Source organism: Mesorhizobium sp. C264A, from assembly GCF_040324515.1.
Lineage (GTDB): Bacteria > Pseudomonadota > Alphaproteobacteria > Rhizobiales > Rhizobiaceae > Mesorhizobium.
The window spans coordinates 631,712-688,930 of the sequence record NZ_JAMYVY010000002.1 but is presented as its reverse complement, the minus strand read 5'-3'; the positions used below and the strand labels follow the sequence as shown (position 1 = coordinate 688,930).

At 63.0% G+C, this 57,219-nt stretch carries 50 protein-coding genes and 2 pseudogenes (2 of these 52 only partly in view); 23 read left to right on the top strand and 29 right to left on the bottom strand.

Annotated elements, in window-relative coordinates; genetic code table 11:
• The 3 genes from hrpB to NKL04_RS22330 all read left to right on the top strand — a co-directional run.
• Positions 1-2,199, top strand: partial view of an ATP-dependent helicase HrpB gene (gene hrpB / locus NKL04_RS22340; RefSeq protein ID WP_352724403.1) — the 3' portion only. Its footprint begins 264 nt before the window's first position; only the last 2,199 of its 2,463 coding nucleotides appear in the window; the start codon falls outside the window, past its left edge; its stop codon occupies positions 2,197-2,199.
• A 32-nt stretch (positions 2,200-2,231) separates the two neighbouring features.
• Positions 2,232-3,557 (top strand): ActS/PrrB/RegB family redox-sensitive histidine kinase, encoded by a 1,326-nt coding sequence (locus NKL04_RS22335; protein WP_023703121.1) that lies wholly within the window; start codon positions 2,232-2,234, stop codon positions 3,555-3,557.
• An 86-nt stretch (positions 3,558-3,643) separates the two neighbouring features.
• Positions 3,644-4,207: an ActR/PrrA/RegA family redox response regulator transcription factor gene (locus NKL04_RS22330; protein WP_023672848.1), complete on the top strand. Its 564-nt coding sequence runs from the start codon at positions 3,644-3,646 to the stop codon at positions 4,205-4,207.
• 226 nt (positions 4,208-4,433) lie between these two features.
• Here NKL04_RS22330 and NKL04_RS22325 read toward each other — a convergent pair whose 3' ends face one another.
• On the bottom strand, positions 4,434-5,624 hold the full coding sequence (locus NKL04_RS22325) for an integrase core domain-containing protein (protein WP_031209940.1): 1,191 nt from the start codon (positions 5,622-5,624) through the stop codon (positions 4,434-4,436).
• Between the two features lie 286 nt (positions 5,625-5,910).
• Here NKL04_RS22325 and nhaA point away from each other — a divergent pair.
• Positions 5,911-7,077, top strand: a pseudogene (gene nhaA, locus NKL04_RS22320) (Na+/H+ antiporter NhaA); the annotation flags it as partial.
• A gap of 72 nt (positions 7,078-7,149) precedes the next feature.
• Here nhaA and NKL04_RS22315 read toward each other — a convergent pair.
• The gene (locus NKL04_RS22315; protein WP_198029348.1) at positions 7,150-7,650 is read right to left on the bottom strand and encodes an MmcB family DNA repair protein; all 501 of its coding nucleotides are present in this window, start codon (positions 7,648-7,650) and stop codon (positions 7,150-7,152) included.
• A 449-nt stretch (positions 7,651-8,099) separates the two neighbouring features.
• Between NKL04_RS22315 and NKL04_RS22310 the strand changes: the two genes are divergently transcribed.
• Positions 8,100-8,828 carry a Rha family transcriptional regulator gene (locus tag NKL04_RS22310; RefSeq protein WP_023703117.1) on the top strand — a complete coding sequence of 243 codons (729 nt, stop codon included), beginning with the start codon at positions 8,100-8,102 and terminating at the stop codon, positions 8,826-8,828.
• Here the strand turns inward: NKL04_RS22310 and NKL04_RS22305 are convergent.
• Complete coding sequence (locus tag NKL04_RS22305; RefSeq protein WP_023703116.1) at positions 8,825-9,007, bottom strand: hypothetical protein; 183 nt, start codon at positions 9,005-9,007, stop codon at positions 8,825-8,827. The genes NKL04_RS22310 and NKL04_RS22305 overlap by 4 nt on opposite strands.
• A gap of 301 nt (positions 9,008-9,308) precedes the next feature.
• Here NKL04_RS22305 and NKL04_RS22300 point away from each other — a divergent pair, with 301 nt between their 5' ends.
• The gene (locus NKL04_RS22300; protein WP_023834374.1) at positions 9,309-9,929 is read left to right on the top strand and encodes a winged helix-turn-helix domain-containing protein; all 621 of its coding nucleotides are present in this window, start codon (positions 9,309-9,311) and stop codon (positions 9,927-9,929) included.
• 97 nt (positions 9,930-10,026) lie between these two features.
• Here the strand turns inward: NKL04_RS22300 and NKL04_RS22295 are convergent, their stop codons facing one another.
• Positions 10,027-10,980 (bottom strand): IS1595 family transposase, encoded by a 954-nt coding sequence (locus NKL04_RS22295; RefSeq protein WP_023703114.1) that lies wholly within the window; start codon positions 10,978-10,980, stop codon positions 10,027-10,029.
• A gap of 79 nt (positions 10,981-11,059) precedes the next feature.
• On the opposite strand from NKL04_RS22295, the gene NKL04_RS22290 reads away from it, so the two are divergent.
• The gene (locus tag NKL04_RS22290; protein WP_031209938.1) at positions 11,060-11,407 is read left to right on the top strand and encodes a hypothetical protein; all 348 of its coding nucleotides are present in this window, start codon (positions 11,060-11,062) and stop codon (positions 11,405-11,407) included.
• 259 nt (positions 11,408-11,666) lie between these two features.
• On the opposite strand, the gene cueR is transcribed toward NKL04_RS22290, so the two are convergent.
• Positions 11,667-12,086 (bottom strand): Cu(I)-responsive transcriptional regulator, encoded by a 420-nt coding sequence (cueR, locus tag NKL04_RS22285; RefSeq protein ID WP_023703112.1) that lies wholly within the window; start codon positions 12,084-12,086, stop codon positions 11,667-11,669.
• Positions 12,087-12,324: 238 nt separating this feature from the next.
• On the opposite strand from cueR, the gene NKL04_RS22280 reads away from it, so the two are divergent.
• Complete coding sequence (locus tag NKL04_RS22280) at positions 12,325-12,942, top strand: L,D-transpeptidase (protein WP_023692663.1); 618 nt, start codon at positions 12,325-12,327, stop codon at positions 12,940-12,942.
• Positions 12,943-13,124: 182 nt separating this feature from the next.
• Here NKL04_RS22280 and NKL04_RS22275 read toward each other — a convergent pair whose 3' ends face one another.
• The 6 genes from NKL04_RS22275 to NKL04_RS22250 all read right to left on the bottom strand — a co-directional run bounded on the left by NKL04_RS22275 (position 13,125) and on the right by NKL04_RS22250 (position 21,084).
• Positions 13,125-13,694 carry a NifU family protein gene (locus NKL04_RS22275; RefSeq protein WP_023685140.1) on the bottom strand — a complete coding sequence of 190 codons (570 nt, stop codon included), beginning with the start codon at positions 13,692-13,694 and terminating at the stop codon, positions 13,125-13,127.
• A gap of 201 nt (positions 13,695-13,895) precedes the next feature.
• A complete protein-coding gene (locus NKL04_RS22270) occupies positions 13,896-14,387 on the bottom strand; it encodes a universal stress protein (RefSeq protein WP_023672856.1) in 492 nt (163 codons plus the stop codon).
• Between the two features lie 100 nt (positions 14,388-14,487).
• On the bottom strand, positions 14,488-15,555 hold the full coding sequence (trpS, locus tag NKL04_RS22265) for a tryptophan--tRNA ligase (RefSeq protein WP_023738118.1): 1,068 nt from the start codon (positions 15,553-15,555) through the stop codon (positions 14,488-14,490).
• 173 nt (positions 15,556-15,728) lie between these two features.
• Positions 15,729-17,336: a murein biosynthesis integral membrane protein MurJ gene (gene murJ, locus NKL04_RS22260; RefSeq protein WP_023703110.1), complete on the bottom strand. Its 1,608-nt coding sequence runs from the start codon at positions 17,334-17,336 to the stop codon at positions 15,729-15,731.
• A gap of 76 nt (positions 17,337-17,412) precedes the next feature.
• On the bottom strand, positions 17,413-20,208 hold the full coding sequence (locus tag NKL04_RS22255; RefSeq protein WP_023703109.1) for a [protein-PII] uridylyltransferase: 2,796 nt from the start codon (positions 20,206-20,208) through the stop codon (positions 17,413-17,415).
• A 33-nt stretch (positions 20,209-20,241) separates the two neighbouring features.
• Positions 20,242-21,084: a glycosyltransferase family 25 protein gene (locus NKL04_RS22250; RefSeq protein ID WP_031209934.1), complete on the bottom strand. Its 843-nt coding sequence runs from the start codon at positions 21,082-21,084 to the stop codon at positions 20,242-20,244.
• Between the two features lie 177 nt (positions 21,085-21,261).
• On the opposite strand from NKL04_RS22250, the gene NKL04_RS22245 reads away from it, so the two are divergent.
• The 3 genes from NKL04_RS22245 to NKL04_RS22235 all read left to right on the top strand — a co-directional run bounded on the left by NKL04_RS22245 (position 21,262) and on the right by NKL04_RS22235 (position 25,131).
• Entirely contained in the window at positions 21,262-23,766 is a 2,505-nt protein-coding gene (locus tag NKL04_RS22245; protein WP_023703107.1) for a heavy metal translocating P-type ATPase, read from the top strand.
• Between the two features lie 43 nt (positions 23,767-23,809).
• Positions 23,810-24,193: a CopM family metallochaperone gene (gene copM / locus NKL04_RS22240; protein ID WP_023685134.1), complete on the top strand. Its 384-nt coding sequence runs from the start codon at positions 23,810-23,812 to the stop codon at positions 24,191-24,193.
• Positions 24,194-24,285: 92 nt separating this feature from the next.
• Positions 24,286-25,131, top strand: coding sequence for an aldo/keto reductase (locus NKL04_RS22235; protein WP_023703106.1), 846 nt, complete (start codon positions 24,286-24,288; stop codon positions 25,129-25,131).
• Positions 25,132-25,159: 28 nt separating this feature from the next.
• Here the strand turns inward: NKL04_RS22235 and NKL04_RS22230 are convergent, their stop codons facing one another.
• The 4 genes from NKL04_RS22230 to mutS all read right to left on the bottom strand — a co-directional run bounded on the left by NKL04_RS22230 (position 25,160) and on the right by mutS (position 29,732).
• Entirely contained in the window at positions 25,160-25,708 is a 549-nt protein-coding gene (locus NKL04_RS22230; RefSeq protein ID WP_023703105.1) for a hypothetical protein, read from the bottom strand.
• Between the two features lie 129 nt (positions 25,709-25,837).
• Entirely contained in the window at positions 25,838-26,398 is a 561-nt protein-coding gene (locus NKL04_RS22225) for a TetR/AcrR family transcriptional regulator (RefSeq protein ID WP_023690028.1), read from the bottom strand.
• Positions 26,399-26,464: 66 nt separating this feature from the next.
• A complete protein-coding gene (locus NKL04_RS22220) occupies positions 26,465-26,929 on the bottom strand; it encodes a nuclear transport factor 2 family protein (protein WP_023703104.1) in 465 nt (154 codons plus the stop codon).
• Positions 26,930-27,002: 73 nt separating this feature from the next.
• Positions 27,003-29,732 (bottom strand): DNA mismatch repair protein MutS, encoded by a 2,730-nt coding sequence (gene mutS, locus NKL04_RS22215; RefSeq protein ID WP_352724396.1) that lies wholly within the window; start codon positions 29,730-29,732, stop codon positions 27,003-27,005.
• Between the two features lie 165 nt (positions 29,733-29,897).
• Between mutS and NKL04_RS22210 the strand changes: the two genes are divergently transcribed.
• The 3 genes from NKL04_RS22210 (at position 29,898) to NKL04_RS22200 (ending at position 34,699) form a co-directional block, all read left to right on the top strand.
• On the top strand, positions 29,898-31,079 hold the full coding sequence (locus NKL04_RS22210; protein ID WP_032997472.1) for a glycosyltransferase family protein: 1,182 nt from the start codon (positions 29,898-29,900) through the stop codon (positions 31,077-31,079).
• 142 nt (positions 31,080-31,221) lie between these two features.
• Positions 31,222-33,501, top strand: a complete 2,280-nt coding sequence (locus tag NKL04_RS22205; RefSeq protein ID WP_023702628.1) for an NADP-dependent malic enzyme — start codon at positions 31,222-31,224, stop codon at positions 33,499-33,501.
• Between the two features lie 124 nt (positions 33,502-33,625).
• On the top strand, positions 33,626-34,699 hold the full coding sequence (locus tag NKL04_RS22200; RefSeq protein ID WP_352638399.1) for a GGDEF domain-containing protein: 1,074 nt from the start codon (positions 33,626-33,628) through the stop codon (positions 34,697-34,699).
• A gap of 258 nt (positions 34,700-34,957) precedes the next feature.
• On the opposite strand, the gene NKL04_RS22195 is transcribed toward NKL04_RS22200, so the two are convergent.
• The 4 genes and pseudogenes from NKL04_RS22195 to NKL04_RS22180 form a co-directional block, all read right to left on the bottom strand.
• Complete coding sequence (locus NKL04_RS22195) at positions 34,958-36,088, bottom strand: porin (protein ID WP_023702631.1); 1,131 nt, start codon at positions 36,086-36,088, stop codon at positions 34,958-34,960.
• A 379-nt stretch (positions 36,089-36,467) separates the two neighbouring features.
• Positions 36,468-36,617 carry an antitoxin Xre/MbcA/ParS toxin-binding domain-containing protein gene (locus NKL04_RS22190; protein WP_348529219.1) on the bottom strand — a complete coding sequence of 50 codons (150 nt, stop codon included), beginning with the start codon at positions 36,615-36,617 and terminating at the stop codon, positions 36,468-36,470.
• A gap of 76 nt (positions 36,618-36,693) precedes the next feature.
• Positions 36,694-37,164: pseudogene (locus NKL04_RS32175) on the bottom strand (antitoxin Xre/MbcA/ParS-like domain-containing protein); the annotation flags it as partial.
• Positions 37,165-37,422: 258 nt separating this feature from the next.
• Entirely contained in the window at positions 37,423-38,415 is a 993-nt protein-coding gene (locus tag NKL04_RS22180) for an adenosine kinase (RefSeq protein WP_023692653.1), read from the bottom strand.
• Between the two features lie 214 nt (positions 38,416-38,629).
• On the opposite strand from NKL04_RS22180, the gene NKL04_RS22175 reads away from it, so the two are divergent.
• On the top strand, positions 38,630-39,532 hold the full coding sequence (locus NKL04_RS22175; protein WP_031209789.1) for a DMT family transporter: 903 nt from the start codon (positions 38,630-38,632) through the stop codon (positions 39,530-39,532).
• A gap of 197 nt (positions 39,533-39,729) precedes the next feature.
• Positions 39,730-40,431 carry a sulfate transporter family protein gene (locus NKL04_RS22170; RefSeq protein ID WP_023702635.1) on the top strand — a complete coding sequence of 234 codons (702 nt, stop codon included), beginning with the start codon at positions 39,730-39,732 and terminating at the stop codon, positions 40,429-40,431.
• A 5-nt stretch (positions 40,432-40,436) separates the two neighbouring features.
• On the opposite strand, the gene NKL04_RS22165 is transcribed toward NKL04_RS22170, so the two are convergent.
• The 6 genes from NKL04_RS22165 to NKL04_RS22140 all read right to left on the bottom strand — a co-directional run bounded on the left by NKL04_RS22165 (position 40,437) and on the right by NKL04_RS22140 (position 45,025).
• On the bottom strand, positions 40,437-41,435 hold the full coding sequence (locus NKL04_RS22165) for a proline racemase family protein (protein ID WP_023702636.1): 999 nt from the start codon (positions 41,433-41,435) through the stop codon (positions 40,437-40,439).
• 12 nt (positions 41,436-41,447) lie between these two features.
• Positions 41,448-42,251 (bottom strand): isocitrate lyase/PEP mutase family protein, encoded by an 804-nt coding sequence (locus NKL04_RS22160; RefSeq protein WP_023702637.1) that lies wholly within the window; start codon positions 42,249-42,251, stop codon positions 41,448-41,450.
• Between the two features lie 77 nt (positions 42,252-42,328).
• Positions 42,329-43,147, bottom strand: a complete 819-nt coding sequence (locus NKL04_RS22155; protein ID WP_023702638.1) for a hypothetical protein — start codon at positions 43,145-43,147, stop codon at positions 42,329-42,331.
• A 176-nt stretch (positions 43,148-43,323) separates the two neighbouring features.
• Entirely contained in the window at positions 43,324-43,983 is a 660-nt protein-coding gene (locus tag NKL04_RS22150) for an HAD family hydrolase (protein WP_023702639.1), read from the bottom strand.
• Positions 43,984-44,469: a dUTP diphosphatase gene (gene dut / locus NKL04_RS22145; protein WP_023702640.1), complete on the bottom strand. Its 486-nt coding sequence runs from the start codon at positions 44,467-44,469 to the stop codon at positions 43,984-43,986.
• A gap of 85 nt (positions 44,470-44,554) precedes the next feature.
• Positions 44,555-45,025 (bottom strand): Lrp/AsnC family transcriptional regulator, encoded by a 471-nt coding sequence (locus NKL04_RS22140; protein WP_023690042.1) that lies wholly within the window; start codon positions 45,023-45,025, stop codon positions 44,555-44,557.
• 114 nt (positions 45,026-45,139) lie between these two features.
• On the opposite strand from NKL04_RS22140, the gene NKL04_RS22135 reads away from it, so the two are divergent.
• The 3 genes from NKL04_RS22135 to NKL04_RS22125 all read left to right on the top strand — a co-directional run bounded on the left by NKL04_RS22135 (position 45,140) and on the right by NKL04_RS22125 (position 47,869).
• On the top strand, positions 45,140-45,394 hold the full coding sequence (locus tag NKL04_RS22135) for a DUF6356 family protein (RefSeq protein WP_023685117.1): 255 nt from the start codon (positions 45,140-45,142) through the stop codon (positions 45,392-45,394).
• Positions 45,395-45,409: 15 nt separating this feature from the next.
• A complete protein-coding gene (locus NKL04_RS22130; protein ID WP_023690043.1) occupies positions 45,410-46,204 on the top strand; it encodes a class II glutamine amidotransferase in 795 nt (264 codons plus the stop codon).
• Between the two features lie 291 nt (positions 46,205-46,495).
• The gene (locus tag NKL04_RS22125) at positions 46,496-47,869 is read left to right on the top strand and encodes an amidase (protein WP_023702641.1); all 1,374 of its coding nucleotides are present in this window, start codon (positions 46,496-46,498) and stop codon (positions 47,867-47,869) included.
• On the opposite strand, the gene NKL04_RS22120 is transcribed toward NKL04_RS22125, so the two are convergent.
• Complete coding sequence (locus NKL04_RS22120) at positions 47,863-48,936, bottom strand: NAD(P)/FAD-dependent oxidoreductase (RefSeq protein WP_352724389.1); 1,074 nt, start codon at positions 48,934-48,936, stop codon at positions 47,863-47,865. The two genes, NKL04_RS22125 and NKL04_RS22120, sit on opposite strands and share 7 nt — an antisense overlap.
• A gap of 140 nt (positions 48,937-49,076) precedes the next feature.
• Here NKL04_RS22120 and NKL04_RS22115 point away from each other — a divergent pair, with 140 nt between their 5' ends.
• Entirely contained in the window at positions 49,077-50,669 is a 1,593-nt protein-coding gene (locus NKL04_RS22115) for a peptide chain release factor 3 (protein ID WP_023712617.1), read from the top strand.
• 83 nt (positions 50,670-50,752) lie between these two features.
• On the opposite strand, the gene NKL04_RS22110 is transcribed toward NKL04_RS22115, so the two are convergent.
• Entirely contained in the window at positions 50,753-51,223 is a 471-nt protein-coding gene (locus NKL04_RS22110; RefSeq protein WP_023688814.1) for a VOC family protein, read from the bottom strand.
• Between the two features lie 270 nt (positions 51,224-51,493).
• Between NKL04_RS22110 and ilvD the strand changes: the two genes are divergently transcribed.
• Positions 51,494-53,338, top strand: coding sequence for a dihydroxy-acid dehydratase (gene ilvD, locus NKL04_RS22105; RefSeq protein WP_023702645.1), 1,845 nt, complete (start codon positions 51,494-51,496; stop codon positions 53,336-53,338).
• A gap of 10 nt (positions 53,339-53,348) precedes the next feature.
• On the opposite strand, the gene NKL04_RS22100 is transcribed toward ilvD, so the two are convergent.
• Both NKL04_RS22100 and NKL04_RS22095 read right to left on the bottom strand, forming a co-directional pair.
• Positions 53,349-53,819 carry a hypothetical protein gene (locus tag NKL04_RS22100; RefSeq protein ID WP_156033682.1) on the bottom strand — a complete coding sequence of 157 codons (471 nt, stop codon included), beginning with the start codon at positions 53,817-53,819 and terminating at the stop codon, positions 53,349-53,351.
• 54 nt (positions 53,820-53,873) lie between these two features.
• The gene (locus NKL04_RS22095; protein ID WP_023702647.1) at positions 53,874-55,631 is read right to left on the bottom strand and encodes an ABC transporter ATP-binding protein; all 1,758 of its coding nucleotides are present in this window, start codon (positions 55,629-55,631) and stop codon (positions 53,874-53,876) included.
• Positions 55,632-55,806: 175 nt separating this feature from the next.
• Here NKL04_RS22095 and NKL04_RS22090 point away from each other — a divergent pair, with 175 nt between their 5' ends.
• Both NKL04_RS22090 and NKL04_RS22085 read left to right on the top strand, forming a co-directional pair.
• On the top strand, positions 55,807-57,087 hold the full coding sequence (locus NKL04_RS22090; protein WP_023702648.1) for an amidohydrolase family protein: 1,281 nt from the start codon (positions 55,807-55,809) through the stop codon (positions 57,085-57,087).
• Positions 57,088-57,159: 72 nt separating this feature from the next.
• A protein-coding gene (locus NKL04_RS22085) for a DMT family transporter (RefSeq protein WP_023702649.1) crosses the window boundary here: on the top strand, positions 57,160-57,219 show its start. 864 nt of this gene lie beyond the right edge of the window; the window shows 60 of its 924 coding nt (coding positions 1-60); its start codon is at positions 57,160-57,162; the stop codon falls past the right edge of the window.

Here is a 57,219-nt window from a genome sequence, read left to right as displayed (position 1 = left end):
GCCATGCGCATGGAAAACCGCACATCGGCCCGGACAAAAATCCTGGTCGTCACCGAAGGCGTCCTGGCGCGCATGATCCTAGACGATCCCGAGCTGCCCGGCGTCTCGGCGGTGATTTTCGACGAATTCCACGAGCGCTCGCTCGACGGCGATTTCGGCCTGGCGCTGGCGCTCGACGTGCAGGGCGCGCTGCGGCCGGATTTGCGGCTGCTGGCGATGTCGGCAACGCTCGATGGCGCGCGCGTCGCGAAACTCCTGTCCGGCGCCCCGGTGATCGAAAGCCAAGGCCGTGCGTTCCCCGTAGATGTCAGATACGACGAGCGGCCAGCCGGCGTTCCCATCGAAGACGCCATGGCCAAGGCGATCCGCTCCGCTCTTGCCGGCGAGAGCGGCAGCGTGCTCGCCTTCCTGCCGGGACAGCGCGAGATCGAGCGCACCGCCGAGCGGCTGCAGGGCCGGCTCGGCGCCGACACCGACATCGTGCCGCTCTACGGCCAGCTCGACAACAGGGCGCAGGATGCCGCCATCAAACCGGCGCCGCCCGGCCCCCGCAAGGTGGTGCTGGCGACGTCGATCGCCGAGACCTCGATCACCATCGACGGCGTGCGCGTCGTCATCGATTCCGGCCTGTCGCGGCTGCCGCGCTACGAACCGGCGAGCGGCCTGACCCGGCTGGAGACGGTGCGCGTTTCCAGGGCGTCCGCCGACCAGCGCGCCGGCCGCGCCGGGCGTACACAGCCAGGCGTCGCCATCCGCCTCTGGCGGGCCGAGCAGACGGCGGCCCTTCCCGCCTTCACCCCACCCGAGATTCTGGAAGCCGACCTGTCCGGCCTACTGCTCGATTGCGCCGCCTTCGGCGTCGCCGATCCCGCAAGCCTGTCCTTCCTCGATCCGCCGCCCATTCCCGCGCTCAACGAGGCGCGGGCCCTGCTCCTGGCGCTGCACGCCATCGATGCGGCTGGCCGGCTGACGGAGGCGGGCGGCGCGATGCGCAAGCTGGCCCTGCCCGTGCGGCTCGCACACATGGTCGCTGAAGCCGCTGGCGGCGGCCACGCGCTCGAGGCTGCGATGCTAGCCGTCCTGCTCACCGAGCGTGGTCTCGGCGGCGACGGCGCCGACCTCGAACGGCGCTTGATGCGCTTCCGCACCGAAAAGTCACCGCGCGCCGTTGCGGCAAGGCAGCTTGCCGGGCGATTGGCGAAGCAGGCGGGCGGCGCCAAGAGCAGCGAAGCCGCTTCTGCCGGTCTTTTGCTCATCCACGCCTGGCCGGACCGCGTCGCCAGGGCGCGCGGCGAGCGTGGCCGTTTCGTGCTCGCCAACGGCTCCGGCGCCATGCTCGACGCCGCCGATCCGCTGGCCGGTGAGACCTGGCTGGTCGTCGCCGACCTGCAGGGCAAGGCGCAAAACGCCCGTATAACCGCCGCGGCCTCGGTCCACGAGACCGACATCCGTGCCGCTCTCGCCGACAGGATCGAGATTCGCCGCGAGACGAGTTTCGACCGCGAGCGGCGCGCGGTGCGCGTGCGCGAGACCGCCAGGCTCGGCGCCATCACTTTGTCGGAGCGCATGCTGCCCGCACCAACTGGAACAGACGCCGACCGCGCCATCCTGGATGCCTTGTGCGAGCACGGCCTGTCGCTGCTGGAATGGGGCAAGGACGGCGAGACGCTGCGCCAACGGCTTGGCTGGCTGCATCGCGGCCTCGGCGCGCCCTGGCCCGATGTTTCGGAAGCCGCCCTGCTCGAACGCCTCGACGACTGGCTGCTGCCGTTCCTGTCGGGCAAGGCATCCTTCGCCGCCATCGATCCCGGCGTGCTGTCGTCAGGCCTGATGGCGCTGGTGCCGCACGAATTGCAGCGCAAGATCGGCACACTGGCGCCGACCCATTTCGACGCGCCCTCCGGCAGCCATGTGCCGATCCGCTATGACGGCGAATGGCCGGTGCTGGCCATCCGCGTGCAGGAACTGTTCGGCCTTGACCGCCATCCGGCAATCGCCAACGGCACCGTGCCGCTGACGCTCGAGCTGTTGTCGCCGGCGCACCGGCCGATCCAGACGACGCGCGACCTGCCCGGCTTCTGGCGCGGCTCCTGGGCCGATGTGCGCACCGACATGCGCGGCCGCTATCCCCGCCATGTCTGGCCGGAAAATCCGCTGCTCGCTGCGGCCACCGCCCGCGCCAAACCGCGAGGGACCTAGCGCTCGTCCTTTCCCGGCTATAATCCTTGGCCATGATCAACATCGTGCACGCGCCAGACTTCCAGCAAAGCCAGCGGCTGCGCCTCAACACGCTGATCCGGCTGCGCTGGCTGGCCATCGTCGGCCAGAGCCTGGCGGTGCTGGTCGTCGCCTATGGGCTCAAATTCCCGCTGCCGGTCAGCCTCTGCTTCGCGCTGGTCGCCTGCTCGGCCTGGCTCAACCTGGTGCTGACCTTCCGCTATCCGGCAGCGCACCGGCTGACCCCGTTCTCAGCCTTTTTCATCCTAACCTTCGACAGCCTGCAGCTTGCCGGCCTGCTCTATTTGACCGGCGGCCTCACCAACCCGTTCTCGGTGCTGATGACCGTGCCCGTCGTCATCTCGGCGGCGTCGCTGCCGCTGCGGCTAACTGCGGTGCTCGGCGCGCTGGTCATGGCGGCGGCCACGTTGCTGGTCTTCTTCCACCAGCCGCTGCCATGGTATGAGGGCGCGCCGCTGCCCATGCCATTCATCTATGTCGCCGGCATATGGATGGCGGTGTTTTCCTCGATCGCCTTCACCGCCATCTATGCCTTCCGCGTCGCCGAGGAAGCCCGCCTGCTCGCCAATGCGCTTGCCGCCACCGAACTGGTGTTGCAACGCGAACAGCATCTGTCGGCGCTGGATGGGCTCGCCGCCGCCGCCGCGCACGAGCTCGGCACGCCGCTCGCCACCATCGCCCTTGTCTCCAAGGAAATGGAGAAGGCGCTGGGCAACGATCTTAAATATGGTGAGGATGTGAAGCTGTTGCGGTCGCAGAGCGAGCGCTGCCGCGAGATCCTGAAGCGGCTGACCAGCCTGTCCTCCGAGGGCGAGGCGCATCTGTCCCGTCTGCCGCTGACCTCGCTGGTCGAGGAGGTGACGGCGCCGCACCGCGATTTCGGCATCTCGATCAAGCTTCGGCCGGGCGAGCGCGTCGGCCCCGAACCGGTGGGACGACGCAACCCCGGGGTCATCTACGGCCTCGGCAATCTCGTCGAGAACGCCGTCGACTTCGCCCGCAACAGTGTGACGGTGCGATGGAGTTGGGACGAACTCGACGTCACCTTCTCGATCATCGATGACGGGCCGGGCTTTCCCCCCGAAATCATCGACCGCATCGGCGAGCCCTATATGTCGACGCGCCAGGGCAACGAAGCCGGCGGTGGCCTGGGCCTCGGGCTGTTCATCGCCAAGACCTTGCTCGAACGCTCCGGCGCCACGCTCGATTTCCGCAATTCGAGCGGGCTGGGCGAGGGCGCCATCGTGCAGATATCGTGGCCCCGCACCGTCTTCCTTAACCCGGAATCGGTGGGGATCTCGATGTTCGACACCGCGTAAAAGCCTTGGCGGAGGCGGCAAAATTGGACAATGGCGTTCAGGAACTATATCTGCGTAAAATTAAGGCAGCAGGATTTTTTAAGATAATGACTGGCGAAGAAGCAATTGGCGCAATGGTCGAAGGCGAGGACACCTCGCTGCTCATCGTTGACGACGACAAGCCGTTCCTGACGCGGCTGGCCCGCGCCATGGAAACCAGGGGTTTCGTGGTCGAGACGGCCGAGAGCGTCGAGGAGGCAGTGGCCAAGGCGCGCGCCCACCCGCCGGCCTATGCGGTGGTCGACATGCGGCTCGGCGACGGCAACGGCCTCGACGTCGTCGCCGCCATCCGCGAGAAGCGCGACGATGCCCGCACCGTCATCCTCACCGGCTACGGCAACATCGCCACCGCGGTGACCGCGGTGAAGCTCGGCGCCATCGACTATCTGTCGAAGCCGGCTGACGCCGACGACGTGTTTGCAGCGCTCACCCGCACCGCCGGCGAACGCGCCGCACCGCCGGAAAACCCGATGTCGGCCGACCGGGTGCGCTGGGAACACATCCAGCGCGTCTACGAAATGTGCGACCGCAACGTGTCGGAAACCGCGCGCCGGCTCAACATGCATCGCCGCACGCTGCAGCGGATACTCGCCAAGCGCGCACCACGCTGAGGTTCACGCGCCGGCGGCGCCGGCCGCCAATTGCCGAACCTCAGCGCTGCCCCTCACCTGCCTGCCGGCATCCTCTCCCCGTATAGAGACGGGGGAGAGGGGCGCTCTCATCGCCGGTTTCGCCAATCGCCGGCGTTGCAGGAGACGACGGCGAGGCTGAAGCTGCTGTCCAGTCGATAGATGGGTAACACTTTGAACCGGATACATAGGTGACACTTCTCTCCCCCTATGCGTCCGCCGCAGCGCCAAGCGGATTGGTTGGCGCGGCGCTGCGGCGGACAAGCTTCATGTGCCGTGTGTCGATGATGCCGAGCGGGTGGGCATGGAATGAGAGTGTCCATTGTCCGTCTTCGGTCTCCAACGCAGCGACCGGTTCGCCCGCCAGCGCTTGCGAGACATATATGAAGCCGCCATTCCATCGGATCTCGCCATTGTGGCGCACGCGGCGGACCGAGGCCTCGGCCGGATAGACGGGCTCGGGTGGTGTCCTGGGCATGGCGCGCTGTGAGGACCGGTAGTGCTGGGCGGGCGTATCCATGCCCAGCGCCTCATGGGGACGTTCCTCATTGTAGCTGTGGCGGAAGGTCTCGAAGGCCTGGCCCTGTGCCGTTCGGTCGGCTTCCGGTGCCTCGGCCATCGGCAGCATGGTCAGGTGAAAGCGCTCGTGACGTCCGTTCTGCTGTGGCCTGCCGGGTGCGATCCGCTCCAAGGTGATGCCGAGCTTGATGAAGCGCACGACAAGCGGCGTCAGCCCGGTGACGCCGGCCGATGCGAAGGGCGGGCCATTGTCGCTTCTGAAGCGATCCGGCAGGCCATGCTCTTCAAACAGCCGTTCGAACACCGGCCAGGCTTCGCTATCGGCCGTCGACCCCGTCGCTTCGAGCGCCAGAAGATAGCGGCTCGACGCATCCATCACCGTCAAGGGTTCGCAACGCCAGCCGTCGCGGGTCCGGAACCAGCCCTTGTGATCGCCAGTCCACACCGCGTTCGGTTCTTGCGGCTGTGGCCAAGGTCCATTGCCGCAGGCCCGCAGGCGGGGTCGCTTGCGGGCGCGGACAAGCCCATGCCGCGCAAGGATCGCGCCGACCGTCGAGGCTGAATGCCACATGAACTCGGGAGCCGTGCGCCTGAGCCGTGCCACGATCTTCTTTGGACCCCAAAGCGGATGCAGCTCCTTGGCCGCCACAATCCGCTCAACCAGATCCTGAGCTGTCGCCCGGCCATGATTGAGCGGGGCTCGCGGCAGGTCGTGCAAACCCTCAGGCCCAAACGTCCGATAGCGTCCTAGCCATTTGTAGCCGTTCTTGCGTGAGATCCCGTAGGCCGCACAAAGCGCAACCATCGTCTCATCCCCAGAAAGACACTCCACAACAAACCGTAGCCGCTCGTCCATGATGCCAGTCTCTCGCCAAACCATCGCCGGTCCTCCGGCCGACAAGAAAACTGTCACCCATGCTATCGGTCCATTCTGTTACCTATCTATCCGGTTCGGACACTGCCTCTTTCTCCCCGTCGCTATGTGGGGAGTTGAGGAATGGTCCGCGAAGCGGACGAAAAGCCAACTGCTTGGCTTTTCGAATGACGAACGTCCGGCAGGACAATGAGGGGCGGCGCCAACGCTGGAAACAGTTGCGCTTGCCGTGCCATCGACCTTTGCCCATCATCGGCAATAACGCCGCCGGAAACCCGGCAACGGAGCACAGATGCGCGACAAGCAGCCGAAATCCATCCTTCGCGAATTCCTCGATGGCGAGGCGGCGGGCGGCATCATCCTGATGGTTGCGGCAGCCCTTGCGCTGATCGTCGCCAATTCACCATTGGCCGAAACCTATTTCGCCGCTCTCCACGCCTATCTCGGCCCGCTCAGCGTGTCGCACTGGATCAATGATGGGCTGATGGCGGTGTTCTTCCTGCTGGTCGGCCTCGAGATCAAGCGCGAGATGCTCGACGGTCAGCTCTCGACCTGGCCGCGCCGCGTGCTGCCGGGCGTCGCCGCCGCCGGCGGCATGCTGGTTCCCGCGCTGGTCTATGTCGCCATCAACCGCAACAACGCCGCCGCGCTCTCCGGCTGGGCGATCCCGACCGCCACCGATATCGCCTTTGCGCTCGGCGTACTGTCGCTGCTCGGCAACCGCGTGCCGGCGTCGCTCAAGATATTTCTCACCGCGCTCGCCATCATCGACGATCTCGGCGCCGTCATCATCATCGCCATCTTCTACACAAGCGGCCTGTCGCTGGCCTATCTCGGTGCGGCCTTCGCCGTCATCGCGGTGCTCATCGTGCTCAACCGCATGCGGGTGACGAGGCTGACGCCTTACCTCGTGCTCGGCGCCGTGCTGTGGGTGCTCGTGCTGAAATCGGGTGTGCATGCGACGCTGGCCGGCGTGGCGCTGGCGCTCACCATTCCGCTGAAAACTTCTCCCGGCAGCGGGCACGATCTCGACCATTCGCCGCTGCACCGGTTGGAGCACGGCCTGCACAAGATCGTGCCCTTCTTCGTCATCCCGATCTTCGGCTTTGCCAATGCCGGCGTGTCGCTGGCCGGCCTCAGCGCCGCAGTCCTGGTCGAGCCGCTGACGCTCGGCGTTGCCGCTGGCCTGGTGCTGGGCAAGCTGGTCGGCGTCTTCGGCTCGTCCGCGCTTGCCATCCGGCTCGGCTTCGCCGACCTGCCGGTCAATGCCGGCTGGCTGCACATGATCGGCATTTCGCTGCTCTGCGGCATCGGCTTCACCATGAGCCTGTTCATCGGCCTGCTTGCCTTCGCCAACGACATGGCGCTGCAGGACGCCGTCAAGGTCGGCATCCTGGCGGGGTCCTTCGTTGCAGCGCTGCTGGGTGCCGCCGTGCTGCTGATGGCGCCGGCGGCAGGGCGGAGGAAGAGGTGGAGTAGGTGTTCTTTGGTTCCTCTCCCCACTTCGTGGGGCGAGGAACTTGAGCTTCGTCTACTCGCTCTCCCCCGCCAGCGCCGGCACCGCCACACCCGCCAGCTCCGCCGCCAGCAGCCGCGCCGCACCCGCCCGTGCAATGCGCAGCATCAGCGCCTTGCGCGTTGCTGCGGCCATGCGGTGCTCGGGCGCCTCGCGCAAAATCTCGGCGCCGTAGCCGTCGGACAGGATGAAGCCGCATTCCTCCGGAAAAATATCCGAGGGCACGCCGGGATGCGTGGCGAAGAAGAAGCGGTCGGAGTGCAGCCGGTAATCAGGCCATTTGCGGTCGACGCGAAAATCCTCGATCGAGGATTTGATCTCGATGATCCAGATGTCGCCCTGCCTGGTCAGCGCCACAAGGTCGGCGCGCCGCCCGGTGGCCAGCGACAGTTCGGGCAGCACATGCATGCCCATTTGCATCAACAGCCGCTGCACGCCACGCCGCACCAGCATGGCGCGTTCCGACTGGCGGCCATCGATCAGGGGATTGAGGAGAATCGAGGAGATGATCGGCATGGCAGCCACCATGCCAGATTTTGTTCACGGTTTGAACCCTGTGTGACCAGGCGATTACCCGGTTGACAAACCCAAAGTGAAATAGGATTATATGCCTGACAGGCCGGCGCAGGGGACAATTCAGGCCCTGCTATCAATCTTTAATATATAACTCAAAAAAGGATACAATTATTCCAATAATTACGGCGATATGAAGTGCTATATAGACGTATAGCAGAGGTTTTCTATCGGTCTTTTTCCACCTATTTGTTCTGATATCTAAAAGACTGAAATATATAAATATCATGACTGGCGTTGCAGCAAAAAGAAACATCGGAAGTGGCACGGAGCGCCTCAAAGAATCTATGGAACGCGAAACATACCGTGCGCAATTTCCGAAAGCTACCCAGCCGTAGGGGAATAGAGCCACCTGTGCTAATGTTGCCGCCTTGGGCAACGGGGGCACCGCGATGGTTGATTCTGGTGAGCAACAGTTGACGATGTTCGATGCGATGAAGTTGTTGAACTTCACCGACGAGCGCTTGTTTGTTGACTCTTTGGCCGTGGCGGAACGGTTCGGCAAATTACACAAAAATGTCCTTCGCGATGTCGAAGGCATTGAATGCTCAGAGGAATTTTATCGGCTCAACTTTGAGCCGATTGAATACGAGGATAATCGTGGCCGCCTTCAGCCTATGTTCCGCATGACGCGGGATGGGTTCTCGTTGCTAGTTATGGGCTTTACCGGCCCTAGGGCAATGCGCTGGAAAGAGCGCTATATCCAAGCGTTCAATATGATGGAGGCGGAGCTTCTCCGCCGTAGCATCGAACGCGCTGAAACTCGGGGCCGAAGCAAAACTATCCGAATTGCCGCAACCGATTCCTACAAGGAGCATGGTGCGACGGAGTGGTTCCACTATTCGAATAACACCGATGCGATTTACAAAATCATGTTCGGCGGGACGGCAGCCCAACTGCGGACGAAATGGAAGCTCCCCGGTAAGTGCAATGTCCGCGACCATCTATCCACCGACCAGCTAAACATGGTCATCCAGGTTGAAGGTGCGGTTACCCTTCAACTTGAAGCGAGGAAAATCTCAAACCCCGATGACCAAGTCGCAGTCGTCAAACACGTCGCAACTGGCTATAAGGCGCTGATCGATGCGCCGATTCAAACCACACGGCGCATTGGGGCCTAGTCCTTGGCTTCCTCTCGCTTCCGGCGCACCAGTTCTTTTATCTGCTCATTGGTGAGCTTCGGTGCGTGGGCGATCTTGTTCACCACGGCTTCAAAGGCGGCGTCTGACTGATCGGTTTTCAGTTCGCCGGCGGCTTCCCGGAACTTCTCGACTTGCGACTTCGGCTGCTTGGATTCCATCACAGGATGTCCTGCTTGAGTTTTGAGTGGGTTTCGTAGCGGCCAACCCTAGCGCTGCTTGTTTATTCCAGCGACTCATGCGATAAGGGCTGTGTGGGGTTCGTGTGGCCCCACACAGCCCTTTAACCTCAACCCAGCCCGGTAGGCCAAGAGACGAGGAGGTTGCAAAGAAGATGACGGTCAGAATAGCAGGAGGGGGTCCACGACCCCTGATGTCCCACTGAAAGCCGCCAGTCGGCTGCTTCGCAGTCAGTATCGACGGCTTCCCGTATAGCACCACTAAGCTCTGGGAGCAACAAAAATGTCTGTGGAATCAATGGCCACTGACCCGTACGAGGTTGTGCTTAATGATCTCCGGGCCAAGAAGGCTCAAATAGAACAAGCCATTAGCGCCATCGAAGCGATCCGTGGCGGAACCCCATCCGGCTCTTATTTGACGGCGGCTTCGGTCGCCCCCACGGGGCAAAATTCGGACATTGATTCGCCGGGGGCCTTCTTGGGAATGTCCATTGTCGACGCTGCTAAAAAGTTGCTGGCGGCCAAGCGTCAACCTTTGCGCAATCCCGACATTGCTGCCGCATTCAAGCGTGGCGGCCTCGCAATGAACTCCAAAGATGCCGTCAACACCATTGGTTCGGTCCTTACACGCCGCGCTAATGATGTTGGCGATCTCGTGAAGGTTGACCGCGGAACTTGGGGTCTCAAAGAATGGTATCCCAACAGGAGTTTCAAGAAGGGCGTTCCTGTCGAGAAGGGTGAGGTAGTTGCACGGCCACTCCTATCGGACGAGGAATTCCTCGGTGATAGCCGCATGCTTTCCTTAGACCAGCTTGCCAAGCTTAAGGCAGCCGGCATGACCGAGGAAGAACTTCGGGCAATGCCAAAAGACGAAGCCGACCAATATCTGGACTTGCTCTCATAGCAAAGCCGGGGTTCATCGCCCCGGCTTCGTGTGCCTCGCATATCGCCAGTAGGGCAATTCGAGTTGCACCGCCTTCCGGAAATGCGTCCGCTTCTCGTCAAGCAGGTCTATGATAGGTGAGGCGCTTACCAGCGGCACCCTTCAACGCGATGAAAGTGCGGGTGCCGTCATCAACACCCATGGCAATGCGGTTGCTGTAGCGGAAGTCGAATTCAGCGAGGTAGCGGTGCAGATGGTGTTCGCCGCAATGCTGATAGACGCCTTTCATGCCGCGCTTGAAAATCGAATAGAAGCCTTCCACGGTGTTCGTGTGGATGGTCTTCTCGCCTTCGTAGCGCACGTACTCGTCCTTGGAATGCGTGACGACATCGTGCGAGGCGAAATCCTGGCTGGCACGGCGATAGATGCCGCTTTCGTCGCTCATCAATGCGCTCTCGCGAGCGATGTTGGCGCGAACGATTGGCATGACGTTGCCCATGCGGGCCGTATCGACGTGGAAGGAACGGGCGCGGCCACCACGCTCTACCAGCGTAACGACCGTGTTCTTGTGAGCGCCACCGCCACGTTTGACGGGAGCGTTAGCGAGACGGCCAATGTAGGTCTCGTCAACTTCTACGGTCTTGCCGTTGCCGCCAAGCGGGGAGAAGTCGCCAGATGCCATTGCAAGGCGAATGCGGTGGCACAGGAACCAAGCGGTCTCATACTTGCATTCGAGTATGCGGTGCATCTGGTGAGCGCTGATGCCCTTCTTAGAGGCACACATAAGGTGGATAGCCTGAAGCCACTTGGTGAGCGACATATGGCTTTCCTCAAAGATCGAACCCATACGGACGGTGAACTGCGAGCGGCAAGCGCTGCACTTGTACAGGCCGTGACGCTCGACACCATTGGGGTTCTTCTTGGACGGCTTGGTGCGAACGCCCTTCAATGCGTAGTGGCGATCAACAGAGCCGCACTTGGGGCAAACCGGACCATTCGGCCACAAGATGCCTTCCACATGCTCGAAAGCCTTGGCTTCGTCGTGGAACTCGGGGCGGGACAGAACGGACATGGAAATCTCCTATGCCCTTACCCCACGTAATCACCTTGGGTTTGTCAACCGGATAATCGCCTGTGACCATGGAGATCGTATGGTTGACAAACCCATAGGCGAATTTTCTCTCGCAATGATAAGAAGCACGGTCCTTGGCACGAGGGGAGACACCATGGGGTTTTTGGGATTCATCAACCGGCTTTTCCCCGCGACCGAAGAGTTGCGCCGGTACTCAGCGATCGCGGGTCCCTATTCATTCATGTTTCTGGTGAAGCGCATCCCAGCCGAAAACCGGAAATTCGTACGCTTCCGCCTCAGCCATATGGGAGCGGTCCAGGATAGTTACACATTCAGCGTCGAGGAGTTCGGTTCCCTCGTTGATGCCGTCCTGAAGACAAAGGCAGAGCTAGATGACCCACTGCTCACGAGCGCTACCCAGCCGTAGGGGAATGGCGGCAATTATACGGTTGACAGAACTGAGGCTACGACTTGATCCGAGCGCCTTCCGCGATCGCACCATATCTGTATCGGCGCGGTCTGGTATTGCTCCGGAACGCCCCTGCGTCCGCCGATCAACTTCCGTTCTTAGCTATAAGGCGGCCGGACTAAAGTCTTGCGCCGGGAACGCAAAGGTCTGATGTAACCGCTTTGGTTCCGTTCTTGTCCCTTGGACGTTCCCGTATTTTAGTCAGTCGAGATACTACCTATATGGCCGAAGCCGGCCTGTTCTCGAGCAGCGCAGCCCCCGCAATGTCATCCAAAATCGGGCAATCCGGCCGGTCGTCACCATGGCAGGCCTGGATCAGCGTCTGCAAGGTCGTGCGCATCGACTGCAGCTCGCGCACCTTTTCCTCGATGGCGCTCACATGGGCGGCGGCAATCTCGCGCACATCGTGGCTGGCGCGGCTGCGATCGCGGTAGAGCGCCATCAACTGGCGGCAATCGTCGATTGAAAAGCCGAGGTTGCGAGCGCGGCGCAGGAAGGCCAGCCGATGAATGTCGTCGCTGGAATAATCGCGATAGCCATTGCCGGCGCGCGCCGGGGCGATCAGGCCGATCTCTTCATAGTAGCGGATGGTCTTGGCCGGCAGGCCGGACCGCGCCGCGGCGTCGCCTACATTCATTGTGATTCCTCGATGTGGTTCCCTGATTCTAGGCTATCCGACAGGACCGACCATTGTTTTTCCTTCACAATCCCGTGAGTCCTGTTGCCGAAATGCCATAGTTGACGGCTTACCGGCACGTAAGCTCCTGCATATAGGCATCGCGCGCTTGGCAAGCAAAGCAAATGCCAGCATGAATGATTTCAGGAAAAGCGGCCGTAACGTGTCGCGACATCTTGGCGGGGCATCGGACCATTTCATGCGCATGAAGTCATTTGCAATCGTCGCCGCACTTGCGTTGTCGGCCGCGATCTCGGGTTGCAGCACGATCGGCTCGCAGCTGTTCACCAACAACTACGGTTCGGTGAACGATGCAGGCTACCAACTGCCGCGCATCCCGATCGAGAGGGTGCCGCTGAAGTACCACCGGCAAGAGGTAAACTACGACACCTCGGAAAAGCCGGGCACCATTGTCGTCGATACCCAGAACAAGTTTCTCTACTTCGTCGAAGGCGACGGCCGGGCGATCCGCTACGGGATCGGCGTCGGCCGCGAAGGCTTTGAATGGCACGGCACCGCCCATATCGCGCTGAAGCGCGAATGGCCTACCTGGACGCCGCCGCGGCAGATGATCCAGCGCCAGCCGGAGCTAGCGAAGTTCGCGAGCGGCATGGAGCCGGGCCTGAAGAACCCGCTCGGCGCGCGCGCCATGTATCTGTTCAACAAGGGCGGTGATATGGGCTACCGCCTGCACGGCAGTCCGGAATGGAATTCGATCGGCAAGGCGATGTCGTCAGGCTGCATCCGGCTGATGAACCAGGACATCATCGACCTCTACGACCGCACGTCGGTCGGCGCCAAGGTCATCGTGATGTAGGACCATGATCCGGAACCGAGGTCCACGAAAGCGAAAAGTGGAACCGGTTTTCGGGAAGATCATGGTCAAAGTAGGCGTTACCCTTCGTACGCGGACCGTCTAGGCAACAACGGACGTCCAAAACAGAAAACCGGGCAATCTGGCCCGGTTTTTTGTTGCTCGCTCGAATGCGTGAAGGGGTCTTAGGAGACCTGCTCGACCTGCTGTACTTCCGGCACGAAGTGGCGGAGCAGGTTCTGGATGCCGTGCTTCAGCGTCGCCGTCGAGGACGGGCAGCCGGCGCAGGCGCCCTTCATGTGCAGGAACACGGTGCCGTTCTCGAAGCCGCGGAAGGTGATGTCGCCGCCATCCTGGGCAACCGCCGGGCGCACCCTGGTGTCGAGCAATTCCTTGATGGTGATGACCAGTTGCTCATCGGCCTTGTCGTAGAATTCGCCGGTCTGGCTGGTCTCGGCGGCGGGGCCGGCGTTGACCATGACGGGCGCGCCCGACATGAAATGCTCCATGATGGCGCCCAGGATCGCCGGCTTCAGGTGCTGCCAGTCCGGGCCGTCCTTGGTCACGGTGATGAAGTCATAGCCGAAGAAGACGCCGGTCACGCCGGGGATCTCGAACAGGCGGCCGGCCAGCGGCGAGGCGCTGGCTGCACTGTCGGCGTCGCGGAAATCGGCGGTGCCTTCGACAAGCACTTCCTTGCCGGGCAGGAACTTCAGCGTTGCCGGGTTCGGCGTCGATTCGGTCTGGATGAACATGGCCGTCTCCGTGCCCCAGTCGGGCAGCTAGTTTGGAATAGTTCTAAATAGGCTCAATCGGCTGTACATTCAAGCGAAACGCATCGCTCAAAATGGCTGGCTGGCGGAATGTTTTTGCTGGCTGGGAAGGAATCCCGCGCGGGCTATAAATCCAGGATCGTGATGTTATCCGAACCGCTTCACACTTTCCCGCATCACTCTCTACGCGAGGCTGTCAATCTCCTCGTCGGAAAGGTTCTGCGGCACCACCGTGACGGGAATAGGGAAGGCGGCGCCCTTGCCGGCAACAGCCCCGACCAGCGGCCCGGGTCCTTCCTTGCCGGCACCTGCCGCCAGCACCAGGATGGCGATGTCCTGGTCTTCCTCGATCAGCTTGTGGATCTCTTCGGTCGGCTTGCCTTCGCGCACCACCATCTCGGGCTCGATGCCGAGCTTCTGGCGCACCTTGTTGGCGTAGCCGTCGAGTGCCGCGCGCGCCGTGGCGTTGGCTTCCTCGCGCATGATCTTCTCGACGCCCAGCCAGTGCTGAAAGTCGTCCGGTGTGATGATGTAGAGCAGCACCAGCGTGCCGCTGGTGCTCTGCGCCCGCTTGGAGGCGTAGGCGACGGCGCGCTCGCACTCGGGCGTGTCGTCGATGATCGTCAGGAATTTCCTGCGATGGCCGGCTTCGCGACTGAGGCGTTTGGAGACCATGTCTATCTACTCGATGTTTCGGCCGCAATCTGCCACCGCGACAGACCGGCGGCAAGCCGCCGGCCTTGGGCCAGAATGGTGCGGTGCACTGACGGTAGGATCAGCCCTGCAACAGGCCGATAATGTCGCGTACCGTCTTCATGGTGGTCCCAGCCAGCGCGCCGGCGCGTTCGCCGCCGTCTCTCAGCACCGCGTCGACATAGGCGCGGTCTCCCTCGATACGGCGCATCTCGCCGGCGATCGGCGCCAGTTTTTCCACGGCAAGGTCGGCGAGCGCCGGCTTGAACACGGAAAACTGCTGGCCGCCGAATTCCTTCAGCACGTCCGCCTTCGACATCTCGGCCAGCCCGGCATAGATGCCGACCAGGTTTTCCGCTTCCGGGCGGCTTTCCAGGCCGTCGGCTTCGCTTGGCAACGCTTCCGGGTCGGTCTTGGCCTTGCGGATCTTCTTCGAGATGGTGTCGGCATCGTCGGTCAAATTGATGCGCGACAGGTCGGACGGGTCCGACTTCGACATTTTCTTCGAACCGTCGCGCAGGCTCATGATGCGCGCCGCCGGCCCGCCGATCACCGGTTCGGTTATCGGGAAGAACCCGTTTACCGTCTCTTCGCCAACCTGCATCTCGACGCCGACGCCAAGACTGGCGATGCGGCTCGAAAAATCATTATTGAACTTTTGCGCGATGTCGCGGGTCAGCTCCAGATGCTGCTTTTGGTCCTCGCCCACCGGCACATGGGTGGCGCGGTAGAGCAGGATGTCGGCGGCCATCAGCGAGGGATAGGCAAGCAGGCCCAGCGAGGCGTTCTCGCGGTCCTTGCCGGCCTTGTCCTTGAACTGCGTCATCTTGTTCATCCAGCCGATGCGCGCCACGCAATTGAAGATCCAGGCAAGCTCGGCATGCTGCATCACCCGCGACTGGTTGAAGACGATGTGCTTCTTCGGGTCGATGCCCGAGGCGAGGAAGGCGGCGGTGATCGAGCGGGTCTGGTCTGCGAGGTCATCATGGACGAGTTGTGCCGTCAGCGAATGCAGGTCGACGACGCAATAGATGCAGTCTGACGTGTCCTGAAGCGCAACGAATTTCTTGATGGCGCCGAGATAGTTGCCGAGATGCAGATTGCCGGTCGGCTGTACCCCGGAAAAGACGAGCTGTTTGAAGGCGGTCATGGGTTCCTCATGGCTTGTGGAGGGCCGTATTAAGCGTGTTTCCGAAAAGTTGCAGACCTTTCGGAGCCAATCACGCGGCTGGAAACCACGCGCGGCGAAAGTCTTGCGACGGCGCGCTTATGGACGAAGGGGCGGAGAGGATCAAGACCGGTGTTGCTGTTAGCTCGCCCGGACTATTCGTCCAGATCGGCGTTTGGCGCTGGCGCCGCTGCCTTGCCCGAGCCGCGTTTCACATTGCGCCGGATCATTCCGAAATCGGCGCCGCCGGTGGCGAAAGCCGTGACGAAGTAGAGCAGCGCCCCGCCGGCCACCAATGAGAGAAGCGTCACGGCCTTGATCACCAGTGGGGAGCCGGGGCCGAGCCTGACGGCCAGCCAGTGCTCGGCGAAATAGAGTGCTGTCGCCATCACCGCAGCCGACAGCACCAGGCGCGGAATGCGCTTCAGCAGCGGCGCGTCGCGGCCCCAATGGCCACGTCGGATCAGCACGGCAAGCAGCATCACAGCGTTGACCCAGCCGGCCACGGCCGAGGCCACCGCAATGCCGGGCGCGCCCATGCTCGGGAACAGCGTCAGTGCCGTGATCACGTTCACGCCGACCGAAATGGCGGCGAACATCATCGGCGTGCGCGTATCCTCGCGGGCGAAATAGCCGGGAGTGAAGGCCTTGATCAGCACGAAGGCCGGCAGGCCGAGGCCAAAGATCGCCAGGATCGCGGCCACGGTCGGCGTCGAGCCGTTGGCGGCGAAGGCGCCGCGCTCATAGACCAGCCGCACGATCGGCTCCGCCATTACCCAAAGGGCCGCCGCCGCCGGCAAGGTCATGAACAGGGTGAACTCGACCGAGCGGTTCTGCAGATTGGCTGCCTCGACCAGATTGCCCGATTTCAGCGCCCGCGACAGCTCCGGCAACAGCACGATGGCCACCGCGACGCCGACGACGCCGAGCGGCAGCTGGTAGATGCGGTCGGCGTAAGCAAGCGACGACACGGCGCTGTCCTGCGCCGACGCGATCGCCGTGCCGATCAGCTGGTTGATCTGGGTGATGCCGCCGGTGATCGCCGCCGGCAGCGCCAGGATCAGCAGGCGCTTGACGTTGGGCGTCATCTTCGGCCGGCGAAAACCGATGGCGATGCCGGCATTGCGCACCGCCACCCAGACAATGGCAAGCTGTACCAGCCCCGCCGCCAGCACGCCCCAGGACAGGCTGAAACCAACCTCACGGGCATCCATGCCGTGGTACCAGGCGTAGCCGAGCACGCTGATCAGGATGATGTTGAGGAATGCGGGCGCCACGGCAGCCGCGAAATAGCGGCGCAGCGAATTCAGCATGCCGGCCATCATGGCTGCGAGCGACATGCAGATGAGATACGGGAACATGATCGTCGCCAGCAGGACGGTCGTCTCGAATTTGCCCGGCGTGTCGGCAAAGCCCGGCGCCACGAGATAGCGCACGATCAGCGGCATCGCCAATTCCATGACGATGGTCAGCGCCAGAAGTGCGGTGAACAGGACGCCGAACACTTCCTCCGAAAAGCGCTTGGCGCCGTCGGTGCCGTGGGTCTCGATCTCCTTGGCAAACAGCGGCACGAAAGCGGCGTTGAAGGCGCCTTCTGCAAACAGCCGGCGAAACGTGTTGGGAAACTGAAAGGCGGCGTTGAAGGCGTCCGCCACCGGCCCGGTGCCGAGTGCGGCAGCCATCAGCATTTCGCGGCCAAAGCCAAGGGCGCGGCTCATCAGCGTGCCGGACGCAACCGTGGCGAATTTCTTGACGAGGCTCATGCGCGGGGAGATTGCCTGGATGGTTGGGACAAAGGGGATGATTGGGACAAAGGGGGTGATTGGGACAAAGTGATGGTCACTCGGCCGCCGCCTTGGCCTTGCCGCCGCGCTCCGGGACAACGCCTTCAAGTGCCGCGATCAGCCTTGTGTGGATGGCGGCGGTGCGCGCCGGATTGTCGATCTTCTGCCCCGTCAGGTCGGTGACATAGAAAGTGTCGATCACCTTCTCGCCGAAGGTGGTGATGTGGGCCGAGGCGATGTCGAGCGAGAGATCGGACAACGCACTGGTGATTTCCGACAACAGCCCAGGCCGGTCCAGTCCCTCGACCTCGATCACCGAAAACCGGTTCGACAGCGTGTTGCGGATTTCGGCGCGCGGCGGAATCTTGAACACCTTGGCGCCGCGCCGCGGCCGGGTGCGCTTCTCGATCATCTCCGGCAACCAGCTCTTGCCCGACAGCACGTCCTCGATCAGCCGGCCGACGCGCTCGGCGCGACGGCGCTCATCCTCGTCGCGGTCGAATTCCCGTGAGATCAGGATGATGTCCAGCGCGCGGCCGTCGGACGTGGTGAAGATCTGCGCGTCGACGATGTTGCCGCCGGCGCCGGCACAGGCGCCGGCAATGACCGAAAGCAGGCGCGGATGATCCTGCGCCAGCACGGTGATCTCGGTCACCGCCTCGAATTGGTGGGTCCTGACCACGGTGGCGAGCTTCTTGCCTGCCGCGTCGGCTTCGCGAATGAATTCGGCATGGCGCAGCTGATCGGGGAGGTCGACCGTCAGCAGATAGTTCTCGTAATGCAGGCCGACATAGCGCTTGCGGGCCTTGTCCGGCCAATCGGCCAGCGCCTCGGCCAGCCGCTCGCGCGCCGCCGCCGTCCGCTTGGCGCGCGACACTTCCGAGAAGCCGCCGGTCAAAAGCAGTTCGGTCTCGTAGTAGAGCGTGCGCAGGAGCTGGCCCTTCCAGCCGTTCCACACGCCCGGCCCGACACCCCTGATGTCGCAGACGGTCAGGATCAACAGCATTTTCAGCCGCTCGACCGATTGCACGATCGAGGCGAAATCCTCGATCGTCTTGCGGTCGTTGAGGTCGCGCGTCTGCGCCGTCATCGACATCACCAGATGGTTCTCGACCAGCCAGGCGACGGTCTCGGTGTCGGCCGCCGACAGCCCCATATGCGGGCAGATGCGGCGTGCGATCCGGGCGCCGGCCTCTGAGTGATCCTCCGGCCGGCCCTTGGCGATGTCGTGCAGCAGCACCGCGACATAGAGTGCCTCGCGGCTCTTCTCTAGCCCCGGCATCAGCGTGTGCGAGAGCGGATGCACCTTTTCGCCGTCGCCGCGCTCGATCTCGGCCAAGACGCCGATGCAGCGGATCAGGTGCTCGTCCACCGTATAGTGGTGGTACATCGAGAACTGCATCATGGCGACTATTCTGCCGAAATCGGGGATCAGCCTGCCGAGCAGGCCGGCCTCGTTCATGCGCCGCAAATTAAGCTCGGCATTGCGGTCCGAGGTCAGGATGTCGAGGAACAGCCGGTTGGCCTCCTCGTCGCGCCGCAGCGACTTGTTGACCAGACCGAGCGAGCGGGTGAGCAGCTTCAGCGCATCGGGATGGAACTCCAGCCCGTGCTTGTCGGCGAACCAGAACAGCCTGAGCAGATTGACCGGGTCGCGCTCGAACACGCTGTCGTCGGCGACGTTGATGCGGTGATTGTCGACAATGAAGTCCGACGTGCCTGCCAGCTTGCGCTTGCGGCGCTGGAAGGTGAGGAAGATGCGGTTGAAGCCGGGCACATGCTTGGCCTGCTCTTCCTCGAGCGCGGCGCAGAAGATGCGGGTGAGGTCGCCGACATCCTTGGCGACGAGGAAGTAGTGCTTCATGAAGCGCTCGACCGCCGACAGACCGGGATGCGTGGTGTAGCCCAGCCGTTCGGCGATCTCGCGCTGGATATCGAAATGCAGCCGTTCCTCTGGCTTGCCGGTGAGGAAATGCATGTGGCAGCGCACCGCCCACAGGAAATCCTCGGCCTTGAGGAATTCCCGGTATTCGGCCTCGGTGAACACAGCCTTGTCGACCAGTTCCTCGCCTGTGCGCACGCGATAGAAGTATTTGGCGATCCAGAACAGCGTCTGCAAATCGCGCAGGCCTCCCTTGCCGTCCTTGACGTTGGGCTCGACCAGATAGCGGCTTTCGCCGGCCTTGGCATGGCGATCGTCGCGTTCGGCGAGCTTGGCCTGCACATATTCCGGTCCGGTGGTGCGCACCACTTCATGGTCGAAGCGAGCGAGCAATTCGTCGAAGAGCTTCTGTTCGCCCCACAGGAACCGCGCTTCCAGGATCGTGGTGCGGATGGTGATATCGCTGCGCGACAGCCTGAGACACTCGTCGATGTTGCGGGTGGCGTGGCCAACCTTCAACCCGAGGTCCCACAGCATATAGAGCATATATTCGACGATCTGTTCGCCCCACGGCGTCTGCTTGTAGGGCAGCAGGAACAACAGGTCGATGTCGGAGCCCGGCGCCAGCGTGCCGCGGCCATAGCCGCCGACGGCAACGACCGCCATGCGCTCTGCGGTCGAGGGGCTTTTCACCCGGTAGACGTGGGTCGCGGCGAACTCGTAGAGGGCGCGGATGATCTCGTCCATCAGATGCGACAGCCGGGCGGCGCATGCCGTGCCGCTGCCATCGTCCATCAGCATGCGCTCGGCAACCTTGCGGCCCTCGGTCAGCCGATCCTTCAGCAGCCGGAGCGCGCCGACGCGCGCGCCGGGCTCGGCGCCGCTGGCCGCCGAGATCAGCGCCGTCATGTCGCGGCGCAAAGCCTCGCTGTCGATCAGCGCGTCGAGCTTGAGGGAGATTTTTGCCATGGATTGCCGGTGGGCCTCGCCTTTGCGCGGCGTCTATAGCGCGTTTTCACGGCGCTGTGTATGGGGCGGACGGACGCGTCGGCCGCGATACCAGAAAGGGATGATCATCTCGCGCCGGAGCCGGAAGAGATCGGCGATCTGCCGCGTCAACCGCCTGGCCTCGATCCTTACCTTGGCGGTGATTGGCTTCTGGCGCTGTTTGCCTATCCCGCTTGCCACCCATTCCTCTGTTCGCTCCTGCTTCAGCAGGCTTGGCAATCTCACCGGACTGTCGCCGAGGAATTGTGCCTGCAGGCACAATGCCGGGACGAGTTGGTAAATGACCTTGTCGGACGAGGTCGCAAAACGCGGATTGAAGATGAGGTGATCGACGGGAATGCTGATCTCCTTCGTTGCCGCAAGAAGGTCCTGCGCGGCCTGTCTGGACAGGATGTATCCCGCCGTACCGATATGGAGCCCGTGCAGTCTGCTCGCAGAAAAACCGTGGCCGCAGGCGACTTGCTTGCGTGAAATTACGGTCCGGTTGAAGAACGTTTCCAACTTGACGATGTCCGCATCGGCGGGAATCCAGCCCGCATCGGCAAGCAAAGCACCGGCTTTGTCCGGGAAAACGACATCGTCCTCGAAAATCGCCGCGTAAGCATCCTCACCTGTCGCGATCATCGACCAACACTGTTGGTGGCTGAGCAGGCAGGCAATCTCGGCGTCGGCCAGACGCAAATGCTTCTTGCCCTGCGGCATTTCGGCCAGATCCGGCCGATCTCGCGCATCGATGGCGGCGACCCGCTCGAAGGCGGTGCCGATGCGCGCGAACTCCGCCGTTACATGGGCGAGGCGATCGCGGGACCGATCGAGATTGATAATCAGGCATTTCATTTGGGTGGGATCGATGCAGTGGGACGCGCGTCCATAGCATGGGAACAAAGTCGCGTAAGCGATTTTCCCTTTGATGTGCGCGATGACGGCCATGATCGAAAAGTCGAAATCGCCCCTTGACCTTCCAGTTACTGGAAGCACTACCTCCTCACCCAGACAGATATAAGGCATTTTTCGATGGCGCATTCCGAGCATCACCACCACGCGGCCGATGGCAGCTGTTGTGCGGCAAAGGCTGCTGAGCCGGCCGCCGAAGCCGTGGTGCGCGATCCGGTGTGCGGCATGAGCGTCGATCCGGCCGCGGGCAAGCCGACGGCCGAGCATGGCGGCCGTCTCTTTCACTTCTGCAGCGAGGGTTGCCGTACGAAATTCGTCGCCGGGCCCGAAAAATACCTGACCGCCACCGACCCCGTCTGTGGCATGAGTGTCGACCGCGCTACCGCCAGGCATTTTTTCCGCCACGAAGGCCAGGGTTTCTATTTCTGCTCGGCCGGCTGCCGGGCGAAGTTCGAGGCCGAGCCGCAAAACTATCTCGGCGATAGGCCGACGCCGTCGCCAGTGCCGAAAGGCACTCAATACACCTGCCCGATGCACCCCGAAGTGATAAGAGACAAGCCCGGCTCCTGCCCGATCTGCGGCATGGCGCTTGAGCCGATGGGCGTTCCCACTGGCGATGAGGGCCCGAACCCCGAACTGGTAGACTTCACCAGACGGTTCTGGGTCAGCGCGGTGCTGTCCCTGCCGCTGCTGATCGTTGCCATGGCGCCGATGCTCGGCCTGACGTTCCAGGCGTTTGTCGACGGGCGAACGATGGTCTGGCTGGAATTGGCGCTGGCCAGCCCGGTGGTGCTGTGGGCGGCCTTCCCCTTCTTCCACCGCGGCTGGGAGTCGCTGGTCAACCGCAGCCCCAACATGTGGACGCTGATTTCGCTGGGTGTGGGTGCGGCCTACCTCTACAGCGTCGTCGCCGCACTGTTTCCGGACATCTTTCCGCATCAGTTCCGCGGTCATGGCGGCACAGTGCCGGTCTATTTCGAGGCAGCCGCCGTTATCGTCGCGCTGGTATTCCTCGGTCAGGTCCTCGAATTGCGGGCGCGCGAGAAGACCGGCTCGGCCATCCGTGCGCTGCTCGACCTGGCGCCGAAGACGGCACGGCTGATCGGGGAGGACGGCTCCGAGACCGACGTGCCGCTCGATGCGGTCAAGACCGGCGACCACCTGCGCCTCCGTCCGGGCGACGCCGTGCCGGTCGACGGCATTGTAACGGAAGGCCGTTCCTCCATCGACGAATCGATGATCTCGGGCGAGCCGCTGCCGGTCGAAAAAACGAAAGGCGATGCCTTGACCGGCGGCACGCTCAACAAGAACGGTTCGCTGATCATGCGCGCCGAAAAGGTCGGCTCCGAAACGACCCTTTCGCGCATCGTCGAGCTGGTCGCAAAGGCGCAGCGTTCGCGCGCGCCGATTCAAGGTCTGGCCGATCGCGTCTCCTTCTACTTCGTGCCGGCCGTCGTGCTGGTCGCGCTCGCGGCCTTTGCCGCCTGGGCGATCCTCGGTCCCGAACCCAGCTTGATCTTTGCCATCGTCTCGGCGGTCTCGGTGCTGATCATCGCCTGCCCCTGCGCGCTCGGCCTGGCGACGCCGATGTCGATCATGACCGCCACCGGGCGCGGGGCGCACGCGGGCGTGCTGATCAAGGACGCGGCCGCGCTCGAGCGCTTCGCTTCGGTCGACACGTTGATCGTCGACAAGACCGGCACCTTGACCGAAGGCAAGCCTCGCTTGACCGATGTCGTCGCTGCCGAAGGCCTGTCCGAGAATGAATTGCTGGCGCTCGCCGCCGGCCTGGAAAAAGGCTCGGAGCATCCGCTGGCCGAGGCCATTGTCGGCGGCGCCGACGTACGCGGCCTGACGCTCGTCGAGGCCAGCGGCTTCGACGCCGTCACCGGCAAGGGCGTATCCGGCACGGTGTCTGGCAGGAAGGTTTCGCTCGGCAACGCCGCCATGATGGCCGATGTCGGCATCGACACCGCTTCCCTGTCGGCCAGGGCCGAGGCGCTGCAGGCAGAAGGCAAGACGGCGATGTTCGTTGCGGTGGACAAAAAACTGGCCGGCATTGTCGCGGTCGCCGATCCGGTCAAGGCAACGACAGCCGAGGCGATCAGGGCGCTGCACGACAGAGGCTTGCGGATCATCATGGCGACCGGCGACAACGAGCGCACGGCGCGCGCCATCGCCAAAAGCCTTGGTATCGACGAGGTGCGCGCCGGCCTGCTGCCGGAACAAAAGGCAGCCCTTGTCGAGGAGTTGCGTGCGAAAGCCGGAATCGCCATGGCCGGCGACGGCGTCAACGATGCGCCGGCCCTGGCCAGCGCCGATGTCGGCATCGCCATGGGCACCGGCGCCGATGTCGCTGTCGAGAGCGCCGGCATTACGCTGGTCAAGGGCGATCTCAACGGCATCGTCAGGGCGCGAACGCTCGCGCAGGGGACGATCCGCAACATCCGCCAGAATCTGTTTTTCGCCTTCCTCTACAATGTGCTTGGCGTGCCGGTTGCTGCCGGCGTGCTATATCCGCTCACCGGCACGCTTTTGTCGCCGATGCTGGCGGCGGCGGCCATGAGCCTGTCTTCGGTTTCGGTGATCGCCAACGCATTGCGGCTGCGGACGTTGAAACTCTGAGCAAAGCCCCCAGATACGAATTTCAATCAACAGGAGATCATGGATGACCTTGGCTAAGAAAATCGTGCTTTTGATGATGGCGGCGGGAATGCTGCTTGCCGTTTTCCTCGAAAGCGTCCCGGCGCAATCCGAAGAGATGAAACACGACATGGGCGCGATGGGCGCGCAAGGTCCTTCGACCGACGGCTACAAGGCGGCGATGGACAAGATGCACACCGACATGATGATCGAATATTCCGGCAATGCCGATGTCGATTTCGTGCGCGGCATGATCCCGCATCATCGGGGCGCGATCGACATGGCCAAGGTGGAACTCGCCAATGGCAAGGATCCCGAAATCCGCAAGCTGGCCGAAGATGTCATCGCCGCGCAGGAAGCCGAGATCGCCAAGATGCAGGCCTGGCTCGCCGCCCATCCGGCGAAGTAAGGCAGCAACGGCCATGCCGGAGAGATCCATTCTGGATTTCTCTCCGTGGTTGTGATGCCATTCACATCGATTACACGGCGCCAGGAGCCCACATGCCATCGACGATAAGAGCCACCACGCTGCCTTCGGGCGAGGCCGTCCAGGTGCTGGGACAGGGCACATGGAAGATGGGCGAAGATTCCCGCCGCCGCGCCGGGGAGGTCAATGCCCTGAAGCTCGGGCTGGACCTCGGCATGACGTTGATCGACACCGCTGAAATGTATGCCAGCGGCGGCGCCGAGGAGGTGGTGGCGGAAGCCATTGCCGGGCGCCGCGACGAACTCTTTCTTGTCTCCAAGGTATTGCCGTCCAATGCCTCGCGCACCGGCGTGGCGCGGGCCTGCGAAAACAGCTTGAAGCGCCTGCGCACCGACCGCATCGATCTCTATCTCCTACATTGGCCGGGCAGTGTGCCTCTAGGCGAAACGGTCGACGCTTTCGAGGCGTTGAAGAAGGCCGGCAAGATCCGTCACTGGGGCGTCAGCAATTTCGACACCGACGAAATGGAGGAACTGACCGGTCTGTCGTCTGGCGATCATGTCCAGACCAACCAGGTACTCTACAATCTGTCGCGGCGCGGCCCCGAATTCGATCTCGTACCGTGGAGCCGGCAGCGCGGCATCCCGCTGATGGCCTATTCGCCGGTCGAGCAGGGCGCGCTGGCGCGCAATTCTAGGCTGGAAACCATCGCCGCCCGCCACAACGCCACGGCAGCACAGATCGCGCTTGCCTGGGTGATGGCGCAGCCCGGTGTCATCGCCATCCCGAAGGCCAGCAGCCAGGAGCACGTCCGCCAGAATGTCGCCGCGCACGATATCAGGCTGACGGCCGAAGACCTCGCCGAACTCGACCGCGCCTTTCCACCGCCGACGCGCAAGCGCGGGCTGGAGATGATCTGAATTGATTGCGGTTGGTCAGACTGGCCGTCTACTTGCTGCCCAGTCGTAGGTTTTCGATCTCGCGCGCTGCGTTTCGCACATCGCGGACACCGACAAAGCTCACTGTGGTTGTGGTTGGTTCGTCGCCCGTATCAACCGTTTCCCGGCGAAAGGTAATCGATCCTCTACCGTTCGAGCGTTCGTTTCGCTCAATGGTGTTTATGGCATTAGGGGCCACGGCAAGGACATGCCGCCACCACAAATCGCTGATGATAAGGATTCGACGGTCGGTCACGGCGTAGACCGTTCGCCATACAGCCAAAGTATTCCAGACGGCATTGCCGAGCAGGCATAGTCCAAAGCCAATAGCGACAAACCACGTGATCAGCGAGAGTGAATTCCACCCAATGTGCTTAAGGAATGGTTCGCTTAGAGCGCTGAGGAGGAGTGGAGTACAGAAACAGGTCAAGGCGATGGCAAAAATAATCGGAAATAACTGGGTCCGAAGCATACCCATAAAGGATGGAGATCCAGTCCAGCGCACGGTTTCTCCAGGTTGCAATTCAGTCTTGACGACCTCGTGCGGAGTCCAAATCATGTGGGGCAGTATCCTCACGGCAATGCTTCATGAGATCGCGCCATTTGCCTTCCCAATTTCGTTATGGATGGGCCTAGGAGGTGGCAATGAACAACTCGCATTCTGAATGCCAGACGCCCATGCAATTGGCTAGGTGGTTTCCAGCGCCGCCCGCGCTCGTTGCAGGGCGCGGGAAAACACTGCCGTGTCGTCGAAGGCGCGTGCCAGCGTGAGCGCGCCCTGGATGGCGCCGACCGCTTCTTCGGCGAGTTCGTCCGCCCTGCCAGCGCTGTGCCCGCTTCGGGTCAGCGCTTCGGCAAGATGCGCCACCCAGCGGCCGAAATAGCTTTTGATCGCAATGGCGAAGAGGTCGCGGGATTCGTCCAGCGCGAAGGCGCCGATCAGGCACACCCGGCGTCCCGAGCGGAAATAGCTGTCGGTCGCTTCGAACATCCGATCGATGCCCGTGCGAGGGTAGGCCCTGTCCTGCAACGGCACGAAGACATTCTCCTCGAACCAGCCATCTATATGGGCAATGACAGCCGCCGCCATCTCTTCCTTGCCGCCGGGGAAGAAGTGGTAAAGGCTGCCTTTGCCTAGGCCGGTCGCCGCACCGATCCGCGCCAGGCTCGCCCCTTCATAGCCGTGTTCGCGGAAAACCTCGCCGATGATGGAGAGCAAATCGGCGCGATCGGGCGCGATCCTGCGCATGCGCTAGTTTTTCCGCTTGAGCATGATCTTTGCCGAAAACCGCAACACAGCTCTAGGGATCATATTCTAAAATCCGAGTTCGGACAGGCCGGGATGGTCGTCCGGCCGGCGGCCGAGCGGCCAGTGATATTTGCGCTCACCCTCGGCGATCGGCAGGTCGTTGATGCTGGCGACGCGCCTACGCATCAGCCCGGCCGCGTCGAATTCCCAATTCTCATTGCCGTAGGAGCGGAACCAGTGGCCACTGTCGTCGCGCCATTCATAGGCAAAGCGCACCGCGATGCGGTTGTCGTTCCAGGTCCAGACCTCCTTGATCAGGCGGTAGTCGAGCTCGCGAGCCCATTTGCGCGTGAGGAAGGAGACGATCTCATTTCTGCCCGAGACGAACTCGGCGCGGTTGCGCCAGGTGCTGTCTTGCGTATAGGCGAGCGAAACCCGTTCGGGATCGCGGCTGTTCCAGGCGTCTTCGGCCATGCGCGCCTTCTGCGCGGCGGTCTCGGCGGTGAAGGGCGGCAGCGGCGGACGGCTCATGTCACTCTCCCATCGGCAAAGGCGATGGCGAGCATTGTACCAAACGGTACAATTGGTCAAGGCTGAAATCGGACTAGGTTTTCCCCGCCAGCCCCTTCAGCCGGTAGAGCGCTTCCAGCGCCTCGCGCGGCGTCATCTCGTCTGGATTGATCTCACCCAGCGCTGCGCCCAATGCGTCGCTCTTCGCAGGCTTTGCCGCTTCCCGCTTCATTGCCACCGAAAACAGCGGCAGATCGTCGACCAGCCGGTTGGCCTTGCCGGAGACATCGCCTTCCTCGAGCTGATGCAGCACCTCTTTGGCCCGGCCGACCACCGCTTCCGGCAGACCGGCAAGGCGAGCGACCTGAACGCCATAGGAGCGATCGGCGGCACCCTTGCCGACCTCGTGCAGGAAGACCACTTCGCCTTCCCACTCCTTAACCCGCATCGTGACATTGTGCAGTCGCGGCAGCTTGCCGGAGAGTGCCGTCATTTCGTGGAAATGAGTGGCGAAGATCGCCCGGCAGCGGTTCTTCTCGTGCAGATACTCGACTGCCGCCCAGGCGATCGACAGGCCATCGAACGTGGCGGTGCCGCGACCGATCTCGTCCAGGATCACCAGCGCCCGCTCGCCGGCCTGGTTGAGGATCGCCGCCGTCTCTACCATCTCGACCATGAAGGTCGAACGGCCGCGCGCCAGATCGTCCGAGGCGCCGACCCGCGAGAACAGCCGGTCGACAACGCCGATATGGGCCGACGTCGCCGGCACGAAGGAACCGGTTTGGGCGAGGATGGCGATCAGTGCGTTTTGCCGCAGGAAGGTCGACTTACCGCCCATATTCGGACCGGTGAGCAGCCAGATCGCGCCGGCCTTGGCACCGTCTTGCGGCGACAGATCGCAATCATTGGCGACGAACGGCCCTTCGCCCGAGCGCCGCAGCGCCTGTTCCACCACCGGATGGCGTCCGCCCGAGATATCGAAGGCGAGGCTGGAATCGACCAGCGGCCGACACCAGGCTTCACTCTCCGACAACAGCGCGAGCGCCGCCGACACGTCAAGTACGGCAAGCGCATCGGCGCCGGCGCGAATTTTTTGCGCCTCGGCGACCGCCTCTGTCGTCAGCGTGTCGAAAGCGGCAAGCTCGATGCTCAGCGCCCGGTCGGCGGCATTGGCGATTTTGGTCTCGAGTTCGGCAAGTTCGGTCGTGGTGAAACGCATGGCGTTGGCCATGGTCTGGCGGTGGATGAAGCGCGCCTTGGCGCCGTCGCTTCCGGTCATGATTGAATGGTGGTTGGCCGTCACCTCGATGTAATAGCCCAGCACATTGTTGTGCCGGATTTTCAGCGAGCGGATGCCGGTCTCCTCGATCAGCGAGCGCTCCAGTCCGGCGATCACCTTGCGCGATTCGTCGCGCAGCGCCCGCATTTCGTCGAGCTCGGCATGGTAGCCGCCGCGCACGAAGCCGCCGTCGCGCCTGAGCAGCGGCAGTTCCTCGCCAAGAGCTTGGGCCAGATGCTTGGCCAGCGCACGCGGCAGCGCCTTTATCGCGGCAAGTGCCGCTGTCAGCTCCGCGGGCAGGACGGCCGTTCCGAACAGTTCGGAAATGGTGGCCGCCGCTTCGAAGCCGGCACGCAGCGCGCCGAGATCGCGCGGGCCGCCGCGGTTGAGCGCCAGCCGCGACAGCGCCCGCGGCATGTCGGCGACGCTCTTCAGGCCTGACCGCACCGCCTGGCAAAGCTGCGTCTCCGCACGGAAGAACGACACAGAATCGAGCCTGGCGCCGATCGCCGCCGGGTCAGTCAGCGGCGCCATCAGCCGGTCGGCGAGCAGCCTGGCGCCGCCGCCGGTGACCGTGCGGTCTATAGCCTTGAACAGCGAGCCGTCGCGGCTGCCCGACAGCGTGCGCAACAGTTCCAGATTGCCGCGTGTCGCAGGATCGATGAACAGCGTCGAGCCCTGCTCCTCGCGTTCGGGACGCGACAAAGGCGGCCGCTCGGCCTTCTGCGTCTTTTCGACATAGGCGATGGCGCCCGAGATCGCCGACAATTCGGCGCGCGAGAAGGCGCCGAAACTGTCCGGCGTCGCCACTTCGAAGAAACGCGCGATCCGCCCCGCTGCCGAAGCCGAATCGAAAAGCGACGGCGGCTGCGGGCTGGCAACGCGGCCGATGACGTCGAACACCGGCTTCAACTCGGGATCGTAAAACACCGGCTCGGCGACGATCAGCTCGCGCGGGTCGACGCGGAAGACATCGGCCAGCAGGCGGTCGGTCGTGGTTTCGGCGACGCGGAAGACGCCGGTCGAGATCTCGATCCAGGCCAGGGCGAAGGCGTCACCGCTGTTGCCGCCCTTCACCCGCCCTAGCGCCATCAGGAAGCTCGATTCCGACGGCGCCAGCAATTTGTCCTCGGTGATGGTGCCGGGCGTCACCAGGCGCACCACGTCACGGCGTACGACCGATTTGCCGCCGCGCTTCCTGGCTTCCGCCGGGTCCTCGATCTGCTCGCAGACGGCAACGCGAAAACCTTGGCCGATCAGCTTTTGCAGATAGTCGTCGGCCGCATGCACCGGCACGCCGCACATCGGAATGTCGTTACCCTGGTGCTTGCCGCGCTTGGTCAGGACGATGCCCAGCGCCTTGCTCGCCTTTTCGGCGTCGTCGAAGAACAGCTCGTAAAAATCGCCCATGCGGTAGAACAGCAGAGAATCCGGGTTCGCCGCCTTGATCTCGATAAACTGCTCCATCATCGGCGTGACGCTGCCGACGGGCGCAGACGGTGTCACCTCTGGGGCGTCGGTTTCTGCTGAAGTGTGCATGTTCATGCCCGCACGCTAGCAGATGTGGGTGCGGGGTTTAATGCAGGCGGCTCGAAAAGCAGGGGACGACCGGCCTCGACGGCGGCTTGTGCTCCCTCTATGCCGGGTGAAGCCGTTGGTTGCATCGGGCGACAACCAGACCCTATGATCGCCATGGCGGGGATAAGCGGCATGGATCAGGACAAACAGGAGGCGTTCGAAGAGCTGGTCGGTCCGGCTGGATCGGCGCTTGAGCGCCTGCTGCTGTTGGCGGCGCGGCGCGTCCACCGCACCAAAAGCAAGCTTAGGGGGACAGTGCGCAAGCGCGTCCCCTTCCTCCTGCCGACACGGGGACCGCTGTCCGATCTCGATAGCGGCATCGAGATGTCGCTGCATGTGCTCAGCCGCGACCCGCTGGTGCTCTATGTCCCGATTGGCGGAGCCCGTCCGCTCTATCCGCTGGCGGCCCTTGGCCGGCGCCTGGCGGGACGGCGCGTCACCTTCCTGACGATGCAGACCTGGACCATGGAGCGGCCGGCTGTCATCGCCCGGATGGGCCGCGATCTCGCCTGGTATGCCGGCCGGTTTCCGCTGCACGAAATCATCTTCCTGTGCAACACCGAGGAAGAGCGCCGTCTCGTCGCGGCTGCGGGCGGCAATGCCATCTTCTCCAACCACAATCTGATGGTGTCGGAGGATATATTCCGGCCGCTGCCGGACGTGCCGGTCGAATTCGACGCGGTCTACAATGGCCGCATCTCGCCGATCAAACGTCATCACCTGGCCTTCGACATAGAGCGGCTGGCCCACATCACCTATTCGATCGGCGAATTGCCGCCGGTTGCCGCCCTCGCCTTTGTTCGGCGACTGCAGGCGCGTTCGCCGCTCCACCAGATCGCCAATCCGCTCGTCGACGGCTGGCCGGGCAAGCTGACGGCGCAACAGGTCAACCACGTCTACAACCAGGCCGCCGTCGGGCTGTGCCTGTCGGCCGTGGAAGGAGCGATGTACTCCTCGATGGAATATCTGATGGCCGGCCTGCCGATCGTCAGTACGCCGAGCCTTGGCGGTCGCGACGTCTATTTCGATCCGGATTATTGCATCGTCGCCGATCCGGAACCGGCTGCCATTCGCCGCGCCGTCGATACGCTGCGAGATCGTGCCATACCGCGTCAGCAGATCCGCCGCCGCACGCTGGAGAAGGTTCACGCCCAGCGCATCGAACTCATGGCGTTCCTGACTGCATTGCTGCGGCGCAAGGGAAGCCGTGCGCCACCCATCGAGACGTGGCCTTTCCCCGGCACAGACGGCATGATGCGGCGGGGAACGGTGCGCGAAATCGCTGCCTTCGTCAGCGAGCCAGAGCCGACGTGACGCCGTTCGACTTCGGGAGATTCGCTGCGGGCGTGAAGATCGCTTGGCGATTTACAGCGGTGGCGTGTAGCCTTGATCCAGAAGTTTCAAAAGCACGCACCCGTCTCAAGGGGGCGACACCGGCGAGGAAATCAAAAGCATCATGGCCAAGAAAACCGAAAATAGCGGCCCCTCCGTCAGCGCCGAGGAGGCGCTGGAATTCCACGCCATGGGCCGCCCCGGCAAGCTGGAGATCGTCGCCACCAAGCCGATGGCGACGCAGCGCGATCTGAGCCTCGCCTATTCGCCGGGTGTCGCGGTTCCCGTGCTGGCCATTGCCGAAGACCCCAGCCGCGCTTTCGACTACACGACGCGCGGCAACATGGTCGCCGTCATCTCCAACGGCACCGCCATTCTCGGCCTCGGCAATCTCGGCGCGTTGGCCTCCAAGCCGGTGATGGAAGGCAAGGCGGTGCTGTTCAAGCGCTTCGCCGATGTCGATTCCATCGACCTCGAGGTCGACACCGAGGATGCCGACGAATTCATCAACTGCGTGCGCTTTCTCGGGCCGTCCTTCGGCGGCATCAACCTGGAAGACATCAAGGCGCCGGAATGCTTCATCATCGAGCAGCGGCTGCGCGAACTGATGGACATCCCGGTCTTCCACGACGACCAGCACGGCACCGCCATCATCTCGGCCGCCGGGCTGATCAATGCGCTGGAGATCACCGGCCGCGACATGAAGACCACGAAAATGGTCTGCAACGGCGCCGGCGCCGCCGGCATTGCCTGCATCGAACTGATGAAGGCGATGGGTTTCGCCCCGGAAAACATCATCTTGTGCGACACCAAGGGTGTCGTCTACCAGGGCCGCACCGAAGGCATGAACCAGTGGAAGTCGGCGCATGCGGTCAAGACCGACTCGCGCAGCCTGGCCGAGGCGCTCGATGGCGCCGACGTCTTTCTCGGCCTGTCGGCCAAGGGCGCGTTGACCACCAGGATGGTGCAGTCGATGGCCAAGAACCCGATCATCTTCGCCATGGCCAATCCCGATCCGGAGATCACACCGGAGGAAGTGGCCGAGATCCGCACCGATGCCATTATGGCCACCGGGCGTTCCGACTATCCGAACCAGGTCAACAATGTGCTGGGCTTTCCCTACATCTTCCGCGGTGCGCTGGATGTCAGGGCCACCACCATCAATGACGACATGAAGATTGCCGCAGCTAGAGCGCTGGCCGAACTGGCGCGCAAGGACGTGCCCGACGATGTCGCCGCCGCCTATCAGGGAAACCGGCCGAAATTCGGCCCCAACTACATCATCCCGGTGCCGTTCGATCCGCGCCTGATTTCGGCTATCCCGCTGGCGGTGGCCAAGGCCGCGATGGAATCCGGCGTCGCCCGCAAGCCGATCCTCGATCTCGACCGCTACGCGCAGGAGCTTTCCGCCCGCCGCGACCCGATCGCCTCGACCTTGCAGCGCATCTACGACCGCGTCCGCCGCCAGCCCAAGCGCATCGTCTTTGCCGAGGGCGAGGAAGAGCAGGTGATGCGCGCCGCCGTCTCCTATGTGAACCAGAAGCTCGGCACCGCCATCCTGCTTGGCCGCGACGACGTCATCAAGGAAAACGCCAGGCACGCCGGCATCGACTTGAACAAGCAAGGCATCGAGATCATCAATGCCCGGCTGTCGCGCCGCAACGGCATCTACACCGACTTTCTCTACGAGCGCATGCAGCGCAAGGGCTTCCTGTTTCGCGACTGCCAGCGCCTGATCAACAACGACCGCAACCATTTCGCCGCCTGCATGGTGGCGCTGGGCGACGCCGACGGCATCGTCACCGGCGTTACCCGAAACTATTCGACGGCGCTCGACGATATCCGCCGCATCATCGACGCCAAGCCCGGCCACCGCGTCATCGGCGTGTCGATCGTGCTCGCGCGGGGTAAAACAGTCCTCGTCGCCGACACCGCCGTGCACGATATGCCCAATGCCGAGCAGATCGCCGATATCGCCGAGGAGGCGGCGGGCTTCGCCCGCCGCATGGGCTATGAGCCGAGGCTCGCCATGCTGGCCTATTCGACTTTCGGCCACCCGCAGGGCGAGCGCTCGGAACGCGTCCAGGAAGCGGTACGCATCCTCGACAAGCGCCGCGTCGATTTCGAATATGATGGCGAGATGGCCGCCGACGTGGCGCTCAATGCCCGCGCCATGGCCCAGTATCCATTCATTCGCCTGACCGGCCCGGCCAATGTGCTGATCATGCCGGCGTTCCACTCGGCCTCGATCTCGACCAAGATGCTGCAGGAACTCGGCGGCTCGACCGTCATCGGCCCGCTGCTGGTCGGGCTGAACAAGCCGGTGCAGATCGTCTCGCTCAACGCCAAGGATTCCGACATCGTCAACATGGCGGCAATCGCGGCCTATAGCGCGGGAGCCTGATTGGCGGCAAAATAGCCAACCCATAAGAGATTGATAATATTCGGCTGCTATAGGGAACGTTCTCGCCCCCTATGGCCTTATGGCATTGGCGGCGCGCTCAGACCGCCAAAACGGGGGTGCGGCCATGAAGCATGACACGGCATCTGTGGTCGGCCAGGGGGTCTATCACGACGAGCGCCTGGATGCGCTGCTCAGCATCACCGGCCGCATGGACGGTTATCTCTACCGTTGCCGCAACGATGCGTCCTACACCATGCTCTACATCAGCGACGGCATTTTCACCGTCAGCGGTTATCGGCCGAGCGACTTCATTCAAAATGCCGTGCGCGACTATGTCTCGGCCATCCACCCGGATGATCTCGCTGCCGTCTATGCCGCCGTCGATACCGCGCTCGAGGCGCGCTGCAACTGGAACGTCGACTACCGCATCGTGCCGCAGGTCGGCGAGCCGCTCTGGGTCCGCGAGATCGGCGGCGGCGTCTGGGACGAGGCCGGCGAACTGGAATTCCTGGAAGGTTTCGTCGTCGACATCAGCGACCGCAAGGTCGTCGAGGATCTCAACGCCGAGCTGCTGCTCGAACTCAAGGCCGCCAATGAGGAACTCTCCGTACAAAAGCGCGAGATCGAGCTGGCCAAGCAGCATAGCGACCACTCGGCCAACCACGATGCATTGACCGGCCTGCCCAACCGGCGCGCCTTTCACAACGAGCTGAGGTCGGTGATCGACCGCTGCGACAACACCGGCCAGGCGGCCGGCCTGCTGTTCATCGACCTCGATAGGTTCAAGAAGGTCAACGACACGCTCGGCCACGAGGCCGGCGACGCGCTGCTGCATGAGGTGGCGGGTCAGCTTCGCACCGTCCTGCGCAGCGCTGATTTCGTGGCGCGGCTCGGTGGAGACGAGTTCGCATTCCTGTTTTCAGGAGAGGCTAGCCGGGCCCGACAGAAGGCCGTGGGCGTCGCCGAACGTATTCTGGAAAAGCTGCGGATCAAGGTGCCGACGCCGAATGGTGCCATCCATGTTGGTTGCACCGTTGGCGTCGCCATCTACCCGGCGGAAGCGTCCGATTCGGAGGCGCTGATAACGCTCGCCGACCGACTGATGTACATTGGCAAAAAGAGCGGCCGCAACCGGCTGGTCACCGCCGGGGCTTTGGAACCCGGGCCTACGTCCGACGACCTTCGCCGCACCGCCTGAGCGGAGCGCCGGACAGCCTGATCCGGCGGGAACCGGTGGTCCATTCTCGTCCCTGAAATGAAACAGCCCGCAGCGATGTGCCGCGGGCCGTTTTTTTGTCAGATCGATAATCCTGCACCGAATAGCCGCTGTCCGAACATGCAAGGGGTGTTCCAGCTTGGCGACACACGCCTAACCGCCCGTCACCGCTGGATGGCGCAGAATTATCAAGGTCTCATTTCTTCCAGCACCCTCATCCGGGTGGGCGCCACGCGCCGATCAGAACGAGCGCTGGAAGCGGACGATGCCGCCTACGCTGTTCTTCTTGTCGGCCTTCGTCCAGTTGAAGTCGTCGGCGTCGCCGAACTTGCCGTCATGGACATAGTCGACTTCGGTCGTGATGGTGAAGCCGGGAACGACCGTATAGGCGACGTTTGCCGCAATGGCGAAGTTCTTGTCGTCGTCAGCCGAAACCTGAGTGTTGAACGAGGCCTTGTCGGTGAACTTGTAGGTGCCGCCGCCCCAGACAGCCCAGTTGCCGCCCCAAGGCTTGTAGAAGCCGCGACCACGACCCGGGATCGCGTAGGACGGATCCGACAGGTTGTCGTCGGTGCCATAGCCGCCCATGACGAACAGCGTCAGATCCTTGCCGACATTGACGTCCAGGCGAACCTTGCCGGCCACTTCCTCGTAAGCGCTGTCATAGGCGACGACGCCGGTGATCGCGCCCCAGCCGCCCTTGTACTTCAGGCCGCCGACGACATGCGGGATATAGTCGTCGATTGTGCCGTGAATTGCCGTCGCGCCCGTAGTGTCCGAGCCTTCTTCGAGCGACACAAAGCCCGTGACACCGCTGCCGGCGTCGAAGTAGTAGCTGATGACGTTGGTGTCCTTGATGCCGTAATGAATAAGCGTGTCCTGGATGACGTTGCCGGCATAGCCGATGAACTGGTCATAAGGCGATTCATCCTTACCGACACGCAGGCCGCCCAGCTGGATATAGGCGAAGCTCAGCGACACACTCGTAGGGCCGCCATTCGGATAATTGAACTTGGTCTCGGTATAGGTTTTCAACGTTCCGAGTTCGGTTTCCTGGCCGGTCCACGTCTTCAGGTTGAAGCGGGCGTTCTTCTTCCAGGAGTCTTGCGAGTCGCCGTCTTCGACGTCGGTGGCTGTGCGGCCGTCCAAGGAGCCGACATCGCCGACACCGGCGTCATAACGGACATAGCCGCCGACACGCAGACAGGTTTCGGTGCCGGGGATGTAGAAGTAGCCGGCGCCGTAGACGTCGCAGATCTTGACGTATTCGGCCGGTTCCGGCTCGGCGACGACGACCGCGTCGGCGGCACGCGCGCCCGAAACCGCGATCAGCGCCGCGGCGGAGCCGAGCAGAAGGCTCTTGATGTTCATTTTCTTGAATCTCCAGTCAAAGGTTCAAATCAGGTCGGACATGGCTCTGCGGCCTGCCGCTTCACCCCATACTGAAAGCCGCGCAGCGCGCCGTGCTCTCGCCTCCGACATGGCCCATGCGGAGGCGGCGATCAACAGAGATTGTGTCGGAAAAGTGTCTTTTCGACTCTTCAAAAAGTATTGTTGCGCAATTATCACGTCATGTTTTTGACATGATGGCACATATGGCACAACCGGTACATAAAGGACGGAGAAATATAGGATCATAGAGTAAAATTGGACCTGCGAAGCCGGTTATAGCTCTGCTTTGACGCTTATTTACCCGGCTTATTATTTGCCCGAGGCAAATCGGGGGGTCGATCGAAATCCCGATGAAAAATCAGATCGGCGAAAAATCGCGCGCGGCCAGCACCACGTCCGGCACCATATCCTGCTTGAGCATGTCGATGGGGATGCGGCCGCCAAGTTCCGGCGCGGCGCGGTTCAGCCAGAACCAGGCGAGCCGCGGATTGGCGATCACCGACAGCACCTCGTGGATCCCCGCCGCCGGCGACGAACTGGGCCAGCGGGAAGACATGTTTGCGCCCGCTCTTGCGCAGCGCAATCACCTCGCTCCGCCTTTGCCAGCGATGCAGCGTCGAGCGCGGAATGCGGAACTTCTCTTCCAGATAGGTCGATCCGGCGACTTCGCCGGCCCAGTCCTCGATCAGCATCGACTGAAGCATGCGCTCGCCCGGCGGGTGGGATGCCACCTTGCCAGGTTCGGCTGCCGTCGTCGGCTCGTCAACCGCGACGATTGCAGCGTCGCGGCGCGTCGCCTTGCCGGCAATCGACTGAACGAAGTCGGTGGCGAGCGCAGTCCACTCGCCTCGGAAGGCATCGACCGCAAGCCGCTGCGTCTGCGAAAGGAAAGTCAGCGCGGCGGCAACGCTGCCGGCAATGGCGCCGGCCGAAGCCAGTGCCTGCGGGTCCATGGCTATGCCGTGCTGGACCAGTGCCTGCTGCACCGCCTCGGCCACGAGGCCTGCCAGGGCTTCCTGCGAGATTCCGTCCGTCTGGTTCTGAAATCTGGTCATGCATCTGTCTTGCTGGCCACACGCTCCTCCCAGGCTGTGGCCGGTTCGTTGAACGGCTATAGCGGAGAGCTGAAAGCGCGGCGGCAACAGACGCAGCGACCCGACCGGTTGCTGTCTTGCATTTTTGACACCCTAACTGTCTGTGGGCGCTTCGAAATGTCAGTCGCGAGACGCCTCACTGTGCGTGTAGGTCTGCTCTGTGACAAGCGCACGACAGGTGGCGTCGTTTGACGCCTCGTCAGGGGCGACACAGCGGCCCTACAGCAACCCCGCCAATTGGGCCGCGCTGCGCAGGTTTTGCCGCGGCCGTGGCCCGAGCTGCTGGATCACCAGCCCGGCGGCCAGCGAGCCGAGATCGCCGCAATCCTTCAGGCTGCGCCCCGAGGTGTAGCCGTAGAGGAAACCGGCGGCATAGAGGTCGCCGGCGCCGGTGGTGTCGACCAGTTCGCGGATCGTCGTCGCCTGAATGGTGACGGTCTCGTCGCCGCGCACGATCACTGAGCCTTTTTCGGAGCGGGTGACGGCGGCAATCTTGCAGTCTTTGCGGATAGCCGCCAGCGCCTCGTCGAAGGATTTTGTCTGGTAGAGCGACTTGATCTCGTGGCTGTTGGCAAAGACGATGTCGACAGTGCCCGAGCGCATCAGCTCGAGGAACTCGTCCCGGTAGCGGTCGACGCAGAACGAATCCGACAACGTCATCGACACTTCGCGCCCGGCCTCGTGTGCGAGCTTCGCCGTCTGCCGGATCGCCTCCTTGGCGCGCGGCGGATCCCACAGATAGCCCTCGAAATAGGTAACCTTGGCGCCGGATGCCTTGTCGGCCTCGACGTCTTCCGGGCCGAGTTCGACGCAGGCGCCGAGATAGGTGTTCATCGAACGCTCGCCATCGGGGGTGACGAATATCATCGAGCGCGCCGTCGGCGGCTGTCCCTCAAGCGGCCTAGTGTCGAAGGCAACGCCCTGGGCATGGATGTCGTGGGCGTAGATCTCGCCGAGCGGGTCGTTCGATACCTTGCCGAAGAATGCGGCGCGGCCGCCGAAGCTGGCGACGCCCGCCGCCGTGTTGCCGGCGCTGCCGCCCGAGGCCTCGATCGCCGGCCCCATGCGGCTGTAGAGCAGCTCGGCGCGCTTGGTGTCGATGAGGTTCATCGCACCCTTGATGATGCCGTTGGTCTCGAGAAAAGCGTCGTCGCACTGGGCGATGATGTCGACAATGGCATTGCCGATGCAAAGCACGTCAAAATCCGGCATCAATGTCTCCGCCCTGGAACCTGCCGGCTTTCTGCCGCGCCCGGGCGGGTCTACAGCATCACCCCGAAAAATGGCAACCGATTTCCACCCTTTGCCGGCCCAAGCCGGCGCGCGCGCCTGGACGAGGCTCCATCACAGTTCGACCGTGGCCGAAGCATCTGACCGCCGGGTCGCCTACAAGCTTGGTCTCAAATCAAGCGCTGGAAGCACCCGCATGCAAGCAAAGACCGACATGACCACCGAACTGGCGCTGCTTGGCGTGCTGGCCGCCCTGTGGGGCGCGTCCTATACCTTCATCAAGATCGGTGTCGAGACGATCCCGCCGATAACCTTCATCGCTGCTCGCACCCTGATCGCCGGCGCCATCCTGCTCGCGCTGATCCGCTGGCGCGGCCTCGCTATGCCCAAGGACGGCGCGACCTGGTGGCGGTTCATGGTTCAGGCCTGCCTCAACAGCGTCGTGCCATTCACGCTGATCGCCGCCGCCGAGCGCTCCATCGACGCCGGCCTCGCCACCATTCTCAACGCGACGTCGCCGATCTTCACCTTCCTGCTGACCGCGCTCATCACCCGCCACGAAACCGTAACCGCGCGCAAGCTGTTCGGCGTCGGTGCCGGCATCGCCGGTATTTGCCTGATCGTCGGCACCCAGGCGCTTGGCGGGCTCGGCCATCAATTGTGGGCGCAACTTGCCGTCATTGCCGCCACGGTCTGCTATGCCGGCGCCGCCATTTTCGGCCGCAGCTTTAGGGGACTCGACCCGATGCTGCCGGCCGCCGGCTCGATGCTGTGCGGCGCAGTCATCCTCGTCCCCTTGAGCCTGGCCTTCGACCGCCCGTGGACGCTGTCGCCTTCAAATGCGTCGATACTGGCCTTGTTCGCATTGTCGGTGTTCTCCACGGCGCTGGCCTTCTGCATCTTTTTCCGCCTCATCCACACGCTGGGTTCGGTCGGCACGACGTCGCAGGCCTATCTGCGCGTGCCGATCGGCGTCGGCATCGGCGTCGTGTTTCTCGGCGAAAGCCTCGGGCCGACGGCGCTCTGGGGCATGGGCTGCGTCGTCGCCGGCGTTGCGGCGATGACCATCCCAGCCCGCTCCCGGGCGCTGGCGCGCTAGATCACGATGAGATTTGGTTGAAATCTCATCATGATCTAAGCCTTTGTTGGAGCATGATCTTTTCCAAAAACCGGTACCCACTTTTTGGGATCATGCTCTAGTTCCCGTCCGGAATTGCGCCCGCTCCAGCAGGCTTGCGGCTGACAGGGTCTCAGCCTATGTCGGAGATATCCTTTGTTCCTGGGGGTGGAAACGCCGTGATCTCCAACGCTGCCCGCGCCGCCTTCAGCCGGCTGTTTTCTCCCGAATTCCGCGCGGTTTTCCTGAAGACGCTGGGCTTGACCGTCCTGGCGCTGGTCGCCTTGTGGTTCGTCTTGACCGGGCTTGTCGATTGGCTGGCCCTGCCATGGGTTCACTCCTTGCTGCCCGGCCTGCCGTCCTGGGCCGGATGGCTGAGCGGCATCATCGCTGCCATCGCGCTTGCCTTCGGGATGGCGCTGCTGATCGCGCCGGTGACGGCAATCGTGGCGGGCCTGTTTCTCGACGACATCGCCGAAGTGGTCGAGCGCACCGACTATCCGGCCGATCCCGTCGGACGCGCCATGCCGGCGCTGCGCTCGCTCGTGTTGTCGGTGAAATTTTTCGGCGTTGTCATCCTGGGCAACATCGTCGCCCTGCTGCTTCTGTTGGTTCCGGGCATCAACATCGCCGCCTTCTTCATCGTCAACGGCTATCTGCTGGGACGTGAATTCTTCGAATTCGCCGCCATGCGCTTCCGCCCGGAAGATGAGGCGAGGGCGTTGCGCCGGAAATATGCCGGCACCGTCTTTCTGGCCGGGCTGCTCATCGCTGCCTTCCTCGCCGTGCCCCTGCTCAACCTGCTGACGCCGCTCTTTGCCGCCGCCATGATGGTGCATCTGCACAAGGCGGTCGGCGCGCGGGAGAGCGCCAGGCGATAGGCCTATCAACGCAGAAGAAAACCGCGTCCCAATTCGTCATCCGGCTCGACGGTGAATTCTGCCCGGCCCGAATAGTAGGCGCGGCCGCCGACGCGGGCGATGATCGCATCATGCGGGCCGGCCATGGTCGTGCGCGCCACCGCTCCGGAAAAGCGCGAGCCGGCGATGCTTTCGAAGGACCGCTCCTGACCAGGGTTGATCTCACCCTTGGCATGCATTGCCGCCAGCCGCGCGGTGACGCCGGAGCCGGTCGGCGAGCGGTCGACCTCGGCACCGGCAAAGACGCAGATGTTTTTTGTTGCCTCGCCGGAGAACGCATCGTGTCCATCGGTGAGGATGGTGCCGTAGAGGAAAGCGAGATCGGCATGGTCGGGATGCGATAGAGGGAACGCCGCCTTCAGCCGCTCGGTCAGCGCGGTTGCCGCGTCGACGAAATCGCGCACCCGGCTGCGGCCGAACTCCAGGCCGAATTGATGGCAGTCGGCCAGCGCGTAGAAGGCGCCGCCATAGGCGATGTCGAACGCAATCTTGCCGTATCCCCCCAATTCGATTTGTTGGTCATGGGCAAACAGAAAGGCCGGCACGCTTTCGAACGACACCGATCCCGCTTTGCCGTCCTTGACCTCCACCGAAGCGACGACCAAGCCGCACGGCGCCTCGATGTTGACCATGGTGATTGGCTCCTGTTTCGCCACTAGGCCTTCGTCGACGGCGTAGCGGCCAAGCGCAATGATGGCGTGGCCGCACATCGTCGAATAGCCCTCGTTGTGCATGAACAGCACGGCCAGCTCGGCGCCGGGCAGGTCGGGCTCCACCAGCAGCGCGCCATACATGTCGTAGTGGCCGCGCGGCTCGAAGATCAGCAGCTTGCGCAAATGGTCGAGGTGGTCGCGCACATAGGCACGCTTTTCCAGGATCGTGCCTTTGGGAATGTCTGGATAGCCGTCCGTGACGATCCTGAGCGGCTCACCGCCGGTGTGCATGTCGACGACGGTGAGCGTCATGCGCCGGGACCCCTACCCTGAGGATTTGGAAAACAGCGCCTGCAATTTGCCGAACGGGATGGCGGCCCGGGTGAAGCCGAACGTGCCGTCCTGCTGGATCTCGCGCGCTGCGGTTTCCAGCATGCCGAAGGCGAAATTGGTCAGCCAGGGTCCAAGCGAGATGCGCTTGACCCCGGCCATGGCGAGGTCGGCGATGGTGAAGGCCGGGAGTGCCATGACATTGACCGGCCTGCTCACTGCCGAGCAGACGTCCCGGATGGTCTCGACATCTTTGAGGCCGGGCGCATAGAGCACATCGGCGCCGGCCTTTTCGAAGGCCTGCAGCCGCTTGATCGTGTCGTCGAGATCCGGTTTGCCCCAAAGGAAATTCTCGGCCCGCGCGGTGAAGACGAAATCGTGCTTGAGCGCGCGCGCCGCCTCCGCTGCCGCTGCGACGCGTTCGACGGCACGCGAAAACTCATAGATCGGCTTGTCCGGATCGCCGGTATGGTCCTCGATCGAGCAGCCGGCGAGACCTGCCGCTTCGGCCGCAAAAACCGTCTCGGCGGCACTCGTCGCGCTGTCGCCCTTGCCTTTCTCGAGATCGGCCGAGACCGGCAGGCTGGTTGCCGCCGTCAGCTCGCGGCAATGGTGGATCATCGCCTCGAAGGTCACTGCGCCATCGGGCAGGCCGCGCGAGAAGGCAAAACCGGCGCTGGTGGTCGCCAGCGCCTTGAAGCCGAAGGAGGCCAGGAGCTTGGTCGTGCCGACATCCCAGGGGTTGGGCATGACGAAGGTCGAGGCGTGCAGGTCGCGAAAGATCTTGCCCTTGTCCATGAGTGCTCCCTTCAGACGCGGAAATGCCGGCAGATTCTATCGTGCAGCAATGCACCGAGCAAACGAATGCGGTTGGCTCAGAAGCGTTTGGCGTTCTCTCCTGCCAGTTTGTCCAGCGCATCGGAATCCTTGACATAGTGCAACGTCTTCTTGTCCCAATGATAGGTGACGGAAATTGCATGGGCTTCAGGCTTGGGCGGCTGGTCGTCGCAGCTCTCGCCGTTGAGCACCGTGGCGTCGGTCACTGTCACTTTGACCGCGGCATGAGGCTGTCCGTCAGCGATCGTCTCGAAAGCAACATCCTGCTTGCGGCTGTAGGCGCACAGGTTCTCATCGAAGGTGAAGATCATGTCGATCAGTTGGAATTTGTCGTCGCGCACCATGATCAGCGGCGTGATCGCGTAGTTTTGGCGTGAATTGAAATGCGCGCTCATGGTGATCACGATGTCGTCGTTCGGCCCAACGGAAAGCTTGCCCGGTTCACGGAAATAGGTGTCGCGGTCGAGCGCGACATTGACGGCGTCGAGCAGCTTCGGCTTATCTGTGATGTCGTAGAGCGCCAGCACGGCATAGCCTTCGGCGCTGTCGGGAGAGTCGCCGAGGCCGTAGAGCATCGCCAGCCGGTCCTTACCCCCAGCCTTGATGGCGAGCACGCCGGCGTTGGAGAGGCCCGATGTCTCAGGCGGCGAACCGCCGCCATCCGGTCCCTCGATGTGGCGCATCTCGATCGGCAATCCACCCCGGTAGAAGCCGTTGCTGTCACCTGCGAGGCCGGGAATGACCATCCTTGCGAGGTCCAGATAGGTCACATCCATGTGGCCGGGGATGGCGCTGCCGAATTCCGGGAAGCTGACGGCTTGCGCGCCGGCTGCGGTCCAAAGCCACGGCAGCAGCACAAGCGCTAGAGCAATTTCAGGAAAAGTGTGTGCGGTTTTCCGGCCGGAAATTGCGACAAAACAAAAAGATAGAGCGGTTCGCCGTTTCCATGAAACGGTGAAACGCTTTGGGATGGAGCGAAGCAGGTTCGTTGGCATGGGCGCCTCAGGCTGGACGCGCGGAACCTAACACAGCTTCAGTGGATCGGCACCAGCCCGGCAAGTTCGCGCATGTCGTCGAACAGGACGCCGCCAGCGCCGGCCAGGCCATCGCGGTCGGAATAGGGATCGCCATGATAGGCATAGACACGCATGCCGGCGGCAATGCCGGCCTGCGTGCCGGCAACGCTGTCCTCGATGACGATGCAGTCGGCCGGCGCAAAACCCATGGTCTTTGCCGCATGCAGGAACAGGTCCGGGAACGGCTTGCCGCGGCTGACCATGGTCGAAGAGAACATGGCATGCTCGAACAGCGGCAGCAGCCCGGTCTGGCCGAGCGTGATGTGCATCTTCGAGATACGCGCAGAAGTGGCGACGCAATAGGGAATGCCGGCCGCGCGAACCGCCTCGATGAAGTCGCGCACATAGGGGATCGCCTCGACGCCATGCGCAAACAGATCGGGCAGGCCGGCATTCCAGCGATCGACGAAATCGGCGCCGAGCCGCACCGTGGTCGTCTCTTCGATTTCCTTCTGCACCGAAGCCATGCTGCGGCCGGAAAAATATTTGCGGCAATATTCGAATGTGGTGGGATAACCGGCGGCAACAAACCACTCGGCAAGCCGCCGGTTGGCAAGGTTCTCGGTGTCGACCAGGATTCCGTCGCAGTCGAAGATGACCAGTTTCGGTATGCTCATTCAGGCGGTGCCGGTCGATCCGAACCCGCCCGCGCCGCGCGTCGTGGCGCCGGCCAGCGAGCGCTCCTCAACCGTCACCTGCGTCACCGCGGCAAAGACGATCTGGGCAATGCGCATGCCGCGCGTCACCGCGAAATCCTCGTCGCCGAGGTTGACCAGGAGCACCTTAACCTCGCCGCGATAGTCGCTGTCGACCGTGCCTGGTGAATTGAGGACGGTCAGCCCATGCTTGAAGGCAAGGCCGGAGCGCGGCCGCACCTGGCCTTCCATTCCTTCGGGAATTTCCAGGATCAGACCGGTCGGCACCAAGGCGCGCTTGCGAGGCAGGATCAGCAGCGGCCGGTCTTCCGGCACCGCGGCGCGCAGATCCATGCCGGCGGCGCCGGTGCTTTCGTAAGCGGGAAGGGGAAGTCCATCGCCATGCGGCAACCTGACGAAGCCGACGGTTGGACCGATGACGGAGGAATTGTGGAGGGCTGCGTGCATAAAATCGATCCTATCGGCGCGAACGGCGATTCGGTCAACTCGTCCGCAGGCCTATCAACGGCTTTCTTTCGGGCGTCAGTGTGACCTAGCGCAATTCCACCGGAACGACCGTCGTCTCCTTGATCTCCTCCATGACGAAGGAGGCCGAAACGTCCGACAGCGCCACCTTGGCGATCAGCCGCTGATAGAGCCGGTCATAGGCCTTCATGTCAGCGACGCGGGCGCGCAGCACGTAGTCGAGATCGCCGGACATGCGATAGACTCCGGTGATCTCGGGAAAACCGGTCACCGCCGCCCGAAACTTCTGCAGCCAGTCCGGGTCATGATTGGACGTGCGGATCAGGATGAACACCGAAAGCCCGAGCCCGAGCTTGTCGGCATCGACCAGCGCCACCCGCCCGGTGATGACGCCGTCCTCTTCCAGCCGCTTGACCCGGCGCCAGCAGGCGTTGCGCGACAGCGACACTTTTTCGGAGAGCTGATCGACCGACAGTGTGCCGTCGCGTTGCAGCTCGGCCAGCAATCTTCGGTCGATTTCATCAAATTCAAGCGCCATGTTGGGATGAATGTCCCGAACCACGGCGTTAGACAAGGACAAATTGAGACCGATGAACCTTTACCCCGTGGCAGGATACCCACATCGGGGCTTATCCCGGCAGGAGGGATCACCATGACGACGCTGTTTTCGAAGCTGTTCACCTCTCACCCGGCCAAGGTGGGCGAGACCTATTTCAGCCATATGGCCTTTGCCGCCTGGTTCTGCTCGCGCCTCCTGATGGCCGCTGGTGCGGCACTCGTTCACGCTTTCTTGCCGTTTCTCTTCGAAACTACGGCAAGCCGAATCGTTCGCGAACTCTATGAACGGACGCACAACAGAGGCTCGCACGCGGTCAAGGAGCCCCAGGCTCTCTTGGATCGCGCCTAGGATTGGTTAGAAGCGATGTGCCGATGGGCGGCTTATCTGGGTGACGCGGTCTTCCTCGAGGACGTCGTCACCGCGCCTTGCCACTCGCTCATCGCCCAGAGCCATTGCGCCCAGGAAGCCAAGTCGCCGACCAATGGCGACGGTTTCGGCCTTGCCTGGTATGGCGACCGGCCCGAGCCCGGCCTCTACCGCGACATCCTGCCGGCCTGGTCGGATCCCAATCTGAAAAGCCTGTGCCGGCAGATCAAATCCGGCCTGTTCCTCGCCCATGTCAGAGCGTCGACCGGCGGCGCCACCAGCCGCATGAACTGCCACCCCTTCATCTCCGGCAGCTGGTCGTTCATGCACAATGGCCAGATCGGCGGCTTCGAAAAGATCCGCCGCGCGCTGGAGAACTCGCTCTGCGACGCCGTCTTCGACCAGCGCGAGGGCACCACCGATTCCGAATTGTTTTTCCTGCTGATGATCGATGAGGGTCTTGCTGGCGACCCGCAAGGGGCAGTATCGCGCGCCACCGCTCGGGTTCTAGAGGCGTCACGCCACGCCGGTCTGGAGCCAGCCGTGAAACTGACCGCAGCGTTCTCGGATGGGCAGGCGCTCTATGCCGTGCGCTACGCCAGCGACGCCCACGCGCCGACGCTGTACACGTCGGTGCGCAATGCCGGCCGTTGCATCGTGTCGGAGCCTTTCGATCGCGAGGGCGGGGAATGGCAGGCCATCCCGCCGGCGAGTTTTGTGACCATTACGGGTGATGGGATGAGCATTCGGCCGTTCGTGCCGGCTGTGGCAAGGCTGGCACTGGTCGTCTAGGCCCTAGTCTAGGCCGCATTCTTCGCGCCCCCCTCTGTCCTGCCCTCCCCACGAGGGGGAGATTGGAGGTCACGGCGGCCTTCGCCAATTTTCAACGCAGGAAAAGGGGCGCCGAAGCCAAAGCTGCCAATCGCCCCCCAAAGTGGGGAGATGTCCGGCAGGACAGAGGGGGGCGCCGTAGAGCGCCAACCTCAACCGACCGGCAAGCGCAATTTTGATCAAGCACCAATGATCTCCGAATGCTGAACTTGGTTTTAAACCACAATACGTTTGGCAGCAGCCGGAGCAATCATGGACCTCGCCTTTTCCTCGACCATCGATCTCGCCGCCGCAATCGCGGCGCGAAAGATCTCCGCCGTCGAAGCTCTGGACGCCCATCTGGTCCAAATCGACCGACACAACGAGGCCGTCAACGCCATCGTCAATCTCGACCGCGAAGGCGCCCGTGAGCGCGCTGAAAACGCCGACGTGGCATTGGCGCATGGCGATGCGCTCGGCCCGCTGCATGGCGTGCCCTTCACCCTGAAGGATACGCACGAAACGGCCGACATGGAGACCACGGTCGGTTTCCCGCCTTTCGCCAACCATACGGCAAAATCGGACAGCCCGGTCGTCTCCCGATTGAAAGCCGCAGGCGGCGTCCTGATAGGCAAAACCAATGTCGCGACCATGCTGGGCGATTGGCAGTCGGACAACCCGCTGTTCGGTCGCACCAGCAATCCGTGGAACCGCTCGCGCACGTCAGGCGGGTCCAGCGGTGGCGCCGCGGCAGCGGTGGCGACCGGCATGACGCCGTTCGATGTCGGAACCGACATGCAGGATTCGATCCGCCTGCCGTCGGCTTTTTGCGGTGTCTACGGGTTGAAACCGACCGAGCACCGCGTGTCGCTGGCCGGCGCCTTCCCCGATCCGAACGGCGCGGCGCGAAGCGTGCGGTTGATGTCCTGCCTCGGCCCGCTGGCGCGCAGCGTGGACGATCTTGCGCTGATCTACAAAATCATCGCCGGCCCGGACGGAGCAGACACCGACCTCGCGCCGGTGCCCGTAGAGGCCATGCCCAGGCTCGACCTCAAGACATTGCGCATCGCCGCCGCGCCGTCCTTTCCCGGCTTTCCGGTGGCTGGCAAAATCGCTGCCGCAGTCGAAATCCTGGCCAAGCGGTTGCAATCAGCAGGGGTGATTGTGGAAGAAGCGAACTTGCCTGAGATCGATCTGCATGACGATCTGGAGCAGGGCGGCGATCTGATCGGCATGATGTTGGAGGCAGCGCAGCCCGAACCACCGGAGCAGCCAACGCCGATCACCAATTGGTTCGAGGCGCTCGCTCGCCGCGACCGCTCCATCCTGGCCTGGGACAGGTTCTTCGAAACCTGCGATGCCTTGCTGTGCCCGGTCGCCATGACCACGGCCTTCGCGCATTGTGAGCCCGGCACGCCGATCGAAGTCGACGGCAAGGAGCAAAGCTATTGGATGCTACCGGCCTATGGCGCGGTCTTCAACTATTCCGGCCATCCGGCACTCTCGCTGCCCTGCGGGCAAGACCGCGACGGCCTGCCCATCGGCCTGCAACTGGTTGGCAAGCGCTGGTCGGAATCGCGGCTGCTCGGCATCGCCAAGGCGATCGAAGCGTTCACCGGCGGCTTCAAGCGTCCGCCGGGCTACTGAGCAAACCGACCCAACCCATAAGGCGTCAGCAGCGGATCACGCTCGCCGTCGAGAATTTCGCGCGTGGCGAACAGCCCGACCGCGGGCGCCAGCGTTATGCCGGAATGCATGACGGCGACATAGAGACCTTCCGTGCCCTCGGCGCGGCCGATGATCGGAAAGCCGTCGATCGGCGTCGGCCGGTAGCCAACCGTGTGGAAATCAAATTCCAGTTCGTCGGCGCCGCGCAAAGCCGCCTTCATTGCTGCAAACAGCTCGCGCGCCGTGGCGTCGGGATTCTCACCGGGATCGCTCCCCGCGAAATCCGAGCCGGCGATGATGCGGCCCTCCGCCGTCTGGCGCATATGCAGCTTTTCGGCATGCACCAGCCCGTTGAGGAGCTTCTTGTAGGGCTGCGAGTGGACGATCAGACCGGGCGGCGTCTCGATCGGCAGCTTGATGCCGACGGTAGCGGCAATATCGGGCGCCCCGACACCGGCTGCAATCACCACCTCTTCGGCTGGCATCAGCCCATGCGATGTATCGACACCGGCAATCCTGCCATCGGTCTGGACAAGTGCGGTTACAGAACTGGAGAGAACGCGCGCACCTTGCCGTTCTGCGTCGGCCAGCAGCGCCTTGGCCGCTGCGACCGGTTCGGCCACGCCTTCTTCCGCGACATAGATAGCGAATTCCGGCGGCTCGACGAGATTGGGCTCGATTTGCGCTGCCCGCCCGGCGTCGACGCGTTCGATGCCGTAACCCCAGGAAGCGTGCTCAGCCGCGTAGGCTTCGAGCCTGTCGGCCGGCAGATCCCAGCACAGCCCGCCGCACCAGGCGAGCGGCAGGCCGGGCAGCTCGTTTGCCAGCCGCTTCCATTCGGCCATCGCACGGATGCGCAGCCGAAAATAGATTTCGGGATTGCCCCAGCTGGCATTGATCCAGGCAAAGGAATTGGGTGTGGCGATACCGCCCGCGCCGCTCTCCGAAACCACCGTCACCCGCGCGCCAGCCTTGGTCAGGTGCCAGGCGATGGAAGCGCCGACAATGCCGGCGCCGATGACGATGACTTCTTTAGCGCTGCTCATACCGGACCTCTCAAAATGGGCTCCTCTGATGCCACCGCAGCGGGTTAAGCTCAAGGGCGGTCGAGGCCTGCCGGCCCGAAACGGTCGACAGGCTGGCAATGCGCTGCTAGAAGCCCGCGCCACAGACAGGATTCCAGAAATTGGCTGAAGACATCGAACAGGCGGTATCGCGCCGCCGCACTTTCGCGATCATCGCCCACCCCGACGCCGGCAAGACGACGCTCACCGAAAAGCTGCTGCTGTTCGGCGGCGCCATCCAGCTTGCCGGCGAGGTCAAGGCCAAGAAGGACCGCATCCAGACCCGGTCCGACTGGATGAAGATCGAGCGCGAGCGCGGCATTTCGGTCGTCACTTCGGTGATGACCTTCGAATACGAGGACAATGTCTTCAACCTGCTCGACACGCCAGGTCACGAGGATTTCGCCGACGACACCTATCGTACGCTCTCGGCGGTCGACTCGGCCGTCATGGTCATCGACGCCGCCAAGGGCATCGAGCCGCGCACGCTGAAACTGTTCGAAGTCTGCCGGCTGCGCGACATCCCGATCATCACCTTCATCAACAAGATGGACCGCGAAAGCCGCGACCCGTTCGAAATTCTCGACGAGATCGAGCAGAAGTTGGCGCTGGACACCGCCCCCATCACCTGGCCGATCGGCCGCGGCAAGACTTTTGCCGGCACCTACCACCTGGCGCTCAACGCTGTGCGCAGGGGCGATGCCGAGAAAGACCGCACGCCGGTCAACGGCCCCGACTCCAACCGCGTCGCCGGCCTGCTGCCGGAAAACGAGCGCGAGGCCTTCATCGAGGAGCTGGAGCTCGCGCGCGAAGCTTGCCGCCCGCTCGACATCGACGCCTTCCGAGAAGGCCATCTGACACCGGTCTATTTCGGCTCCGCGCTGCGCAATTACGGCGTGCGCGACCTGATCGAGGCGCTCGGCGCCTTCGGGCCGCCGCCGCGCGCGCAGGAGGCAGACACCCGCAAGGTCGAGGCGACGGAGGAGAAGATGACGTCCTTCGTGTTCAAGATCCAGGCCAATATGGACCCCAACCATCGCGACCGCATCGCCTTCGTGCGCGTCTGTTCGGGCAAGCTCGAGCGCGGCATGAAGGCCAAGCTGGTGCGCACCGGCAAGCCGATGAGCCTGTCGGCGCCGCAGTTCTTCTTTGCCCGCACCCGCGTCACCGCCGACGAAGCGTTTGCCGGCGATGTCGTCGGCATTCCCAACCACGGCACGCTGCGTATCGGCGATACGCTGACCGAAGGCGAGGAGATACTGTTCCGCGGCGTACCTAACTTCGCGCCGGAAATCCTGCGCCGTGTGCGCCTCGGCGACGCGATGAAGGCGAAAAAACTCAAGGAAGCGCTGCACCAGATGGCCGAGGAAGGCGTCGTGCAGCTGTTTTCGCCGGAAGACGGCTCGCCGGCCATCGTCGGTGTCGTCGGCGCGTTGCAGCTCGACGTCTTGAAGGAGCGGCTGAATTTCGAATACACGCTGCCGGTCGAATTCGAAATGTCGCGCTTCTCGGTCTGCCGCTGGATCTCGGCCGACGACAAGGGCGAGACGCTTCGCTTCATCGAAGCGCATCGCGGCGACATCGCCCGCGACCTCGACAACGACCCTGTGTTTCTGGCCCAGCACGCCTTCTCGCTGAACTACGAAGCCGAACGCTGGAAGGCGATCCGCTTCGCAACCGTCAAGGACTACCAGGTCCGCGACAAGGCGGCGTAAGGCGCCATCTTGCCTTCTCCCCGTTCACTGGGAGAAGGTGCCCGAAGCGCGGATGAGGGGCAGCGAGGCGTTGAGGGCTTCACTCAGCCTTTGGCAGCTTCCTCGATCTTGGCGATATCGATCTTGCTCATCTGCATCATCGCCGACATCACCCGCCCGGCCTTGGCCCGGTCCGGATCCAGAAGCAGGCGCGGCAGTTGCTCCGGCACGACTTGCCAGGAGACGCCGAACTTGTCCTTCAGCCAGCTGCATTGCGACGGTTCGCCGCCGCCTTCGATGAGCTTGTCCCAGAAATAATCGACCTCTTCCTGGGTCTTGCAGTCGATCGACTGTGACATCGCCTCGTTGAACTTGAATTGCGGTCCGCCGTTGAGTGCCTGGAACTGCACGCCGTCGAGTTCGAACGTGGTCACCAGCGCCTTGCCGGCATCGGCTTGGCCTTCGGGCCAACGCAGCACGCTCAGCACCTTCGAATTCTTGAAGATGGAGACGTAGAAATTCATCGCCTCTTCGGCCTGGCCATCGAACCACAGGCAGGTGGTGATCTTTTGCATGTCATGCTCCTCGGGTGTTTGGTTGCGGTTACAGGTGAAGCTGCTGACTTATAGAAATGGTGCCATTCCCTTGCCGTCGTCCAAGGACGGATGCCGGGCTAGCGATCCGACACTGGCCGGCAATCTTTTTCGAAACCCTGATTTTCAGCGAGACTCTGGCGCATTGCAAAAAAGTGGCCAGACCATACTTGCCGGTCTATAAACCCTGCGATCCAAGTTCCGCGCCGCCACGCTCCGCACCGGGCGCAGCCAGCCAGCCAAGGAAAATTCATGCCTGCCTATCGCTCCCGCACCACCACCCACGGCCGCAACATGGCCGGCGCCCGCGGCCTGTGGCGCGCCACCGGCATGAAGGATTCGGATTTCGGCAAGCCGATCATCGCGGTGGTCAATTCCTTCACCCAGTTCGTGCCGGGTCATGTCCATCTGAAAGACCTTGGCCAGCTGGTGGCGCGCGAGATCGAGAAGGCCGGCGGCGTCGCCAAGGAATTCAACACCATCGCCGTCGATGACGGCATCGCCATGGGCCATGACGGCATGCTCTATTCGCTGCCGTCGCGCGAGCTGATCGCGGACTCGGTCGAATATATGGTCAACGCGCATTGCGCCGATGCCATGGTCTGCATCTCCAATTGCGACAAGATCACGCCCGGCATGCTGATGGCCTCCTTGCGCCTCAATATCCCAAGCGTCTTCGTCTCCGGGGGGCCGATGGAAGCCGGCAAGGTGGTGCTCGCCGGCAAGACACAAGCGCTCGACCTGGTCGACGCCATGGTTGCCGCCGCCGACGACAAGATCTCCGACGAGGACGTCAAGGTCATCGAACGCTCGGCCTGCCCGACCTGCGGCTCGTGCTCCGGCATGTTCACCGCCAATTCGATGAATTGCCTGACCGAGGCGCTCGGCCTGTCGCTACCCGGCAACGGCTCGACCCTGGCAACCCACGCCGACCGCAAGCGGCTGTTCGTCGAGGCCGGCCATCTCATCGTCGATCTCGCCCAGCGCTACTACGAGCAGGATGATGAGTCGGCACTGCCGCGCAGCATCGCCTCCAAAGGCGCCTTCGAGAACGCCATGACGCTCGATATCGCCATGGGCGGCTCGACCAACACCGTGCTGCATATCCTGGCCGCCGCCCATGAGGGCGAGGTCGATTTCACCATGGAAGACATCGACCGGCTGTCACGCCGCGTTCCGGTGCTGTGCAAGGTCGCACCGGCCAAGTCCGACGTGCATATGGAAGATGTCCATCGTGCCGGCGGCATCATGGCGATCCTCGGCCAGCTCGACAATGCCGGGCTGCTCAACCGCAACCTGCCGACGGTGCATACGGCAAGCCTCGGCGAAGCGCTCGACCATTGGGACATTTCCCGCACCTCAAGCCAGAGCGTCCGCGACTTCTTTCTCGCCGCTCCGGGTGGCGTGCCGACACAGGTCGCCTTCAGCCAGGACCGCCGCTGGGACGAGCTCGACCTCGACCGCGAGAAGGGCGTCATCCGCTCAGCCGAGACGCCGTTCTCGAGAGACGGCGGCCTTGCCGTGCTGAAAGGCAATCTGGCGCTCGACGGCTGCATCGTGAAGACGGCCGGCGTCGACGAGTCGATCCTGAAGTTCACCGGCCCGGCCCGCGTGTTCGAAAGCCAGGACGCTTCCGTCAAAGCGATCCTGTCCAACGAGATCAAGGCCGGCGATGTCGTCGTCATCCGCTATGAAGGGCCGCGTGGCGGCCCCGGCATGCAGGAAATGCTCTACCCCACGAGCTATCTGAAGTCGAAAGGCCTCGGCAAAGCCTGCGCGCTGGTCACCGACGGCCGCTTCTCCGGCGGCACATCAGGCCTGTCGATCGGCCATGCCTCGCCCGAAGCAGCGGAAGGCGGCACGATCGGACTGGTGCAGGAAGGCGATACGATCGAGATCGACATCCCCAACCGCACGATCCGGCTTGCTGTCAGCGACGCTGAACTCGACGCGCGCCGCGCGGCCATGGAGGCAAAGGGCGCCATGGCCTGGAAGCCCGAGGAAAAGCGCAAGCGCAAGGTGACGACCGCGCTGCGCGCTTACGCCGCCTTCGCCACCAGCGCCGACAAGGGCGCGGTGCGGCACGTGCCGGAGTGATCCAGCCCGGCTAGTGGTACTGGCCGTACCAAGGCGATTTCGGATCGGGAAGATAGGGCCAATCCGTGCGGGTTGGCAGCGATCGCTTTGCGTCTTCCGCCTGTGATGGTGTCAAGAAGATGCCGAACAGGTCGTTTCCACCGTTGAGCGCGTAGTATCGCACGCCCGAATGGGTGAGTTGGTCATTGATGATTTTGAAGAAGACATAAGTGGCCGTGCCCCAGCTTTTGTCTTCGCTGCCCACACTATCCGGGGCGTATATCACGAACTCCTGGCCAGCCGAGCGCACGGCATATCGTGAAGCGTACATGTCTACGCTTTCCTCGATTGCGATTGGGTCTTTCACATATTGCCGAAGCTCGGGCAAAACTTCTTGGTAGGTCTTTGCGATTCCTTGTTCGGCGAGGTTCTCCGCGTCGAGGTGATGCGCCTTGTCGTAGTCGAGAGCCATGGCAGGAGATTGCGCGGCAAAGGTGCCCAACAAGACGGATCGTAGAAAGGACATGAACCGAGCAGCGCGCATACTCGCACTCCGTTATGGCATCAACTGATATTCATAAAGCTTCTGATACAGCCCGCCTTGGTTGAGCAGCGTGCGATGCGCGCCGCTTTCCACCACCTTGCCGGCCTCCAGCACCACGATCGTGTCGGCCTGGTGCACGGTCGACAGGCGGTGGGCAATGACGATGGTGGTGCGCCCGACCGTCAGCTGCTGCAGCGCGTCGCGGAAAAGCGCCTCGGATTCGGCGTCGAGCGCGCTGGTCGCCTCGTCTAGCAGCAGGATTTCGGCATTGCGCAGCATGGCGCGCGCGATCGAGATGCGCTGGCGCTGGCCGCCTGACAGCAGCGCGCCATTCTCGCCGACATCCGTGTCGTACCCTTTCGCCTGGGCGCTGATGAAGTCATGTGCATTGGCGGCCCTTGCGGCGGCCATTACTTCCTCGTCCGTGGCGCCCTCGCGCCCGAGCCTGATGTTGTGCATGATCGTGCCGGCAAACAGGAACGTGTCCTGGCTGACATAGGCGATCTTTTCCCTGACCGAGGTGAGCGTGGCACAAGAAATGTCCTGCCCGTCGAACATCACCCTGCCGACCTGCGGGTCGTACATGCGCATGATCAGGTTGAGGATGGTCGACTTGCCGCTGCCCGAGGGTCCGACCAGCGCCGTCATTTTGCCGGCGGCAAGCGTCAGGTCCAGTCCCTCGAACACCGGCGAGCTTTCGGGGTAGGCGAAGCTGACATTGTCGAAATGGATCTCGCCCGGCCCGGCCCGCAGCGGCTTTGCATCCGGCTTTTCGGCCAGCGTCAGCGGCCGGTCGGCGAGCTGGAACATCATGCGCACGCCGACAATGCCGGTTTCAAGCGAGATGCGTACGCGGGCCAGGCGCTTGGCCGGCTCATAGGCCAACAGCAGCGCCGCGATGAAGGCCATGATGTTGCCCGGCATCTGACCGCCGCCGCCCAGAACCAGGAAGCCGCTGACAAAAACGGCGCCAGCGATGGCCAGCCCCGCAAGCGTTTCCATAACCGGGCTGGTGGCGGCCTCCAGCGTGGCGATGTTGTTGGCGCGGCTCTCCACGTCCGACACGGCCTTGTACATGCGCTTCCGCATGGCGCCTTCGAGGCCGAAGGATTTGACGACGCGCACGCCGATCGCAGTTTCCTGCATCACCTGCACGATCTGGCCGAGCGAACGGAATTCTTGCGAGGCAATTTTTCGGACGCGCTTCAGGATACGATTGACGCCGTAAATGGCGATCGGCCCGATCACCAGACAGATCAGGGACAGCGCCGGCTGCTGCCAGACCATCACCCCCACCAGCGCAGCCAGCGTCACCAGGTCGCGAACATAGGACGTGACGATTTGGTCGAGCACGCTGCGCGCGGCCTGGGCATTGTTCGTCATGCGCGAAATCAGTTCGGACGAAGAGGTCGAATGATAGAATTCGATGCCTTGCGCGAGAATGCTGTCATAGATCTTGCGCTGCCGGTCGGCGATGATGGCATTGCCGACCCTGCTCATGAAGTAGGCCTGGATGAAGTTTGCGAAGCCCTTGAGAATGAAAATCGCTCCGGTCGCCGCCGCGATCAGATTGACCTGCCCAATCCTCTTGTAAACTACGAATTCATTGGTGATTTCGCGCAGCATATAGGCGCTGGCTGCTGTCGTTGCCGCCACAACCAGCATCGACAGAATGGCCGCAGCGTAGCCAAATCTATGCGCGTGAAAGGATTCCCGCAAAAGCCTTGCGATAAGGCGCTGGTTTTCCGTCGAACGGAAGAAGCGAAACAAATGGCCGATCCCATGCCTGACTGACGAATTTCGGATTCGCCACCAGGGCGAAAGGCGGCTTATAGAGCGAGTTGTGGCCGGATGGAACCTTTCGCTGTCGCGGAGACAATCGGCTGCGGCACGGTGTCTTTTGCGCCACGATTGCGGCGATTGATCTGCGGGGAGATGACGACAGATGGATTTCGACCTTGTTGTGCGCGGCGGAACGCTGCCCGACGGCACCGTCGCCGACCTCGGCATCATCGGCGAGACGATCGTCGCCATCGAGCCCGAACTGCATGTCAGCGCCGGCACGTCGATCGACGCCCGTGGCAATCTGATCTCGCCGCCCTTCGTCGATCCGCATTTCCATATGGATGCAACGCTGTCCTACGGCATTCCACGCATCAACGCTTCGGGTACGCTGCTGGAGGGCATTTCGCTATGGGGCGAGCTGAAGCCGCTCTTGACGCATGACGCGGTGCGCGAGCGGGCGCTCGCCTATTGCGACTGGGCGGTCTCGATGGGCCTGCTCGCCATCCGTACCCATGTCGATGTCTGCGACGACCGGCTGCTGGCGGTCGAGGCGCTGCTCGACGTCAAGAAGATTGTCGCGCCCTATATCGATCTGCAACTGGTCGCTTTCCCGCAGGATGGCTTCTACCGTTCGCCGACGGCGCGCCAGAACACGCTGCGCGCGCTCGACATGGGCGTCGACATCGTCGGCGGCATCCCGCATTTCGAACGCACCATGGCCGACGGCACGCGCTCGGTGACCGAATTGTGCGAAATCGCGGCGAAGCGCGGGCTGATGGTCGACCTGCATTGCGACGAGACCGACGATCCGCTGTCGCGCCACATCGAGCAGCTTGCCTATGAGACGCAGCGCCTTGGCCTGCAGGGCAAGGTAGCCGGCTCGCATCTGACTTCAATGCACTCGATGGACAATTACTACGTCTCCAAGCTGCTGCCGCTGATTGCCGAGGCCGGTGTGTCGGCGATCCCCAATCCGCTGATCAACATCATGCTGCAGGGCCGCCACGACACGTTTCCCAAACGCCGCGGAATGACCCGGGTGAAGGAGATGCTGGCGCTCGGCATCCGCGTCGGTTGGGGCCAGGATTGCGTTCTCGACCCCTGGTATTCGCTGGGCACCGCCGACATGCTCGACGTCGCCTTCATGGGGCTTCACGTCGCTCAGATGTCGAGCCCTGCCGACATGGCACGCTGCTTCGACATGGTCACCAATGTCAACGCCGCCATCATGGGCCTCGATCATCTCGGCCTTGCCGTGGGCAAGCGCGCCAGCTTCGTCATCCTCGATGCAGGCAACCCGATCGAGGCCTTGAGGCTGCGTGCCGAACGGCTGTGCGTCGTCGCCAGGGGCAAGGTGGTGGCCGAGCGCACGAAACAGGAGACACGGCTGTCGATCGCCGGCCGTCCCGGACAGGTGAACCGGCGGCACAAAACTGCGTAGAAACAGCCGATTTCCGCCGCTGGTCTTACCGATTTGCCTCGTCAAAGCGGCCGCTTGCAGCTAGGGAGCCGCATGGCCCAGTCGCTCGTCCGCACCTTTACCATCAGGAACGCGCTTCTGGCCGGCATCCTT

Coding starts and splice junctions, on each gene's coding strand:
- NKL04_RS22195 (WP_023702631.1), bottom strand. CDS start 36,088: ATGAACATCAAGAGCCTTCTGCTCGGCTCCGCCGCGGCGCTGATCGCG.
- NKL04_RS22125 (WP_023702641.1), top strand. CDS start 46,496: ATGGACCTCGCCTTTTCCTCGACCATCGATCTCGCCGCCGCAATCGCG.
- NKL04_RS22150 (WP_023702639.1), bottom strand. CDS start 43,983: ATGAGCATACCGAAACTGGTCATCTTCGACTGCGACGGAATCCTGGTC.
- NKL04_RS22235 (WP_023703106.1), top strand. CDS start 24,286: ATGCCATCGACGATAAGAGCCACCACGCTGCCTTCGGGCGAGGCCGTC.
- NKL04_RS22250 (WP_031209934.1), bottom strand. CDS start 21,084: ATGAAATGCCTGATTATCAATCTCGATCGGTCCCGCGATCGCCTCGCC.
- murJ (WP_023703110.1), bottom strand. CDS start 17,336: ATGAGCCTCGTCAAGAAATTCGCCACGGTTGCGTCCGGCACGCTGATG.
- NKL04_RS22315 (WP_198029348.1), bottom strand. CDS start 7,650: ATGCCGATCATCTCCTCGATTCTCCTCAATCCCCTGATCGATGGCCGC.
- NKL04_RS22275 (WP_023685140.1), bottom strand. CDS start 13,694: ATGTTCATCCAGACCGAATCGACGCCGAACCCGGCAACGCTGAAGTTC.
- NKL04_RS22230 (WP_023703105.1), bottom strand. CDS start 25,708: ATGATTTGGACTCCGCACGAGGTCGTCAAGACTGAATTGCAACCTGGA.
- NKL04_RS22110 (WP_023688814.1), bottom strand. CDS start 51,223: ATGCAAAAGATCACCACCTGCCTGTGGTTCGATGGCCAGGCCGAAGAG.
- NKL04_RS22335 (WP_023703121.1), top strand. CDS start 2,232: ATGATCAACATCGTGCACGCGCCAGACTTCCAGCAAAGCCAGCGGCTG.
- NKL04_RS22200 (WP_352638399.1), top strand. CDS start 33,626: ATGAAGCATGACACGGCATCTGTGGTCGGCCAGGGGGTCTATCACGAC.
- NKL04_RS22135 (WP_023685117.1), top strand. CDS start 45,140: ATGACGACGCTGTTTTCGAAGCTGTTCACCTCTCACCCGGCCAAGGTG.
- dut (WP_023702640.1), bottom strand. CDS start 44,469: ATGCACGCAGCCCTCCACAATTCCTCCGTCATCGGTCCAACCGTCGGC.
- NKL04_RS22130 (WP_023690043.1), top strand. CDS start 45,410: ATGTGCCGATGGGCGGCTTATCTGGGTGACGCGGTCTTCCTCGAGGAC.
- NKL04_RS22140 (WP_023690042.1), bottom strand. CDS start 45,025: ATGGCGCTTGAATTTGATGAAATCGACCGAAGATTGCTGGCCGAGCTG.
- NKL04_RS22305 (WP_023703116.1), bottom strand. CDS start 9,007: ATGGAATCCAAGCAGCCGAAGTCGCAAGTCGAGAAGTTCCGGGAAGCC.
- NKL04_RS22325 (WP_031209940.1), bottom strand. CDS start 5,624: ATGGTTTGGCGAGAGACTGGCATCATGGACGAGCGGCTACGGTTTGTT.
- NKL04_RS22280 (WP_023692663.1), top strand. CDS start 12,325: ATGCGCATGAAGTCATTTGCAATCGTCGCCGCACTTGCGTTGTCGGCC.
- NKL04_RS22310 (WP_023703117.1), top strand. CDS start 8,100: ATGGTTGATTCTGGTGAGCAACAGTTGACGATGTTCGATGCGATGAAG.
- NKL04_RS22120 (WP_352724389.1), bottom strand. CDS start 48,936: ATGAGCAGCGCTAAAGAAGTCATCGTCATCGGCGCCGGCATTGTCGGC.
- mutS (WP_352724396.1), bottom strand. CDS start 29,732: ATGAACATGCACACTTCAGCAGAAACCGACGCCCCAGAGGTGACACCG.
- NKL04_RS22255 (WP_023703109.1), bottom strand. CDS start 20,208: ATGGCAAAAATCTCCCTCAAGCTCGACGCGCTGATCGACAGCGAGGCT.
- NKL04_RS22175 (WP_031209789.1), top strand. CDS start 38,630: ATGCAAGCAAAGACCGACATGACCACCGAACTGGCGCTGCTTGGCGTG.
- trpS (WP_023738118.1), bottom strand. CDS start 15,555: ATGACCGCCTTCAAACAGCTCGTCTTTTCCGGGGTACAGCCGACCGGC.
- NKL04_RS22270 (WP_023672856.1), bottom strand. CDS start 14,387: ATGGTCTCCAAACGCCTCAGTCGCGAAGCCGGCCATCGCAGGAAATTC.
- NKL04_RS22090 (WP_023702648.1), top strand. CDS start 55,807: ATGGATTTCGACCTTGTTGTGCGCGGCGGAACGCTGCCCGACGGCACC.
- NKL04_RS22160 (WP_023702637.1), bottom strand. CDS start 42,251: ATGGACAAGGGCAAGATCTTTCGCGACCTGCACGCCTCGACCTTCGTC.
- NKL04_RS22295 (WP_023703114.1), bottom strand. CDS start 10,980: ATGTCCGTTCTGTCCCGCCCCGAGTTCCACGACGAAGCCAAGGCTTTC.
- ilvD (WP_023702645.1), top strand. CDS start 51,494: ATGCCTGCCTATCGCTCCCGCACCACCACCCACGGCCGCAACATGGCC.
- cueR (WP_023703112.1), bottom strand. CDS start 12,086: ATGAATGTAGGCGACGCCGCGGCGCGGTCCGGCCTGCCGGCCAAGACC.
- NKL04_RS22225 (WP_023690028.1), bottom strand. CDS start 26,398: ATGCGCAGGATCGCGCCCGATCGCGCCGATTTGCTCTCCATCATCGGC.
- copM (WP_023685134.1), top strand. CDS start 23,810: ATGACCTTGGCTAAGAAAATCGTGCTTTTGATGATGGCGGCGGGAATG.
- NKL04_RS22180 (WP_023692653.1), bottom strand. CDS start 38,415: ATGCCGGATTTTGACGTGCTTTGCATCGGCAATGCCATTGTCGACATC.
- NKL04_RS22165 (WP_023702636.1), bottom strand. CDS start 41,435: ATGACGCTCACCGTCGTCGACATGCACACCGGCGGTGAGCCGCTCAGG.
- NKL04_RS22245 (WP_023703107.1), top strand. CDS start 21,262: ATGGCGCATTCCGAGCATCACCACCACGCGGCCGATGGCAGCTGTTGT.
- NKL04_RS22205 (WP_023702628.1), top strand. CDS start 31,222: ATGGCCAAGAAAACCGAAAATAGCGGCCCCTCCGTCAGCGCCGAGGAG.
- NKL04_RS22290 (WP_031209938.1), top strand. CDS start 11,060: ATGGTTGACAAACCCATAGGCGAATTTTCTCTCGCAATGATAAGAAGC.
- NKL04_RS22220 (WP_023703104.1), bottom strand. CDS start 26,929: ATGAGCCGTCCGCCGCTGCCGCCCTTCACCGCCGAGACCGCCGCGCAG.
- NKL04_RS22300 (WP_023834374.1), top strand. CDS start 9,309: ATGTCTGTGGAATCAATGGCCACTGACCCGTACGAGGTTGTGCTTAAT.
- NKL04_RS22210 (WP_032997472.1), top strand. CDS start 29,898: ATGGATCAGGACAAACAGGAGGCGTTCGAAGAGCTGGTCGGTCCGGCT.
- NKL04_RS22330 (WP_023672848.1), top strand. CDS start 3,644: ATGACTGGCGAAGAAGCAATTGGCGCAATGGTCGAAGGCGAGGACACC.